Source organism: Collinsella sp. TM09-10AT (assembly GCF_003436275.1).
Lineage (GTDB): Bacteria > Actinomycetota > Coriobacteriia > Coriobacteriales > Coriobacteriaceae > Collinsella.
This window is the reverse complement of sequence record NZ_QSOP01000010.1, coordinates 15957-73627: the sequence shown is the minus strand read 5'-3', so window position 1 is coordinate 73627 and position 57671 is coordinate 15957. Positions and strand designations below refer to the sequence as shown.

The 57671-nt window shown below is 60.6% G+C and carries 49 protein-coding genes, 1 tRNA gene and 1 pseudogene (1 of these 51 only partly in view); 33 read left to right on the top strand and 18 right to left on the bottom strand.

The annotated features are described in order from the left end of the window. Positions 1–2587 carry the 3' portion of an FIVAR domain-containing protein gene (locus DXD77_RS05825; RefSeq protein ID WP_117564535.1) on the top strand. 1958 nt of this gene lie to the left of the window's left edge, so the window shows 2587 of its 4545 coding nt (coding positions 1959–4545); its start codon lies off the left edge, out of view; it ends in the stop codon at positions 2585–2587. A gap of 181 nt (positions 2588–2768) precedes the next feature. Here DXD77_RS05825 and hypE read toward each other — a convergent pair whose 3' ends face one another. The 7 genes from hypE to trxA form a co-directional block, all read right to left on the bottom strand. Next, the gene (hypE, locus tag DXD77_RS05820; protein ID WP_117564536.1) at positions 2769–3803 is read right to left on the bottom strand and encodes a hydrogenase expression/formation protein HypE; all 1035 of its coding nucleotides are present in this window, start codon (positions 3801–3803) and stop codon (positions 2769–2771) included. Between the two features lie 48 nt (positions 3804–3851). After that, positions 3852–4964 carry a hydrogenase formation protein HypD gene (gene hypD / locus DXD77_RS05815; protein ID WP_117646423.1) on the bottom strand — a complete coding sequence of 371 codons (1113 nt, stop codon included), beginning with the start codon at positions 4962–4964 and terminating at the stop codon, positions 3852–3854. After that, positions 4964–5224: a HypC/HybG/HupF family hydrogenase formation chaperone gene (locus DXD77_RS05810; protein WP_117564538.1), complete on the bottom strand. Its 261-nt coding sequence runs from the start codon at positions 5222–5224 to the stop codon at positions 4964–4966. Before DXD77_RS05810 ends, hypD begins: the two co-directional genes overlap by 1 nt. 146 nt (positions 5225–5370) lie before the next feature. After that, on the bottom strand, positions 5371–7809 hold the full coding sequence (gene hypF, locus DXD77_RS05805; RefSeq protein WP_117564539.1) for a carbamoyltransferase HypF: 2439 nt from the start codon (positions 7807–7809) through the stop codon (positions 5371–5373). A 58-nt stretch (positions 7810–7867) separates the two neighbouring features. Further along, positions 7868–8362 (bottom strand): nickel-responsive transcriptional regulator NikR, encoded by a 495-nt coding sequence (nikR, locus tag DXD77_RS05800; RefSeq protein WP_233502350.1) that lies wholly within the window; start codon positions 8360–8362, stop codon positions 7868–7870. A 1-nt stretch (position 8363) separates the two neighbouring features. After that, positions 8364–8612 carry a hypothetical protein gene (locus tag DXD77_RS05795; protein WP_117564540.1) on the bottom strand — a complete coding sequence of 83 codons (249 nt, stop codon included), beginning with the start codon at positions 8610–8612 and terminating at the stop codon, positions 8364–8366. Positions 8613–8833: 221 nt separating this feature from the next. Beyond that, positions 8834–9154, bottom strand: coding sequence for a thioredoxin (trxA, locus tag DXD77_RS05790; protein ID WP_117564566.1), 321 nt, complete (start codon positions 9152–9154; stop codon positions 8834–8836). A 136-nt stretch (positions 9155–9290) separates the two neighbouring features. Here trxA and DXD77_RS05785 point away from each other — a divergent pair, with 136 nt between their 5' ends. After that, positions 9291–9866 (top strand): hypothetical protein, encoded by a 576-nt coding sequence (locus tag DXD77_RS05785; protein ID WP_117564541.1) that lies wholly within the window; start codon positions 9291–9293, stop codon positions 9864–9866. An 18-nt stretch (positions 9867–9884) separates the two neighbouring features. Here the strand turns inward: DXD77_RS05785 and DXD77_RS05780 are convergent, their stop codons facing one another. Next, positions 9885–11039: a sensor histidine kinase gene (locus tag DXD77_RS05780; protein WP_158549101.1), complete on the bottom strand. Its 1155-nt coding sequence runs from the start codon at positions 11037–11039 to the stop codon at positions 9885–9887. Between the two features lie 103 nt (positions 11040–11142). Here DXD77_RS05780 and DXD77_RS05775 point away from each other — a divergent pair, with 103 nt between their 5' ends. From DXD77_RS05775 to DXD77_RS05750, 7 genes and pseudogenes are all read left to right on the top strand, one after another. Next, positions 11143–12249, top strand: coding sequence for a hypothetical protein (locus DXD77_RS05775; protein ID WP_233502349.1), 1107 nt, complete (start codon positions 11143–11145; stop codon positions 12247–12249). An 82-nt stretch (positions 12250–12331) separates the two neighbouring features. Then, a pseudogene (locus tag DXD77_RS10560) lies at positions 12332–12559 on the top strand (transposase); the annotation flags it as partial. Next, complete coding sequence (locus DXD77_RS05770) at positions 12460–13512, top strand: IS3 family transposase (RefSeq protein ID WP_158549100.1); 1053 nt, start codon at positions 12460–12462, stop codon at positions 13510–13512. The pseudogene DXD77_RS10560 and the gene DXD77_RS05770, both read left to right, overlap by 100 nt. A 994-nt stretch (positions 13513–14506) precedes the next feature. Further along, positions 14507–15532 carry a quinolinate synthase NadA gene (gene nadA, locus DXD77_RS05760; protein WP_117583639.1) on the top strand — a complete coding sequence of 342 codons (1026 nt, stop codon included), beginning with the start codon at positions 14507–14509 and terminating at the stop codon, positions 15530–15532. Between the two features lie 28 nt (positions 15533–15560). Beyond that, a complete protein-coding gene (locus DXD77_RS10495; RefSeq protein ID WP_199407991.1) occupies positions 15561–16964 on the top strand; it encodes an FAD-binding protein in 1404 nt (467 codons plus the stop codon). Between the two features lie 3 nt (positions 16965–16967). Then, positions 16968–17828: a carboxylating nicotinate-nucleotide diphosphorylase gene (gene nadC, locus DXD77_RS10490; RefSeq protein WP_117839956.1), complete on the top strand. Its 861-nt coding sequence runs from the start codon at positions 16968–16970 to the stop codon at positions 17826–17828. Beyond that, complete coding sequence (locus tag DXD77_RS05750; protein ID WP_117646419.1) at positions 17828–18373, top strand: transcription repressor NadR; 546 nt, start codon at positions 17828–17830, stop codon at positions 18371–18373. The genes nadC and DXD77_RS05750 overlap by 1 nt, the downstream gene beginning before the upstream one ends. A gap of 204 nt (positions 18374–18577) precedes the next feature. Here DXD77_RS05750 and DXD77_RS05745 read toward each other — a convergent pair whose 3' ends face one another. Beyond that, positions 18578–18763, bottom strand: a complete 186-nt coding sequence (locus DXD77_RS05745) for a DUF362 domain-containing protein (protein WP_006235216.1) — start codon at positions 18761–18763, stop codon at positions 18578–18580. Between the two features lie 658 nt (positions 18764–19421). Here DXD77_RS05745 and dnaK point away from each other — a divergent pair. From dnaK to DXD77_RS05720, 5 genes are all read left to right on the top strand, one after another. After that, positions 19422–21314, top strand: coding sequence for a molecular chaperone DnaK (gene dnaK, locus DXD77_RS05740; protein WP_117646418.1), 1893 nt, complete (start codon positions 19422–19424; stop codon positions 21312–21314). A gap of 2 nt (positions 21315–21316) precedes the next feature. Then, complete coding sequence (locus tag DXD77_RS05735) at positions 21317–22159, top strand: nucleotide exchange factor GrpE (protein ID WP_117564549.1); 843 nt, start codon at positions 21317–21319, stop codon at positions 22157–22159. A 107-nt stretch (positions 22160–22266) separates the two neighbouring features. Next, positions 22267–23232, top strand: a complete 966-nt coding sequence (locus DXD77_RS05730; RefSeq protein WP_117564550.1) for a DnaJ C-terminal domain-containing protein — start codon at positions 22267–22269, stop codon at positions 23230–23232. A gap of 72 nt (positions 23233–23304) precedes the next feature. Continuing rightward, entirely contained in the window at positions 23305–23721 is a 417-nt protein-coding gene (locus DXD77_RS05725) for a heat shock protein transcriptional repressor HspR (RefSeq protein WP_089573643.1), read from the top strand. 288 nt (positions 23722–24009) lie between these two features. Then, positions 24010–26310, top strand: coding sequence for a hydratase (locus DXD77_RS05720; RefSeq protein WP_117583636.1), 2301 nt, complete (start codon positions 24010–24012; stop codon positions 26308–26310). A 272-nt stretch (positions 26311–26582) separates the two neighbouring features. On the opposite strand, the gene DXD77_RS05715 is transcribed toward DXD77_RS05720, so the two are convergent. Beyond that, positions 26583–27251 carry a hypothetical protein gene (locus tag DXD77_RS05715; RefSeq protein ID WP_117583635.1) on the bottom strand — a complete coding sequence of 223 codons (669 nt, stop codon included), beginning with the start codon at positions 27249–27251 and terminating at the stop codon, positions 26583–26585. A gap of 234 nt (positions 27252–27485) precedes the next feature. Here DXD77_RS05715 and DXD77_RS05710 point away from each other — a divergent pair, with 234 nt between their 5' ends. The 4 genes from DXD77_RS05710 (at position 27486) to DXD77_RS05700 (ending at position 32937) form a co-directional block, all read left to right on the top strand. Then, a complete protein-coding gene (locus tag DXD77_RS05710) occupies positions 27486–28157 on the top strand; it encodes a hypothetical protein (protein ID WP_147325421.1) in 672 nt (223 codons plus the stop codon). Between the two features lie 286 nt (positions 28158–28443). Then, a complete protein-coding gene (gene clpB, locus DXD77_RS05705; protein ID WP_117648111.1) occupies positions 28444–31071 on the top strand; it encodes an ATP-dependent chaperone ClpB in 2628 nt (875 codons plus the stop codon). A gap of 131 nt (positions 31072–31202) precedes the next feature. After that, entirely contained in the window at positions 31203–31376 is a 174-nt protein-coding gene (locus DXD77_RS10485) for a hypothetical protein (RefSeq protein ID WP_192934549.1), read from the top strand. Between the two features lie 208 nt (positions 31377–31584). Continuing rightward, positions 31585–32937, top strand: coding sequence for an ATP-binding protein (locus tag DXD77_RS05700; RefSeq protein WP_117637939.1), 1353 nt, complete (start codon positions 31585–31587; stop codon positions 32935–32937). Between the two features lie 73 nt (positions 32938–33010). Here DXD77_RS05700 and DXD77_RS05695 read toward each other — a convergent pair whose 3' ends face one another. The 3 genes from DXD77_RS05695 to DXD77_RS05685 all read right to left on the bottom strand — a co-directional run bounded on the left by DXD77_RS05695 (position 33011) and on the right by DXD77_RS05685 (position 36473). Further along, the gene (locus DXD77_RS05695) at positions 33011–34498 is read right to left on the bottom strand and encodes a hypothetical protein (protein ID WP_117634472.1); all 1488 of its coding nucleotides are present in this window, start codon (positions 34496–34498) and stop codon (positions 33011–33013) included. Between the two features lie 242 nt (positions 34499–34740). Further along, positions 34741–35748 carry a DUF5692 family protein gene (locus DXD77_RS05690; RefSeq protein WP_117648110.1) on the bottom strand — a complete coding sequence of 336 codons (1008 nt, stop codon included), beginning with the start codon at positions 35746–35748 and terminating at the stop codon, positions 34741–34743. Between the two features lie 62 nt (positions 35749–35810). Further along, positions 35811–36473, bottom strand: coding sequence for a TetR/AcrR family transcriptional regulator (locus DXD77_RS05685; protein WP_117648108.1), 663 nt, complete (start codon positions 36471–36473; stop codon positions 35811–35813). A gap of 189 nt (positions 36474–36662) precedes the next feature. Here DXD77_RS05685 and DXD77_RS05680 point away from each other — a divergent pair, with 189 nt between their 5' ends. The 7 genes from DXD77_RS05680 to DXD77_RS05650 all read left to right on the top strand — a co-directional run bounded on the left by DXD77_RS05680 (position 36663) and on the right by DXD77_RS05650 (position 44005). Further along, complete coding sequence (locus tag DXD77_RS05680) at positions 36663–39440, top strand: FAD-dependent oxidoreductase (RefSeq protein WP_199409009.1); 2778 nt, start codon at positions 36663–36665, stop codon at positions 39438–39440. Positions 39441–39494: 54 nt separating this feature from the next. Continuing rightward, positions 39495–39965: a hydrogenase maturation nickel metallochaperone HypA gene (locus DXD77_RS05675; protein ID WP_369831498.1), complete on the top strand. Its 471-nt coding sequence runs from the start codon at positions 39495–39497 to the stop codon at positions 39963–39965. Between the two features lie 377 nt (positions 39966–40342). Continuing rightward, on the top strand, positions 40343–41332 hold the full coding sequence (locus DXD77_RS05670; RefSeq protein WP_117637934.1) for a PTS sugar transporter subunit IIB: 990 nt from the start codon (positions 40343–40345) through the stop codon (positions 41330–41332). Between the two features lie 18 nt (positions 41333–41350). Further along, positions 41351–42169: a PTS mannose/fructose/sorbose transporter subunit IIC gene (locus DXD77_RS05665; protein WP_089573274.1), complete on the top strand. Its 819-nt coding sequence runs from the start codon at positions 41351–41353 to the stop codon at positions 42167–42169. A gap of 16 nt (positions 42170–42185) precedes the next feature. Continuing rightward, positions 42186–43106, top strand: a complete 921-nt coding sequence (locus DXD77_RS05660) for a PTS system mannose/fructose/sorbose family transporter subunit IID (RefSeq protein WP_117564942.1) — start codon at positions 42186–42188, stop codon at positions 43104–43106. A gap of 120 nt (positions 43107–43226) precedes the next feature. Then, positions 43227–43625, top strand: a complete 399-nt coding sequence (locus DXD77_RS05655) for a DUF956 family protein (protein WP_117648105.1) — start codon at positions 43227–43229, stop codon at positions 43623–43625. A gap of 304 nt (positions 43626–43929) precedes the next feature. Then, a tRNA-Arg gene (locus DXD77_RS05650) sits at positions 43930–44005 on the top strand. A 513-nt stretch (positions 44006–44518) separates the two neighbouring features. On the opposite strand, the gene DXD77_RS05645 is transcribed toward DXD77_RS05650, so the two are convergent. Further along, positions 44519–44776 carry a helix-turn-helix domain-containing protein gene (locus tag DXD77_RS05645; protein ID WP_117648116.1) on the bottom strand — a complete coding sequence of 86 codons (258 nt, stop codon included), beginning with the start codon at positions 44774–44776 and terminating at the stop codon, positions 44519–44521. A gap of 139 nt (positions 44777–44915) precedes the next feature. Here DXD77_RS05645 and DXD77_RS05640 point away from each other — a divergent pair, with 139 nt between their 5' ends. The 8 genes from DXD77_RS05640 to DXD77_RS05605 all read left to right on the top strand — a co-directional run bounded on the left by DXD77_RS05640 (position 44916) and on the right by DXD77_RS05605 (position 54081). Further along, the gene (locus tag DXD77_RS05640) at positions 44916–48266 is read left to right on the top strand and encodes a CAP domain-containing protein (RefSeq protein WP_117648103.1); all 3351 of its coding nucleotides are present in this window, start codon (positions 44916–44918) and stop codon (positions 48264–48266) included. A gap of 65 nt (positions 48267–48331) precedes the next feature. Next, positions 48332–48985, top strand: a complete 654-nt coding sequence (locus tag DXD77_RS05635) for a hypothetical protein (protein WP_233506746.1) — start codon at positions 48332–48334, stop codon at positions 48983–48985. 690 nt (positions 48986–49675) lie between these two features. Next, on the top strand, positions 49676–50209 hold the full coding sequence (locus tag DXD77_RS05625) for a hypothetical protein (protein ID WP_117648099.1): 534 nt from the start codon (positions 49676–49678) through the stop codon (positions 50207–50209). After that, the gene (locus tag DXD77_RS05620; protein ID WP_117648097.1) at positions 50206–51405 is read left to right on the top strand and encodes a relaxase/mobilization nuclease domain-containing protein; all 1200 of its coding nucleotides are present in this window, start codon (positions 50206–50208) and stop codon (positions 51403–51405) included. The genes DXD77_RS05625 and DXD77_RS05620 overlap by 4 nt, the downstream gene beginning before the upstream one ends. 187 nt (positions 51406–51592) lie before the next feature. Beyond that, on the top strand, positions 51593–51718 hold the full coding sequence (locus DXD77_RS10640; RefSeq protein ID WP_255413117.1) for a hypothetical protein: 126 nt from the start codon (positions 51593–51595) through the stop codon (positions 51716–51718). Between the two features lie 265 nt (positions 51719–51983). Next, the gene (locus DXD77_RS05615) at positions 51984–52622 is read left to right on the top strand and encodes a hypothetical protein (protein ID WP_117648096.1); all 639 of its coding nucleotides are present in this window, start codon (positions 51984–51986) and stop codon (positions 52620–52622) included. Next, entirely contained in the window at positions 52619–53344 is a 726-nt protein-coding gene (locus tag DXD77_RS05610) for a metallophosphoesterase family protein (RefSeq protein WP_117648094.1), read from the top strand. The genes DXD77_RS05615 and DXD77_RS05610 overlap by 4 nt, the downstream gene beginning before the upstream one ends. Then, positions 53344–54081: a metallophosphoesterase gene (locus DXD77_RS05605; protein ID WP_117648092.1), complete on the top strand. Its 738-nt coding sequence runs from the start codon at positions 53344–53346 to the stop codon at positions 54079–54081. The genes DXD77_RS05610 and DXD77_RS05605 overlap by 1 nt, the downstream gene beginning before the upstream one ends. 42 nt (positions 54082–54123) lie before the next feature. On the opposite strand, the gene DXD77_RS05600 is transcribed toward DXD77_RS05605, so the two are convergent. The 4 genes from DXD77_RS05600 to DXD77_RS05580 form a co-directional block, all read right to left on the bottom strand. Further along, a complete protein-coding gene (locus tag DXD77_RS05600; RefSeq protein ID WP_117648090.1) occupies positions 54124–54702 on the bottom strand; it encodes a hypothetical protein in 579 nt (192 codons plus the stop codon). 608 nt (positions 54703–55310) lie between these two features. Continuing rightward, positions 55311–55697, bottom strand: a complete 387-nt coding sequence (locus DXD77_RS05590) for a hypothetical protein (protein ID WP_117629695.1) — start codon at positions 55695–55697, stop codon at positions 55311–55313. A 9-nt stretch (positions 55698–55706) separates the two neighbouring features. Next, a complete protein-coding gene (locus DXD77_RS05585; RefSeq protein WP_117648088.1) occupies positions 55707–55952 on the bottom strand; it encodes a hypothetical protein in 246 nt (81 codons plus the stop codon). Between the two features lie 218 nt (positions 55953–56170). Beyond that, positions 56171–57418, bottom strand: a complete 1248-nt coding sequence (locus DXD77_RS05580) for a site-specific integrase (protein ID WP_117648087.1) — start codon at positions 57416–57418, stop codon at positions 56171–56173. Positions 57419–57671: the final 253 nt, after the last annotated feature.

Below are 57671 nucleotides of genomic sequence, written 5' to 3'. Positions count from 1 at the left end.
CGGCACCAGCCAGACGGTTGCCGGCCATATGCTCGAGGTTTCGCCTGATGCTGTGGACGCCTACCGCAAACTTGGCGTCTTTGCACTTAAGGGCGTCCCGGCCACGAGCACCATCACCTGGGGCACCGATGACGCCAACCGCGGCAACATCGGCATCAACGAGTCCACGGGAGAGCTCTACGTCTACGACAACGCTACCGGCACGGTGACCGCCACCGAGCGCAAGGCCGATGGCTCCGAGCAGACCGTGGCTACCATCAAGATCAAGGCCAAAGCCAAGCAGTTCGACGACTTTGAGCTGTGGTATCGTGCCTCCGACGGCACCGTGAGCAACGTGACCGATGGTACGGCTACCGTCCAGGGCTCCGAGGTGCGCAACCTCGAGATTCGCGTGCATTACGTCGATGCCGATAAGGGCGAGTACGTGCCCGTCTCGTTCAGCCGCTTCCACTTTGCCTCGAGCGATCCTACGACCATCTACAGCAACGACTACTCGGCCTGCTTTTACTTCAAGCATGCCGGCAGTGCCACGATTACCGTTACCCCGCGCGACGCCGCATCTGCGGGCGCCGGCTCCAAGAGCGTGACGCTGACGTCCGAAGCCGTGGCCGCCACGTCCATCTCGATGGGCTATAACGAGGACGGCGCCACCGTCTACCTGCAGGGCCGCAGCCCACTCTCCGAGCGCGGCGCGTTTTTGACCGATCACGCACGCCCGGTGGTGGCGCCCGACAACGCCACCAACCGCGACAACTTTACCGTGACGAGCAGCGATCCTGCCGTGGCGGCCTACACCACCGCGGGCGAGATCGGCTACACGGCGTACAAGGCTGGCACCACCACGTTTACCGCGACGCTGCCCGACACGGACGCCGATGGCAAGGTCATCAGCGCGTCGTGCGACGTGACTTATGCTTACCAAAATCCGCTTGCGAGCGTGACGGCCGGCACGGACAGCCTCTACCTCAAGGCCGGCTCGGCGCAAAAGCTCGACCTGGCCTTTACCGGCAAGAACGACGCGGACGGCTGGAGCGTGACCGAACCCGGCCTCACCTGGACGTTCAAGACGCTCGACGGCAAGGACGCCTCGGGGATCGTGAGCATCGACCGCAACGAGAAGGGCGCTTGGAAGCACGTCGACGGCGCTCCCGACGACGGCCTGTACGTGGCCTCGAGCGACTACACGGTGACGGCGCTTTCGGCCGGCACGGTGGTCGCGACGGGTACGCCGGTGGACACGACTGCCCCCGCCGAGCCCGTGACGCTTACCATCACCGTGGCCGGTGTGGCCGCGAGCCCCGCCACGAGTGAGTCCGCCTCGGCGGGCATCGACGCTGCCGCTGCGTTCATCGACGCGCGCCGCAGCTCCGACGCCTTCCAGTACGGCGACGAGTGGGAGATCTACGACTTTGCCAAGGCGGGCCGCAAGATCGATTCCAAGCTGCTCGACAACTACCATGCCTCGCTGGCCGAGCACAAGGCCGAGTGGGGGAGTGCGACCTGCGCTCTGACCGAGACCGAGCGTGTGGCGCTGGCTCTCTCCGCCATAGGCAAGGACATCACCAACTATGACGGCGTCAACCTGGTCGAGCTCATCTGCAGCCGCACCGATATGGCGCGCGCCAACGAGAAGATCTTCGCGCTGATGGCGCTCAATGCGAGCGGCTCGGATGCGCCCGCCGGCTCCACCTGGACGTGCGCGAGTCTCGTGGATGCCGTCTGTGAGCTCCTCGGCAGCGACGCGGCTGTGGAGGGTACGCGCCTGGGCGACGTGGACCTGACGGCTATGGCGATCCAGGCCGTGGCGCCTTACGCGGTTGACACCAAGGTCGATGCTGCCATCGAGAATGGCCTCTCCTACCTCAAGGGCAAGATGAATGCGGGCACCTGCGACTTTGGTTCTGCCGAGGCCAATGCCCAGGTGATCCTCGCGCTGCTTTCGCTCGACCGAGACCCGGCCAACCCCGTCAACGGGTTTGCAAATGCTGTGACCAACGTGGTCTGCGCGCTGGACCTGTACCGCGTGGACGGCGGCAACGGCTATGCGCACAGCAAGGGCGGCGCGGCCAACGCCATGGCGACCGAGCAGGCGCTCCGCGCGCTCACGACATATCGTGTCTCCTCGGGAGAGACGATTGCCTGGAAGACGGCCGTGACGGCGGGCAAGGGCTCGAGCAGCAAGGACCCGCAGAAGCCCACGGTGGCGCCGGGCGTCCTGACGCCGGGTGCCGGGTCGGACGGCGGTGCCGGCAACGGGACCGGCGGTTTTGCGGGCGTAATGGCTCCTGTGGCCGCCAAGATGGCCGGTGCTTCCTCGCGCGAGGGCGCCAAGGCAGCTGGCGATTCCAAGGACGAGGCTGAATCCGGCAAGAAGGATTTGACGGAGTCTTCCGTCGCCGGTAAGACAGACAAGAGCGGCAAAAAGTCGGGTACGTCCGGCAAGACCGCCGCGTTGAGCGCCGGCGCCGCCAACAAGGCTGCGGACGCGGGTCCAAACGGCTTTGCTATCGCTGGCGTTGCCGTGGGCATCGTCGGTATCGGGGCCGTCGGCGGCTGGTTTGTCTACACCAAACGCCGCGCGGCGTAGCGAGCCTCTGCCTACCAGGTAAATACTGCAAGGAGTATGGTCTTGCAAAGCGAAGGGCCCTCCTACCGATCAGCTCGGCAGGAGGGCCCTTCCATCTCCTCGCAGTTTGAGTGGGCCAACGTCCCAGTGAAAATGGGCGGGCCGATTGTGGCCGGATGCTGAGCAGCTTGCAGAGCAGCCGCTAGCAAATTCTCGGCAGCTGTTCTCCTACGAGCATGTCGAGGATGCGGGTCGATCCCCAGCCGGTGCGTACGCGCACGGCGGGACGGGCGCCCTCGGCAAGCGGCAGCGCGCGACCGATAATCGCGGCGTTTTCGCCGTAGCGCGCGGCGCGCATGGCCGTCAGTGCGGCATCGGCCTGCTCGGCCGGCACCACGGCAACCATCTTGCCCTCGTTTGCCACCTGCAGCACATCGTAACCGAGCATCTCGCAGGCGGCCTGCACGTCGGGGCGCACGGGCACGGCATCCTCGTCGATCTCCATGGCAACGCCGCTGGCCTGGGCAAACTCGTTGAGCGTGGATGCCAGGCCGCCGCGCGTGGGGTCGCGGAAGCAGCGGGTGTCGGGGGCGGCGGCGAGCACGTCGGCAATCAGATGATTGAGCGGTGCGGCGTCGCTTTCGATGTTGCTCGAAAACGCCAAGCCCTCGCGCTGGCTCATGATGGCGATGCCGTGGTCGCCTAGCGTACCCGACACCAGGATGACATCGCCGGGCCGACAGTTTGCACCGCTGAGCGCTACGCCCGCGGGCACTTCGCCCACGCCGGCGGTATTGATGTAGACGCCGTCGGCACCTCCACGCTCGACCACCTTGGTGTCGCCGGTGATAATCTTCACGCCTGCCTCATGTGCCGTTTCGGCCATGGTCTGAACGATCTGGCGGAGCTTGTCCATGGGATAGCCCTCTTCGAGGATAAAGCCGCATGAGAGGTAGCGCACGTTGGCGCCCGAGGTCGCGACGTCGTTGACGGTTCCACATACGGCGAGGCGGCCGATATTGCCGCCGGGGAAGAACTGCGGCGTTACCACAAAGCTGTCGGTCGACATGGCGATTCGCCCGCTTGCGGGCAGCGCAGCGACGCCGGCATCGTTGCCCGCGAGCAGCTCGGGCGACCCAAAGGCATCCAGAAAGACCTCATCGATAATGCGCTTCATCATCTGGCCGCCGGAGCCGTGGCCCAGCAGGACAGTGCTATCGGTGGCATTACGGGACATATCGAAAACTCCAATCGTGGGTGGTGCCGGTACGTGGGGGCGTCCGGGCTAGTCGCGGTATCTAAAGTACGCCGCGCAGCTGCCTTCGGAGCTCACCATGCAGGGGCCGACGGGGTGTTCGGGCGTACATGCGTGGCCGAACAGCGGGCAGTCGCTCGGCGTGATGGCTCCGCGCAGCACGTCGCCGCAGCGGCACCCGCGTGGCTCGACCGTCGCCTCAACGGGCACATCAAAGCGGGCGCCGGCATCAAAGCGCGCGAATTCGGGTCGGATGGAAAGACCCGAAGCCGCAATCGGTCCCAGTCCGCGCCACGTGGTGTCGCACGGCTCAAACACCTGCTCGACCAGCTGGCGCGCTACGGGATTGCCGTCTGCATTGACGCCACGGCGGTAGGCGTTGTCGATTGCGGGCCTGTGCTCGACAACCATCTGGACCAGCATGCAGATGCCCTGCAAGATATCGACCGGCTCAAACCCGGTGACTACGCCGGGGGTCTCGAACTCATCGACCAAAAACCTAAAGGGTGCCAGGCCCGTGATGGTAGCGACGTGACCAGGCAGGATAAAGCCGTCGATGGTCGTTTCGGGGTCGTTGGAGATCGCACGCAGAGCCGGCGGCGTGGTCTTGTGAGCACAGTAGACCGAGAAGTTCTGGAGCTCGCGCGCGTCGGCCTCTAGGATGGCGGCGGCAATGGTGGGCGTTGTGGTCTCAAAGCCGACGCCCATAAAGATGACCGGGCGTTCGGGATTTTGCTCGGCAATGTCGAGTGCGTCGAGCGGAGAATAGACGATGCGGATGTCGCGCCCCGCCGCCTTTTGCGCGGCAAGCGAGGTGGACGATCCGGGCACGCGCATCATGTCGCCAAAGGTGGTGATGATGGCGCCGTCCATGTTGGAAAGCGCGATTGCGTGATCGATGTCGCGGTTGGCGGTGACGCAAACGGGGCACCCCGGGCCGCTTAGCAGTTTGAGCCCCGTCGGCATAATGGAATGAAAGCCATAGCGGCCAATGCTCACGGTATGCGTACCGCAGACTTCCATAAGGTTGATGCTGCGGTTGCCGACAAGCTCATGAATACGATCGATGAGCTCGCGGGCCAGCTTGGGGTCGCGAAATGCCGAAAAGTCGATACCGGAGCGAACCGGCTGCGCCGCCGCCACTAGTATGCCTCGGCCGGGTTGGTGGCGAGTTGGTCCTCTTCGGCCAGCTCGGTCATGGTATTGACGAGCTCGAGTGTCTCTTGGGCTTCCTGCTCGTCGACAATCTGAATGCCAAAGCCGGCGTGCACGAGAATATAGTCGCCTACCTGTGCCGTCGGCACGAGGCGCAGCGAAATGGGGCGCTCGATGCCCATCATGTCGACGGTCGCCTTAAGGTCGTCGTCGCGTTTGACCACTTTACCGGGAACGGCAAGGCACATAATGTTCCCCTTTTATACGTTTTGCGCTGGACAGGCGCCTAATTACCCATCAGTTGATGGTAGCGCTCGCGGGAGTCACGAGCAAACGCGTTACACCTGTGAGACGGCGGCGCGCAGGCTGGCAAAACAGCCTATCGCAACGCCGTCTACGCGAGGCGAGCGCGAGCGATGGCGGCCTGACCGTAGGCGATGCAGCCGTCGTTGGCGGGTACAGCGTGGGGGACCAAGACGGCAAGACCGGCGTCTTTGAGTTCGTGGGTAAGGAGCTGAAGCAAAAGCCGGTTCATGAACACACCGCCCGAGAGCGCGACGGTATCGATGCCTTCGCGCGCGCAGATTTCGCGTGCGATGTGGGTCGTAGCGTGCGTAATGGCGATGTGAAACCCGAGGGCGAGCCTGTCGGCCGGCGCGCCTGCCTCGATTCCATTCAGAAGAGCTTCGATGAGCGGTTGGGGGTCCAAGATGGGGGAGTCGTCGGCAGACGTGAATACGCCTGTGTGATTGTCGTCGAGACGAACGGTCTTACCGCCGAGCGCGCGCCAGGCGGCGGCTTCGAGTTCTATGGCGGGTTCGCCCTCGTAGGTTGCCTTGCCGCAGATGCCCAGAATCGCTGCCGCGGCATCAAAGAGACGCCCCATGCTGCTGGTACGCGGGCTGTTGATGCCGCGCTCGATCATGGTGGCTGTCACGCTGCGTGTTTGCTCGTCGAGGGTGCCCAATAGCCCCGCGGCACCCGGATGCTCGAGCAGGCCGAGCTCGCTCAGCAGGGCAAAGGCATTGCGCCGGGCATCGCGCACGGATGTGGCTCCGCCTGGCAGCGCCCAGGTGCGCAGGTGCGCGGCGCGTTCAAAATCGGCAAGGCCGGCGATAAGAAACTCACCGCCCCATATGGTGCCGTCGGTGCCGGCACCCGTACCATCGAAGGCAATACCGAGGACGCGCGCATCGGGCGCAAGCCGGCCAGCGACAATCGCCTCTGCCATTACGCTCGCGATGTGCGCATGATGATGTTGGATTTCGATTAGCGGCAGACTGTGCTCCCGTGCCCGCTCACGCGCCCACTGGCTCGACAGATAGCTGGGATGCATGTCGCATGCCAGGGCGGCAGGCGTCAGGTCAAAGAGGTTTTCTAGACGTGCGCGGGCGGCGCTCCAGGCATCGAAGGTCGCGCCGTTTTCGACATCGCCGATATGCTGCGACACAAAACAGGCCACATGGCCGTCGGCGTCCTCGCGCGTGAGCGCGATCGTGGCTTTTTGCTGCGGCCCGCAGGCGAGCACGCAGGGTGCAGTGCCGTCGAGCGCCGGCAGCGACAACGGTTGCGGCGCATATCCGCGTGCGCGACGCACAGGCATGACGGTGCCGTCGACCACACGTACCACGGAGTCGTCGTAGCGTGAGAGAATCGCACGGTCGTTGCCAAGTAGCGCGTCGGCGATGCCGGCGGCAACAAGATGTTCCCATGCAAGGGCATCGTCGGTCTCGATAGGTTCCTCGCTCAGGTTTCCGCTGGTCATGACCAGCGCGTGCATGCCATGCGACGAGGCAGCTGCAAGCAGCAGATGCTGAAGCGGTGTATAGGGGAGCATGACGCCGAGCTCGGGTAGATCGTGCGCGACGGATGGCGCGAGTGTAAGGCCGTCGGGGGAATCTCCCTCGCCAACAACACGGCGGCGCAGCAGCACAATGGGGCGGATGCTGCCGGCCAGTAAGTCGCGCTCGGCATCATCGACATGGCACAGGCGTTCAGTATCGGCAAGGCTGCGCACCATAACGGCAAGCGGCTTGTTGCTGCGGCGCTTGCGACGGCGCAGCTCGACCACCGCCTGCTCATTGGCGGCGTTGCAGGCCATATGGAATCCGCCCAGCCCCTTGATGGCGACAATACCGCCGCTGGCCAGCAGCTCGACACAGCGGTCAATAATGGCATCGCTGGTTTCGCGCGTGCTGCCGACGGCCGGCATCGCCCCCGAGCCCTCGAGCCCCATGTCGCCCGCCGCCTCGCGCCAGGTAATATGTGGCCCGCAGTCATAGCAGGCATCGGGCTGCGCATGAAAGCGCCGGTCAAGCGGGTCGCCATACTCTGCGGCGCACTCGGGGCACATAGGAAAGCAATCCATCGACGTGGCCGCTCGGTCATAAGGCAGCGATCGGATGATGGTAAAGCGCGGCCCACAGTTGGTGCAGTTGATAAAGGGGTAGTGATAGCGTCGGTCGGTGGGGTCGAACAGTTCGTGCAGGCAGTCGTCACAGGTGGCGATATCGGGAGAGATGAGCGTCGTGTGCACGGTCTGATCCTGCGACGCTACAATACGAAAGACCTGCTCATCGTCGGCATCCCAAGCGTCGGGCTCCAGGTCTGCAACAGCGACATGCTCAACGCGGGCCGCGGCAGGCGCGTGCTCCGACAGCGCGGCGACAAAGCCGTCGAGTGCCTCGACTGAAGCATGCGCCTCGATGTGCACGCCATCGCCCGCGTTGAGCACCCAGCCGCAAATGCCATGCGCCATAGCCTCGCGATACACAAATGGCCGCATGCCAACGCCCTGCACAATGCCCGTTACATGAATATGCACATGCCGCATGCGACCTTCCTTCGTTGAAACCTGTCCCTTTATGGCAGGTGCGCTGTGGGAAATCCCGCTACAGCCCCAGGCTCTGCTTGGTGGCGGCGCACGTGAGCTCGCCGTGCTTAACGCCGCGCAGCCCCAGCAACCGGTCGGCCAGCTCGTAGACACGCTCGCCGCGACCCTTGAGCGCCAGAATCTCCAGGCAGTTGTGGTGGTCCAGATGCACGTGCATGGTCGAGACGATCTCGTCGGTGTAGTCGTGCTGCACCTCGTCCAGACGGCGCGTCAGATCGCCGGTATGGTGGTCATAGATCATGGTGAGCGAACCGATGACCTGCTCGTCGGGCGTGCGCATCTGCTGCTTAGCGATCGAGGCGCGAATCAGATCGCGTACGGCCTCGGATCGGTTGGCCACGTCACCGCGGCGCGCGATCTGCTCGTCAAAGCGGCGCAGCAGGTCGTCGGGCGCGGTGACCGAAAAGCGGACCAGCTCGGAGCTGGAGCCGCTGCAGCGGCAGCTCGCATCGTCGTCCACACCGTGATCGTGCGTGTGCTCGTGCTCGGCCACGTTACACCAGTTTCACAGAGCCGACGGAGTTGTGATCTGCCTCGATGGCCTCCTCGTAGCCCTCGAGCGCATCGTGCGCCTCGTGCAGCGCAGACATGGCGGCCTCGAGCTTGGCGCCAATGCGCTCCATGTCAAAGTTCTCGGTCGCGTGCAGCAGCTGATGGCTCCACTCGTGAGCGAGCTCAATGGTGTCGTCGACCTGCTTGACGCTCATGGCAAGCTGGCTCATGTTCATTCCAACATCATGCATGGGAAATCTCCTTGTGTAGGCGGTAATCCGGCGGTTCAGATTTTACTACGCCCGCTCTGCGCGCCACTGCATAAGAAAACGGGTGCGAGTCTGTGCGACTCGCACCCGTTCACTGGGGGCTGTTTGTGACTACCATACTATCCGTGGTCGCACGCGCCGCACCCGGCAGTCCGGCGAGCGGTACAAAACCGCTCATGGACGGCGGGTAAGTAACAAGCGTATTACAGATGCTTCTCCAGCAGCGCCTGCAGCCTCGCCTTGGGCAGAGCGCCGACCGAGCGGTCGATCTCCTCGCCGTTCTTAAACACAATCAGCGTGGGGATGCTCATGACGCCATACTTCATGGCCAGGTCCTGGTTGTCGTCGACGTTGCACTTGGCCACAGCCAACTTGCCGGCCAGCTCGTCGGCAACCTCGTCTACGATGGGCGAGAGCGAGCGGCAGGGGCCGCACCACGGGGCCCAAAAATCAACCAGTACGGGCAGGCTATCGTTGACGACAGCGCCGAAGTTCTCGGGGGTAATCTGCTTAATGTCAGCCATGGTGACCTCCATAATACGACGCGGCTCGGCCGCGTAAAACTCAGTACGACCGTGCTTATACCCAGCGGCCCGCAAAGCAACCACTCGCGGGCGGCTCTTTTATATAATGGTGGGCACGCAAACGATTGGAGAGCGCATGCCCACGTCACAAAGCCAGAAAAAAGAAGCCATCGCTCAGGCGACCGAGCAGGAGCTCGCGTCGCTTGCAGATCGCGGTGTGCGTATCGCGGGCAACGCGTGCTCGCCGATTGTGCTGGTCAAAGGCGATTTGGATGAAGCCGAGTGCTCGGGCGGCGAGCTGGCCGCCGGCGCGGATGGCGCCGCGTTGCGCAAGGCGCTCGGTGCCATCGGATATGCCCCCGAGGATTTTTGTGTGCTGGCAAGCGTCGCCGGCGCGGGCGACGGAGCGGTCGCGGCGGGCGAGGCCCTGACGTGCGACCTGTTCCGCGAGGCGCTGGAGACCTTGGACCCCGAGGCGGTGCTGCTGCTGGACAACAGTGCGGCCGATGTCATGCGCGAGACCTATGCCGATATGCTTGTGGCAATTGATGACTTTGACACCGCCATGCTCAAGCCCGGCCTGGTTGCCCATGTGCAGGGGCGCCGCGTGCTGGCGCTCGACGGTTTTGAGGCGGCGCTCACCGACAAGGCCGCCAAGCAGCGCATGTGGGCCTACATTAAGCAGCTGACCCCGGCGGCTGCACCGCTGTAGCGAGGTTGGCGGCAGCCCCTACATCACGGCGCGCAGCTCAAACCGGTCGCCGTTAATGCGGAACTGGCAGTTGCCGTTCATGCGCTCGACGGCAAGCATAATGCTCTTGGTGCCAAAGCCGTGCCCAGTGTGCTGAGCCACGGGCATGCCGTCGACCATGTGCGGCGCACGGCCAAACGTGTTGGAAATCAGCAATAGAAGCTGACCGTCTTCGTAGCGAAGGTCCAGGTCGACAAACCGCTTGCCTTCGGGGGCGGCGCTCGCCGCGGCGATGGCATTGTCCAGGGCGTTCGATACCACACTGAATAGATCGACATCGCCCACGTGGACGGTTTCGGGCACGGCGGCGTGCAGGTCGGCGGTGATGCCGTGCGCGTTGATGTCCGCGGAAAGCGACGAGAGCGCAATGTTGACCGTTTCGTTGGCGCAGTAGCGGCGCACGGCGGTGCGGTCGTTGGTCTCGCAGAGCGCGTCGATGCGCTCGAGTGCCTCATCGGTGTGACCCTCTTCGATCAGGGCCGCTAGACCGCGCAGGTAGTGGCGCATGTCGTGACGGAGAACCGAGAGCTCGCGTCCGGACTGGCGCCAGGCTTCGAGCTCTTTGATGGCCGCGCTGTCGCGGGTCGCGAGCATCCAGCGCTCGCGCTCGGCGATTTCCTTTGCCTCGTATTCGCGAAGGTAGACGGCAAGAAACATAAGGTAGAACGCGCAGAGGGCGAACGCCAAAAACTCAACGGTTACTACCGAGCCCGAGTGGAAGAGCGTGGTATAGACGTTGGTGGCGTAGTCGAAGATGTAGTAGACGAGCGGCAGGATGAGCAGAATCTCCAACTCGGTGGGGCTTTTGGCCGCCAGGCGCGGACCGATGTCTCTGGCCCAATGCAGCAAGATCGCAAAGACGCCGAGCGTCGTGATGATGCGCGCCGCGTAATATGCGATTTGCGAATCGGTGGCAGCGAATGCGGCGATGCCCATCCAGTTGCTAAACTGGCAGCTCAGGTAGGCACTGGTAACGCCCAGGATGGCGAGCAGCGGACTCAGGCGATAGCGTACGCACAGGTAGACGACAAGCGGCAGATACACGACGAGTGGATAGGCCTGTCGGGCGAAAAGCTCGCCGCCGACGGCATTGGCGAGGCCGAATGCGCATCCGGTTACGGCGCCGACCCCCACCAGCTTCCACCGTATGCCGAAAACACCCGGACGATGCCGTGCAGATCGCTTCGCTCTGCTATAGTCTCCCAAATTCACGTTTTCTATTGGGATGGTGGTTAATATGGGCGACATACTCGAATCGTTCCTGCGCGTGGCGATGGTGGTGTTCATCGTCGGTCCGCTCACTGCATGGGTCGCCCGTCGCGGCGCGCGCGAGCGCAGTGAGGCGACGGACAGCCTCGATCGCTTCACGGTGCGCATGCCCGCTGCCATTCGCACGATCATCGCCTGCTGCGCCGTCGCGTTCGAACTGCTCATGCTGGGTGTCTACGTCTGGCAGGGCGTCTCGTTGGGCGAGTGGGACCACGAACTTGTGTGGTTCGGTCACGCCATGGCGCTCGCGGGCATGGCCATCTGGGCCCTGCTGAGCATCCCGCGCATCGACGTGGACGGTGAGCGAATTCTCTCGCGTAACGCCTTCGGCATCCGCAAGGAGACGACGTTTGGCAACATCACCCGTGCAACGCTTCACACGCAGATGATGAGGATCGACCTGTTCGAGGGCGACCGGAAGTTCTGCTCGATAAGCCTCGAGGGGGTGTGCTCGCTCAACCTCCTCGCCCGTCTGGAGGAAGAGGGCATCGAGGTCTCGGACGCTGTTGACGGCCCGATGACCAAGGCGGGTCTGTGTTGGTCTGCCATCAAGCCGTTGACGGTTGTTTTCAACGGTATGGCGCTCGTCTTCTCGCTCGTGATCGCCTTCATGGCTGTTTTCACCGACGCCGGTGCTCGTCTGCTCCTGCTCGTCCCATGCCTCTTCCTGTTCATAGGGGGACTCCTGCCTCTGCTCATGCTCAGCATGCCCGCCCGTGGTATCTACGAGATCGGCAGACAGGAGCGCGAACTCGGTTTCTCCTTCGCCGAGGAGATGGCGAGCCGAGGTGCCACGGGCACCTCGCTTGTCGACGACGATTGGTTCATCGAGATCAGCAACGCCCGCGTCGTGGCGTTCCGCCGCGATTATCTCAAGAAGGTCACGGCGCACGAGGATAGCGAGAGCGGCGACCGTTGCACGGTGACCACGAAAGGCGGTCGCAAAATCAAGGTGTACGCAGCGGGCAGCACGCTCGAGGACCTGCGCTCGTGGTTCAAACAGGGTGCCAAGGCCAGAAGCACGCTCGACCGTGCAGAGGACGTGCTCGAGACGACGTCTGATTGGGTTGTCTGACCTGTATCGTCTTTTCGGACACGCATGCTAGAGGCCCAATCCTTTAGAATGCATTCATCGACGACCGAGAGGACGGTATGCTATGTCCAACCCAGCCGCCAAGTACACCGACGAGTTCAGGCGCGAGACCGCCGACTACATCATCTCGACGGGCAGGCCGATAACGGAATGCTGCGCAGAACTGGGCCTGAATTCCAAGACCGTGAACAAGTGGGTGCAGAGCCGCCGGCGCGAGCTTGCCGGCGGGCCCGACCCCAAGGCCGAGGACCGCGAGCTTCGCGAGGCGAAAAGGCGCATACGCGAGCTCGAGATGGAGAACGCCTTCTTGAAAAAAGCCGCGGCCTTCTTCGCCAAAAGCCAGGCGTAGCCGCATGCTACCGGATGATGTTGGCGGAGAAGGCCGAATTCCCGGTGAAAATGATGGCCCGCGTGCTCGGCGTGAGCCGATCGGGCTTCTACTCGTGGCTCTCCAACGGCTGCCCGCGAGAAGACTGGTCGGCCGAGCGCGAGGCGGTCCGGCGCGTGTGGCTGGAGTCGGACCGCAGGTTCGGCTTCCGGTTCGTGAAATGCTTCCTGCCCGGCGAGTTCTCCGGATTGACCCTGTACAGGGTGCGCAAGCTGATGCGCGAGCTGGGAATACGCGGCTGCACGCCCAACGCCAGGAAGCGCACCACCATCCCCGACCCGAAGGCCAGGCCCCGGCCCGACCTGGTGCGCCGCGACTTCACCAGTCCCGTTCCAACCTACAAGCTCGTGGGCGACATCACCTACCTGCGCACCGGCGAGGGATGGCTGTACCTGTCGACGGTCATCGACCTCAACACCCGCATGGTGGTGGGCTGGTCGCTCTCCGAGCGCATGACCGCCGACATCGTGGTTTCGGCGCTGGCGTCGGCCAAATCGCGCGGCTACGTGGCCGGCAACGCGATATTCCACGCCGACCGCGGCGCCCAGTACACCAGCAGGCTTCTGGCCGAATGGGCGCGCGACAACGACGTGCGGCTGTCCTGCAGCCGCACCGGCAACTGCCACGACAACGCGGTGGCCGAGTCGTTCCTCGCCACGCTGAAGAACGAGATGTGCTACAGGCGCAGCTTCCCGACCAGGGATTCCGCCAAGCACGCGGTGGTCGAGTTCATCGAGGCGTACTACAACCGCCGAAGGCCCCGCTCGACGATCGGCTACAAGGTGCCGGCCGAGGCCATGGCGGCCTTCTTCGAGAGAACCGAGCCCAAGCCCGAGGCCATGCCTATGGCCGCTTGATTCCTCGAGCTTGCGTGTCCGAAATCTTGACACAGGTCAGAAGGCCTCGATGCCAGCGCTGCGCCGATATGGGGCAGCGGCCCCCCGTTGGCCGCCATGGCCCTGACTTCCGAGCGTATGCTGGCGCCGCTCGTCTTAAGACATCGACCTCCATCCGGAGCCTGCGGTTCTCGCGCTCGAGCTCCAGGATCCGGTTCTGCTCGGGCGTGCGGTTGTCCGCGGCGCGCGGCGAGCCGGTCTCGTTTATCGACTTGACCCGCCTCTCCACGGTGCTCTTGTCGAGGTCGCACTCGTCCATGGCCTCGCGCCTGGGCTTTCCGGCGTTGTGGAGATCGACTATCTTCCTCTTGAACTCGTCGGTGAAATGCCTCGGTCTGGGGCCGGTCGAGGCCGAGCCCCCGGTCCGGCTGGGGTAGCATGTCGCTGCGGACCATTGTCTTTCCTCTCGTTGAATATCTAGGCGCTGACGATTCTAGGCGATGGCCCTCTCTTGCTTCTTACACCTCGATTGTGCTCGCTACCCCCAGCGGGTCCGAATCGAGCGATTCGGGCCCGCTTTTGGGGTCTGTCGGAAGCCCGGTGGTCAAAAAAGGCCAAATATGAGTACTGTTACCAGTTTAGTGGCAGCCAAATGGCCTCCAAAATCGGTGCCAGCGGCCAAAAGCGCATCGATTTTCGTCCGTCAGAGTCACGATCGGGCTCCAAACAAGGCGATTTTGCTGATCTGGACCGGAAAATCGCTGCTACTAATTTGGTGACAGTACTCATATTTGGCCTTTTTTGACCACTGCCCCTTGGTCCAGGACAAAACGGGCTGCTCGAATCTTGGGGCGGATCCATTTTCGACTATCCTCAGCTTGCTAGTTCGAAAACGGACCCGCTCCAAGATTGAATCTTTATTCCAACTTTACACCTAGGTTTACAGCTGTCTTGTCAGCTGTAAACCTAGGTGTCATACTAAAGCCCCAAGATTCGCCAAAAGAGAGGGGCCTTGATGGCACAGAGCGCGAACATGGATGCGTCGGAGCTTGCACGCGACATTGCGGCCGGCCTGGCATCGGCAACGACGGCAACGGAGCGCGCGGCATTGGTGCCCGCAGAGCTCGTCGAGGCCATTCAGCAACTTAAAACCCAGCGCGACGCGGTGATCCTGGCGCACTATTACGTGGCGCCCGAGGTCCAGGCTGTGGCCGATTACGTCGGCGACAGCTTCTACCTGGCTAAGCTCGCCAAGAGCCTGCCGCAGCAGACCATCGTGCTGTGCGGCGTGGAGTTTATGGGCGAGAGCGCCAAGCTGCTCAACCCCACCAAGACCGTGCTGCTGCCCGAGCCGGGCGCGGACTGCCCCATGGCTCATATGGTCAAGCGCGAGACGGTCGACGCGGCGCGCGCCGAGTACGGCGACGACCTGGCCGTGGTCTGCTACGTCAACTCCACGGTCGAGATCAAGAGCTGGAGCGACGTGTGCGTCACCAGCTCCAACGCCGTCAAGATCGTGTCCGAGCTGCCGCAGCAGCATATCCTGTTCATTCCCGACCAAAACCTCGGCCGCTTCGTAGCCGAGCAGGTGCCGCAAAAGCACGTCATTCTCAACAACGGCTACTGCCCGCGCCATCACATCATCACCGTCGAGCAGATCGTCGACGCGACGGAGGCCCACCCCGACGCGCTCGTGCTGGCGCACCCCGAGTGCAAGGCCGACGTCCTGGCCGAGGCCGACTACATCGGCTCCACCGCCGGCATCATCAAGTATGCCGAGGAGTCCGACGCGAGCGAGTTCATTATCGTGACGGTTCGCGGCGTGCTCTACGAGCTCGAGCGCCGCTGCCAGGGCACCGGCAAGAAGTTCTACTTCCCCGCGGTGCAGCCCACCTGCGTCAACATGGACCTCATCACGCTCGAAAAGCTCGTGCGCTGCCTGGAGACGGGCGAGGGCGAGGTGCAGATCGGCGTCTCGGACGAGGCGGCAGACCAGGCCAAGCTCACGCTCGACCGCATGCTCGAGTACGCAGCACGCTAGAACAATGTGGCATGAGGGACGGTTCCTTATGTCACATTCAAGGGAGAGGATTCCTGTGGAAACCAAGCAATACCCCGATATGGAGTGCGACGTCGTCATTGCCGGCTGCGGCGTGGCGGGCCTGTACGCGGCGCTCAACCTGCCGACGAGTACGCGCGTGATCATGCTCTCCAAGGGCGCGGTCGACGAGTGCGATTCGATGCTCGCGCAGGGCGGCATCTGCGTGCTGCCCGAGGGCTCGGACTACGATGCCTTCTTTGAGGACACCATGCACGCCGGCCATTACGAGAACCGCCGCGAGAGCGTCGACATCATGATCCGCTCGAGCCGCTCGGTCATCAACGACCTGCTAGCGATGGGCGTGGATTTTGAGCGCAAGGCCGATGGCGGCCTCGACTTTACCCGCGAGGGCGCGCACAGCCGTCCGCGCATTGCCTTCCATGCCGACATTACGGGCAAGGAGATTACGACCAAGCTGCTTCAGGCCGTCCGCAAGCTGGACAACGTGCAGATTCTCGAACACGTTGCCATGACCGACATCCTGACGGCCGAGCGCGATGGGGCCACGGTGTGCACTGGTGTCGTCGCTGTTGCCGTGGACGAGGACGATTCAGCTCGCCCCGCCGACGAGCTGGCAAATGCCGCTGAGGGCGTGCATGTCGGTAAGCCGTTTAAGATCCATGCCCGCCATACGCTGTGGGCGACGGGCGGCATCGGTGGCGTATACGACCATTCGACCAACTACCCGCAGCTCACGGGCGACGCCTGCTACATCGCGCAGGAGCACGGCATTAAGATGGAGCACCTGGACTACGTGCAGATCCATCCCACGGGCCTGTTCTCGCCGCAGCCAGGCCGTACGTTCCTGATCAGCGAGAGCTGCCGCGGTGAGGGCGCGATTCTGCTCAATGCCGCCGGCGAGCGTTTTACCGACGAGTTGCAGCCGCGCGACGTTGTCGCTGCCGCCATCCGCGAGCAGATGAAGCAGGACGGCACCGAGCACGAGTGGCTGAGCTTTGCCCCCGTCGAGCGCGACGTGGTGACTGGGCACTTTGCCAACATTCGCGCGCGCTGCCTTGAGGACGGCCGCGACATCTTGGACGAGCCCATCCCCGTTACGCCCACGCAGCACTACTTTATGGGCGGCGTATGGGTCGATAAGGACGGCCGCACTTCGATGCCCGAGCTCTACGCCGCGGGCGAGACGGCTTGCAACGGCGTTCACGGCAAGAATCGCCTTGCATCAAATAGTCTGCTCGAGGCGCTGGTCTGGGGTCGTCGCGCCGCGTGGTACATGCGCACCGGCGAGTCGCTGGCCGTGGAGCAGGCGGGCGAGCCCGCGCTCGATGGACGCCATCGCGCCCTGAGTTCCGATACCCTTGCAATCGATGATTTGGCCCGTGCCGCCGGCACGCAGGCCGCAGAGGAGTAGACCATGAATCCCATTACCATGAAGCTCGTCGTCGATGATCTGATTTTGCAGGCTCTGCGCGAGGACATTACGTTTGAGGACGTGAGCACGGCGAGCGTGTGCCCCACGGCGCGTCCCGCCACGGTGGAGCTTATCGCCAAGGCCGACGGCATCATCGCCGGCTTGGATGTGTTTGCCCGTACCTTTGAGCTGCTGGATTCGCAGAGCTCGGTGCTGCTCGACGTTGCCGATGGCGACGAGGTGCACGCCGGCGACCATGTGGGTCAGGTGCGCGGCGATGCGCGCGTGCTGCTTTCGGGTGAGCGCGTGGCGCTCAACTACCTGCAGCGCATGAGCGGCATCGCTACCTACACGCACAGCATGGCCGCGGCGCTCGAGGGAACCAAGACCGTGCTCGTCGACACGCGCAAGACCACGCCGGGCATGCGCGTGTTTGAGAAGGCGGCGGTTGAGATTGGCGGCGGCAGCAACCACCGCTACAACCTGTCGACGGCCGTCATGCTCAAGGACAACCATATCGATGCCGCCGGTGGCGTGACGCGCGCGATCGAGATGGCGCGCGCCCATGCGTCGTTTACCACGACAGTTGAGATTGAGTGCGAGAACCTGGACATGGTGCGCGAAGCCGTGGAGGCCGGTGCCGACATTATCATGCTCGACAACATGACCCATGACGACATGGCCGCCGCCATCGAGCTTATCGCCGGTCGCGCCAAGACCGAGTGCTCGGGCAACGTGGACGCCAGCAACATTCGCGCCCTGGCCGATCTGGGTGTCGACTATATTAGCTCGGGCGCCCTGACGCACTCTGCGCCGATCCTCGACCTCTCGCTTAAGCACCTGCGTCTGCTGGACGGTAAATAATGAACGCCCGCGAGCGTCGCCGTGCCATCATGGGCGTGCTCGAAGGAGCCAAGGAGCCCGTTTCGGGCAGCGCACTTGCCCGCGAGGTTGGCGTGAGCCGTCAGGTCGTGGTTCAGGATATTGCCCTGTTGCGTGCCGATGGGCACGATATCGTGGCGACCAACCGCGGCTACGTGCTGCAGGAGGCCCCCAGCAGCCCCGCCGTGCCCACGCGCTTGGTCAAGGTTCGCCACAGCGTGGAGCAGGCAGGCGATGAGCTCACGAGTATCGTCGACGCCGGTGGCGCCGTGCTCAACGTGATCGTCAATCACCGCGTGTACGGCAAGATCACGGCCGACCTGGACATCCGCAACCGCCGCGATGTCGAGCGCTACCTAGAGGGCATCGCCAGCGGCAAGAGCTTCCCGCTGCTGACGGTGACGAGCGGCTACCACTTCCATCGCATCGCGGCGGAAGACGAGCAGACCCTCGACGAGATCGAGGCCATACTCAAGGAGAAAGGCTACCTTGCCGATTTAATGCCCTACGAGGATGATTTGTCCTAACCCGATACTGTCTTTATAAGTTGCGGTGAAATAGTTCCTACAATCGGCACCTAAGCAATGAGCCAGGAACTATTCCACCGCAACTGCCAAGGTAGCCCCGTCCCCAATTAGCTGCCTGTACAAACAAAAGGAGGCCTCCGCGGCGATGCGGAAGCCTCCTTTTTTGTGCACGGTGTACTTTTGAGTGTGCAAGTGGGGGAGTTGTTACTCCTCGACGATCTCGGTGATCGCGCCAGCGGGGCAAGCGTCCTGGCAAGCGCCACAGGCGACGCAGGAGTCCTCGTCGGCGACGGTAGCGACGTCCTGGAGCTCCAGAACGCCAGCGGGGCAGGAGTCGACGCAAACGCCACAAGCGATGCACTCGTCGGCATCAATTACGGGATGAGCCATGGTAGTTTCCTCTCTGTTGACCGACGCTACAGGCGATGCGCGTCGGTTTGATTCGGGCAAAAACATACCACGGGAGCGACCGTTTGCAATACCCTCTGGCCGGCATCTTCATACCGTTCGCCGAGTATGCCAAGGTTTACTAAAAAACGCGCAGGTGGGGCCGTTGAGCTGCGCAAATGTTAGCTATAGGTGACTTGTAATATTGACCTATTGAGCGCGCCTGCGGAAAGGGCATCCCGTTATTTGGCCGAAAACCGGGTCGCAGTTTCCGGTTGGGCCCGCTAGCGGAAACTGCGACCCGGTATCAGCTCTCAAAACGGGATACGGTTTCCGGTTGAGCCTTCAGACGGAAACTGCGACCCGGAATCCACGCTCAAACCGGGATGCGCTTGCCGCAAGACGGCCCCCAGGCACCCCCGGACGCAAACCTCAGCCATCTCTACATAGATCTCAATAGATTTGCCGAGAACTCATTCAGCGCATCTACCTGCGCATTTAAGAACCTAAACTCTCAACAATAAGAAATCTTATATGAATTGACTTAGATTTTGTATATTCCGGCCCATAAGGGGATACACTACATCCTGAAAGACAAGCCGAAGCGCCGCGCGACAGATCGTCGAGGCGGCGCGAACGCAAAAGAGAGAGGGAATTTCTAATGGGCAAGATTCTTGGTATCGACCTTGGTACTACTAACTCCGCAATGGCCGTCCTCGAGGGCGGTTCTCCGACCATCATCGTGAACGCCGAGGGCGACCGCACCACCCCGTCCGTCGTGGGCTTCCGTGCCGACGGCGACCGCGTCGTGGGTAAGGCCGCTAAGAACCAGGCTGTCACCAACCCCAAGAACACCGTGTTCTCCATCAAGCGCTTCATGGGCCGCAAGTACTCCGAGTGCACCTCCGAGCTCAAGACCGTGCCGTATGAGGTCAAGGAGGGCCAGGGCGGCCGTGCCGTCGTCGACATCGAGGGCAAGGATTACACCGCCGAGCAGGTGAGCGCCATGGTGCTCGCAAAGATGAAGGCCGACGCTGAGAAGTACCTGGGCGAGACCGTCACCGACGCCGTCATCACCGTCCCGGCCTACTTCAACGACGCCCAGCGTCAGGCCACCAAGGACGCCGGTAAGATCGCCGGCCTCAACGTCAAGCGTATCGTCAACGAGCCGACCGCTGCTGCTCTGGCCTATGGCCTGGACAAGCAGGGCTCCGACCAGCGCATCCTGGTCTTCGACCTGGGCGGCGGCACCTTCGACGTCTCCATCCTCGACCTCGCTGACGGCGTGTTTGAGGTTCTGTCCACCTCGGGCGACAACCACCTGGGCGGCGACGACTGGGATCAGCGCGTCATCGACTGGATGGCCGATAAGTTCCAGCAGGAGAACGGTGTCGACCTGCGTCAGGACCCCATGGCCCTGCAGCGTCTGAAGGAGGCCGCCGAGAACGCCAAGAAGGAGCTCTCCGCAGCCCAGCAGTCCACCATCAACCTGCCGTTCATCACCATGAACCAGTCTGGCCCGCTGCACCTCAACTACACGCTGACCCGCGCCGAGTTCGAGAAGATCACCCGCGACCTGCTCGAGCGCTGCAAGCAGCCTGTCACCAACGCCCTGCGCGACGCCAAGCTTAAGCTCTCCGATCTGACCGAGGTCATCCTCGTCGGCGGCTCCACCCGTATGCCCGCCGTCCAGGATCTGGTCAAGACCATGACCGGCAAGCAGCCCAACATGTCCGTGAACCCCGACGAGGTCGTTGCCGACGGCGCTGCCGTCCAGGGCGGCGTGCTCACCGGCGACGTCGAGGGCATCCTGCTGCTCGACGTTACCCCGCTGTCGCTGGGCGTCGAGACCATGGGCGGCATCATGACCAAGATGATCGACCGCAACACCACGATCCCGACCTCCAAGACCGAGGTCTACTCCACCGCTGCCGACAACCAGACCAGCGTCGAGATCAACGTGCTCCAGGGCGAGCGCGAGCTTGCCCGCGATAACAAGTCGCTCGGTAAGTTCCAGCTGACCGGTATCCCGGCTGCCCGCCGCGGTGTGCCGCAGATCGAGGTCACCTTCGACATCGACGCCAACGGCATCGTCAAGGTCTCTGCTAAGGACAAGGGCACCGGCAAGGAGCAGCAGATCACCATTTCCGGCTCCACCGCGCTTTCCGACGACGAAGTCGATCGCATGGTCAAGGACGCCGAGGCTCATGCCGAGGAGGACAAGAAGCAGAAGGAAGAGGTCGAGGTCCGCAACCAGACCGACAGCCTGTGCTACTCCACCGAGCAGACCCTCAACGAGCTGGGCGACAAGGTTTCCGCCGATGTGAAGTCCAAGGCCGAGGCCGCTATCGCCGACGCCAAGAAGGCGCTCGAGGGCTCTGACGTCGAGGCCATCAAGGCCGCTGGCGAATCCCTGCAGTCCGTAGCCTACGAGCTGGCTCAGGTTGTCTACGCCGACGCTCAGCAGCAGACCGACGGCGCCGCCGGTGCCCAGCCTGCCGACGATGACGTTGTCGACGCCGACTACGAGGTTGTGGACGACGAGGACAAGTAATCATGTCCGCCCGTAAAGCTCGCACGGAGGCGGCCGCCGCTGGCGCCGCCCCCGTTGACTCTGAGGAGAAGGACGTGAAGATTCCCGTAGAGGCCGTCGACGATACCGAGGCCAACGAGGCCGAGGCCGCCGAGGCTGCCGAGAACCAGGTAGAGGATTCCAACAAGGAGGCGACGATGACCGAGGACGAGATGGTGGAAGCCGCTATCCGCGCCGGTGAGGAAGCCGCCGACAACGACTTTAAGCTCAAGTTCGAGCAGGCCCAAAAGGAGCTTGCCGACGTACGCAGCGAGCTCGATGCTGCGGCAGAGGCTCAGAAGGCCGCCGAGGACAAGGCAAAGGACGCCACCGAGCGTACCGCCCGTCTGCAGGCCGACTGGGAGAACTTCCGTCGCCGCACCGCCAGCGAGCGTATCGCCGAGCGCGAGCGCGCGACCGAGAAGCTTGTCACCGCGCTGTTGCCGGTGGTTGACGATATCGAGCGTGCAATCGACCATGCCCGTAGCCAGGAGCTTTCCGACGACTTTAAGCAGTTCGTCGATGGCGTTGATGCGGTGCATGCCAAGCTGCTCGATGTGTTTGCGCACGAGGGCGTTGAGCCCATCGACCCCAAGGGCGAGGCGTTCGATCCGCTCGAGCACCAGGCCGTGGGGCGTGTCGAGGACGCATCGCAGTACGACGAGACCGTCAACGACGTGTACCAGAAGGGCTACCGCATGGCGGATCGCATCCTGCGCTCCGCGATGGTGACGGTGACCTACGGTGGCGAGAAACGCCCCGCACCGGAGCCCGAAGCGGCGCCCGAGGATGCTACGGCCGATACGGCCGAGAGCACCGAGGAGTAATTGAGAAGGGCCCCGGGGCAACACCCGGGGCCCTTTCTGGCCTAGTGCCATATGACAGTATGAGCCGCCGCCCGTTGAGCGGTGGATGAAACAGGAGAGGAGCTACGATGGCTGCAGGCAAAACCTTCTATGACATCCTGGGCGTATCCAAGAGCGCCTCCGACAAAGAGATCAAGAGCGCGTTTCGCAAGCTCGCGCAAAAATACCACCCCGATGCCGGCGGCGACGAGGCCAAGTTCAAGGAGATTAGCGAGGCTTACGAGACGCTTTCGGACGAGAAGAAGCGCAAAGAGTACGACCAGATGCTCATGTTCGGCGGCATGCCGGGCGCGGGCGGCGCGTATGGCGGCGGCTACGGTGCCGGCGCCGGTGCGAGCGGCTGGGGCGATATCTTCGACAGCATCTTTAGCGGCAACGGCGCCTGGGGCAGCGATTGGGGCTCGGGCTTTGCCGGGGCTGCGGGTGCTGCCGGTGCCGGCGCGGGCCGCAGCCGTGCTCGCAAGGGCGGCGACCTGTCGCTGACTGTCGACGTGACGGCCGAGGACGCGTTCCGCGGCGTGACGCACAAGGTCACCTACCGCATTCCCTCGACGGGCGAGCAGCAGACCATTACGGTCTCGGTGCCTGCGGGCGCCGTGGATGGCGGCAAGCTGCGCTACAAGCGTCGCGGCGAGTATGGCGTTGCCGGCGGCGAGCGCGGTGACCTGGTCGTGACCACGCACGTGGAGGAGCATCCGCTGTTTAAGCGTAAAGGTGCCGATGTGACCATGGAGGTACCGATCTCGGTTTACGAGGCGGCGCTCGGCTGCACGGTGGATGTGCCCACACCCGGCGGCGCGACGGTTCGTCTGAAGGTGCCGGCGGGCACCCAGACGGGCAAGAAGTTCCGCTTTAAGGAGATGGGAGCGCCCGACGTTAAACACCGTGGCCGTACGGGCGCGCTGCTCGTCGAGATCAAGGTGCAGGTCCCCACGAACCTATCCGATGACGAGCGCGATGCCATGGCCAAGCTGCGCGAGGCCGACACGCGCGACTATCGCGAGAAGGTCAATCGTTACAAGGCGACGTACTAGGGCGGTCGCGGCGCACGCCCACGCCCGCGGGCTTATGATGGACGATAACGAGACGGAAAGGGGTCAGGTAGCATGGCCGAGGACAATAGGAATAAACCGCTGTACATGATCAGCGTGGCGGCCGAGTTGACCGGCATGCATCCGCAGACTCTGCGCGTCTACGAGTCCAAGGGCCTGGTGAACCCCCAGCGCTCGGGCGGCAACACGCGTCTGTATTCGCGTGCCGATATCGAGCGCCTGGAGCTCATCAACCAGCTGACTGACGAGGGCATCAACCTTGCCGGCGTGGTGCGCATCCTCGATATGAAGGAGCGTGCCGAGGAGCGCGAGCGCGAGAACGAAAAACTCCGCGCACGCGTGCGCCAGCTCGAGGACGAGCTGCACGAGTACAAGATGCAGAAGAAGATCACCGCCCTGGCCCCGCGCGACGGCTCGGTCAACCCCGAGCAAGTCATGCGCAAGCTGCTAGGTACGGGTAGCGACCTATAGCTCCGCCGACGCTGCCGGGCACTCATTGGGGGCAGACTTAAATGAGTACCTGCAGAATGAGAGTGGATAATCTCCCGTTTTTTGCCTGTTTGCAGGCTCAAAGTGGGAGATTATCCACTCTCGTCATTTGAGCGTCTAAGTCTGCCTCCCCAGGACCTAACTCGTCCTCTGCTTTACTGAGATAAAGTGAACGCAGAGATTCGTAACCCACTCGCAACCGTTCTATGGCACGATATTGAACGAATGTATGCTATGCGCCCAAATCTTTTGGGCAGAGTGGGAGACAGTATGGTCAAGCTGTACGAGGACGGCATCTACCTGCGCGGCGGCAGCGAGGTTGTGCCTGCGGCCGAGGCTGCCGAGCGCGGTATTACGCAGACACCCGAGGATGCCAAGCGCGGCACCATCGCGTATTCGATCCTCCAGGCACACAATACGTCGGGCGACCCCGAGGCACTCAAGATTCGCTTCGATGCCATGGCGAGCCACGACATCACCTTTGTCGGCATCATCCAGACGGCGCGCGCTTCGGGCATGGAGCAGTTCCCGCTGCCTTACGTGCTCACCAACTGCCATAACTCGCTGTGCGCCGTGGGCGGCACCATCAATGAGGACGACCACGTCTTTGGCCTTTCCGCAGCCAAGAAGTACGGCGGCATCTTCGTTCCGCCGCACATCGCCGTCATCCACTCCTTTATGCGCGAGAACTTCGCCGGTTGCGGCAAGATGATCCTGGGTTCCGACTCGCACACCCGCTATGGTGCCCTGGGTACCATAGCCGTGGGCGAGGGCGGCGGCGAGTTGGCAAAGCAGCTGCTGCGCGACACCTACGATGTCGCCTATCCCGGCGTCGTGGCCATCTACCTCACGGGCGCCCCGCGCCCCGGCGTCGGCCCGCACGACGTGGCGCTCGCCATCATTCGCGCCGTCTTTGCCAAGGGCTACGTCAAGAACAATGTCATGGAGTTTGTGGGCCCGGGCATCGCGAGCATGACGACCGACTACCGCAACGGCGTTGACGTCATGACCACCGAGACCACCTGCCTGTCGAGCATCTGGGCCACCGACGAGGACACGCACGCGTTTTTGACCATGCACGGCCGCGGCGACGACTATCGCGAGCTCAAGCCCGCCGATGTCGCCTACTACGACGGTTGCGTCGAGGTCGACCTGTCGAGCATCAAGCCCATGATCGCACTGCCGTTCCATCCTTCCAACGGCTTTGAGATCGACGAGCTCAACGAGAACCTCGAGGACATCCTGCACGAGGTGGAGCTCGAGGCCGCCAAGATCGGCGAGGGCAAGACGCACTTTAGCCTGCTCGACAAGATCGTCGACGGCAAGCTGCACGTGCAGCAGGGCGTTATCGCCGGCTGCTCGGGCGGCAACTATGACTCCGTGGTCCAGGCTGCCCGCGTGCTCAAGGGCGCCAATACCGGCTGCGGCGAGTTCTCGCTGTCGGTCTATCCCACGAGCCAGCCCGTGGCGCTCGAACTTACACGCCGCGGCTACATCTACGACCTCATGGAGGCCGGCGCAATCGTGCGCACGGCATTCTGCGGCCCGTGCTTCGGCGCCGGCGACACGCCCGCCAACAACGGCCTTTCGATCCGTCACACCACGCGCAACTTCCCCAACCGCGAGGGTTCCAAGCCGGGTAATGGCCAGCTGAGCGCCGTGGCCCTGATGGACGCCCGCTCCATTGCGGCAACGGCTGCCAACGGCGGCGTCCTGACGCCGGCGACCGACCTGCCCGAGGACACTTGGGACGAGGCCTGCGAGTACACCTTTGACGACGCGCCGTACAAGAAGCGCGTGTACTGGGGCTTTGGCAAGGCGGAGCCTGCCGACGAGCTGGTCGAAGGCCCCAACATCAAGCCGTGGCCCGCGATGGAGCCGCTCGGCGACGACATCCTGCTCAAGGTTTGCTCCAAGATCATGGACCCGGTCACCACGACCGACGAGCTCATTCCCTCGGGCGAGACGAGCTCCTTCCGCTCCAACCCGCTGGGCCTGGCTGAGTTTACGCTGAGCCGCCGCGACCCGGCCTACGTGGGTCGCTCCAAGGAGGTCGACGCTGTGGAGAAGCGTCGCGTTGCCGGCGAGTCCGCGGGCGACCTGGCGGCGTTCGATGCCGAGCTTGCCGGTGTGTTTGAGGCGCTGGCCGGCGCGGGTGTCGCGGCCGATGCCAAGGCGACCGAGTTCGGTTCCATGATTTACGCCAAGAAGCCTGGCGACGGCAGCGCCCGCGAGCAGGCCGCGAGCTGCCAGCGCGTAATTGGCGGCCTGGCCAACATCGTCCACGAGTACGCCACCAAGCGCTATCGCTCCAACGTGATGAACTGGGGCATGGTGCCCTTCCAGATGGAGGCCGAGCCCAACTTTGAGGTGGGCGATTACGTCTTTGTGCCGGGTATCCGTGCCGCGCTCGATGGCGACCTGAAGGACATCGCCGCCTACGTGGTGCGCGCCGATGGTGCGGTCGAGCAGATTGAGCTCTACATTGCCGATATGACGGCAGAGGAGCGTGCCATCGTCAAGGCCGGCTGCCTGATCAACTACAACAAGTTCAAGGCCGCTGCCGAGTAGCGCACTTAATTGTCCGCCCGGGGCTTACCCTTTCCCGCCCGCTCACGCGCTTCGCGAGGGCCGCGTTCGGGAAAGGGTAAGCCCCGGGCTACATTTCTGCGTTCTCGTTGGGTCTTGAGGGACGCTAATAAATAGACTTGCTTGATGCCGCCTCTGTTATCGGGGCGGCTTCTTTTTGTTGAAAACCACCACAAAGGGGGCAGGCACCTTTGTGGTGGTGGGGACGAGCTCGATGCTGTTGTGATCGTTGAGCGGCATGTTAATGGGCGGCTCTACAGAATTTCATCTGGGCTGGCGGGTTTGGTTGTTTTGGGGATGCCGAGTTTGGATGACGCGAAATCGTCAACATTGTCCTTAATTCCGTCTTTGGTGTAGACAGTGACCATATAGGTGCTGTGTCCGAATTCGCCCTTGTCGCGTGTTGCCCAGGCATCCCAGTAGGCGGCCCCGTTTCGCCCTTTGATTTTTCCGACACGGCGGAGTTCTGTTCGCTTTAATTTCTGGTTGCTATAGATGGTTCGACCGGCCTCCTCGGTGAGCCCGCACTGTCCAAGCATCTTGTCGAGGACTTGGTTCATGTGACGCTCATCGGTGTTTGGTGCGTAGTCGTAGGCGAGGGTGATGAAGTCGAGTGGCTGGTCGTCGATTAGATAGTTTAGCGTCTGAGGTCCAAGGCAGAAATAGGGGGAGCATCCGTCGATCTGACCGAGCAGTGGCAACTTTGACTGCCAACTTCCGGTGGGAATTCCATCTTCGTAAAACACGCCGCGACAGATAAAGGAGAGCGAGGTGGCACGCGAGCCGGCGTCGACCATTCCGCATAAATCGAAGGGCGAGGTGATACCAAGGGAAAAGGGCGTGATGACGATAAGGAAGAGCATCACGATGGGTATGGCGAGAATGGCGATGACGTTGCGACCGGTGGAATGAGGCGGCTTCATATGCGCTCCTCGAGACAAAGATCTGTTGAGGATAGGCAGAAATGGATATGTTCAGAGAGCAATTCAAGTTTAATCTCATTGCGCGAGATGGTCGACCGTTAGCGTCGAAAACCACCACAAAGGTGCCTGTCCCCTTTGTGGTGGTGAGGAGCGCGCGGCTTCTTTTGGTAATAGTGCTGGCTGGCGATATCATTAGTGCAGGTAGCGAAGGTTTGCGTTGCGAGGTGCTTTGCTGTGAGAAGTCCTGCCCGTATTGGATTGATTGTTTTGGCGCTTGCGATCGCTGTGGTTGGCGCGGGCGCTGTCGGTATGGCATTTCTACCTGCTGCGGTGACGGAGCCGGTGGTCAAGCCTGTGACTCAATCTGTCGAACTTCTGACCGGCGACGACAAGCCCGAGACCATTACCGTTGATTTTGATGAGCAGCCGGCTGTGCTGGGTATTAGCAATTATCCGCGTATTCAGCTTGGGGCCATGCGCTATACCACGGATACAAGCCTGATCGATAGGGCGTCCGAGCTACTCAAGGGCAAAACATTTAAGCGTTGGTACGGATATGCGTCCTATCGGGCAAAAGCGAACGACATGGTTGGCGGATGCCACTCGTCCATCGAGCTGGACACTGCAAACGGCGCAAAGTTATGTGATGTCTCGTACGATCCGGGCTACGAGGGCAATGAGGGTCCGGGCATCTACATCATGGACGGCGATGTCGCCTATGTCATGGAGGGCGACCAGACCGAGCTCAACGATTTTATGGGTCAGTGTATCCAAGATGCCTATGAACAGACCTGCTTGCCTGACCCGCAGACTGCACGCGATAGTGGGTCTGCCCGTACATGGCTGTTCGAGGATGAGATGCCCTGGATCGTCGAATCGGGAAGTACGGGTTCGGCGAAGGAGTAGAGACCGCGACCACCACAAAGGTGCCTGTCCTCTTTGTGGTGGTTTTCGGTCTGTCTCGATCTGTAACATCTAGGATCAAAAATGGCTGCTAGATGTTACAGATCGAGACGGTAGTGCGCCTGGGCAGCGGCGGGCTGACATCTCAGTACCCTATCCATCAATCACTCAGAAAATCTTATATATAGAGACTTAGATTTGTGTATAAGATCGCGCAAAGCTGGCAACAATACTTCTCGAACAACGTGAAGCCGCCCCGTAGGGCGGCCGCCCCAAGAGAGGTGATTCCATGAGAATCGATAAGCTAGCAATGACGTCGCGCGAGGCGCTGCAGACCGCCATGAGCACAGCTGCCGACGCGCAGGCCGGCGCGGTGGAGCCGATTCACCTGCTGTCCGCCCTGCTTGGTGCCGGCGAGCGCAATATCTCCGTGATCATCGAGCGCATCGGCGCCGATCCGGCCCAGCTTGCACGCTCCACACAAGATGCCATCGACCGCGCGCCCAAGGTTTCGGGCGAGGGCCAGCAGATGGGCCTTTCCAATGAGCTCGTCCGTGTCATCGAGAAGGCCGAGAAGAAGGCCACCAAGATGGGTGACAGCTTTGTGGTGACCGAGCATCTGCTGATGGCGCTTGCCGAGGACAAGGGCGAGGCTGGTCGTGTACTGCGTGACGCTGGCGTGACCAAGGAGCGCATCGAGCAGGTCTACGAGGAGCTGCGTGGCGATGACCGCGTGACGTCTGCCGAGGACAAGACCCAGTTTGAGGCGCTGGAGCAGTACGGTCGCAACATCTGCGATCTGGCCCGCGCCGGCAAGCTCGACCCGGTCATCGGCCGTACCGACGAGATCCGCCGTACCATCCAGGTTCTGTCCCGCCGCACCAAGAACAACCCCGTGCTCATCGGCGAGCCGGGCGTCGGCAAGACGGCCATCGTCGAGGGTATCGCCCAGCGTATCGTGGCCGGCGACGTGCCGAGCACCCTGCGCGACCGCGACCTCATCGAGCTCGACATGAGCGCGCTGGTCGCCGGCGCCAAGTATCGCGGCGAGTTCGAGGACCGCTTGAAGGCCGTGCTCAAGGAAGTGCAAAAGGCGCAAGGCAAGGTCATCCTGTTCATCGATGAGCTCCATACCATCGTGGGCGCGGGTGCCACCGAGGGCTCCATGGACGCCGGCAACATCCTCAAACCGGCGCTCGCTCGTGGCGACCTGCACGCGATCGGCGCGACCACGCTCGACGAGTACCGCAAGTACATCGAGAAGGACGCGGCGCTCGCCCGTCGTTTCCAGACCGTGATGGTCAGCGAGCCTACCGTCGAGGACACCATTTCAATCCTGCGTGGCCTGAAGGAGAAGTACGAGATCTTCCACGGCGTACACATCACCGATAGCGCGCTCGTGGCTGCCGCCGACCTCTCCGACCGCTACATCGCCGACCGCTTCCTGCCCGACAAGGCTATCGACCTGGTCGATGAGGCCGCGAGCCGCCTGCGCATGGAACTCGACAGCATGCCGGTCGAGATCGACGCCACCACGCGTCAGCTCACCCAGCTGCAGATCGAGGAACAGGCGCTCATGAAAGAGACCGACGACGCCTCTAAGGAGCGTTTGGAGGCTCTGCGCCAAGAGATTGCCGAAGTCCAGGAAAAGCTCAACGTGCAAAAGGCCGGCTGGCTCAACCAAAAGAACGCCATCGACCACGTGCAGGAGCTTAAGGGCCAGCTTGACGCGGCCAAGAGCGAAGAGGAGCGCGCGACGCGCAACGGCGATCTGGGCCGTGCGTCCGAGCTTCGCTATTCTGTGATCCCGGGTCTGCAGCAGCAGATTCAGGATTCCGAGGCTGCGCTCGAGGCGCAAAAGCAGCAGGACGGCGAGGGCCTCAACGAACAGGTGACCTCCGATGAGATCGCCGAGGTCGTGAGCGCCTGGACCGGTGTGCCCGTGTCCAAGATGATGCAGGGCGAGCTCGACAAGTTGAAGGGCTTGGAGGGCGAGCTGCATAAGCGCGTTATCGGTCAGGACGAGGCCGTCTCCGCTGTAGCCGCGGCCGTGCGTCGCAGCCGTGCGGGTCTCTCCGACCCAGACAAGCCCATCGGCAGCTTCTTCTTCCTGGGCCCCACCGGCGTGGGCAAGACCGAGCTCGCCAAGGCGCTTGCCGAGTGCCTGTTCGATGACGAGCGCGCACTCGTGCGTATCGACATGTCCGAGTACATGGAGAAGTTCAGCGTCCAGCGTCTGATCGGTGCGCCCCCGGGATACGTGGGTTACGACGAGGGCGGCCAGCTCACTGAGGCCGTGCGCCGTCGTCCGTACTCCGTGATCTTGCTCGACGAGATGGAGAAGGCTCATCCGGATGTCTTTAACGTGCTGCTGCAGGTGCTCGACGACGGCCGTTTGACCGACGGTCAGGGTCGCCAAGTGTCCTTCAAGAACACGATTATCATCATGACGTCCAACGTGGGCTCCAAGGCTATCGCCGATCTGTCCGGCAAGGACGAGGAGGAGATGCGCCATCAGGTTGACGGGGCCATGGCTCAAACCTTCCGCCCCGAGTTCCTCAACCGTATCGACGATATCGTGGTGTTCCATCCGCTCGGCATGGCGCAGATCGAGAAGATCGTCGACATCCAGCTCGCCGACGTCCGCGCGCGTCTGGCCAAGGAGCGCATGACGCTTGCCATCACCCCGGCGGCCAAGCAGATGCTCGCCGTGGGCGGCCTGGACCCGGTCTTTGGCGCCCGTCCGCTCAAGCGTCTGGTTCAGCGCGAGGTCGTGGATGCCATCGCCGCCGCTATCATCGACGGCACGGTGCGCGAGGGCGATCAGGTGACGGTCGATGCCGACAAGGACGGCGGCTTTACCGTCGTGTGCGATAACACGCCGGCGGCCACCTACGAGGTCCCCGACGCCGAGTAGATTTTTGGGATATGCCTTAAAATCTACCAGCCGTCTCTAAACGCCAAGGGCGGCGGATCCATTGGGTCCGCCGCCCTTTTTCGTGCGACAATCGATGATGCCGAACGGATGCGATGTAAGGAGCTATGCAGATGAAAGACGAGATCAAGACAAGCGCGCCGGCGCCCAGGCCCACGTCCAAGCCGGCGCCCAAGCCGCGCGACCCCTACATCCGTGCCGAGAACGAGGACGATGACGGCTACGATCCCTACAGCGATCGCCGCCCCGAGCGCGAGCCCCTCTTCGAAGCTGACCCCTGGCGTTAAGTAGCTCATTTGGGACGGGGCTTTTTTAGCTACTTTGTTTTCGGCTAGAGGCGTTCATGCCTGCCCCCCTCGGCCGCTCGATATCCTCCGGGAGGGGCCACTAATAGAAAACTTGCTTATCCATTAATCAAGATACGCACAATCTTGCTCTCCTGCTAATCAAGAATCGTTATAATCTTGATTAGCAGGAGAGCAAGATTGGAGAATTATGGCATTCAACGACTTGGTGGCTCAAAAAATAAAGGACTTTGAGCAACAGGGGATTCCGCAGGTCTTTGAGCGCGACCTTGATCTGGGCAACCCGCAGGAGCCAAAGCGCGACAACATCGTATATGTGATTGTGGGCGCCCGTCGTTGTGGAAAGACGTATCGCCTGTATCAGGAGATGCGGCGGCTTCAGGGCCAAGGCGTCGAGCTTGACCGGATGCTATATTTCAATTTTGAGGATGAGCGCTTGCGTCCGTATGAGCCATCGCTACTAGCGGACGTGCTCGATACATTCTATGCACTATATCCTGCTGCTCGAGGCGAGGGCGCCTACCTTTTCTTTGACGAGATCCAGGAAATACCCGAATGGGGTGCGTTTCTGCGACGCGTGGTCGATACGGAGAAGGCGACCGTTTACGTGACGGGATCTTCTTCTAAGATGCTGTCCTCAGAACTTAAGAGCGAGTTCAGGGGCCGTTCTCTTGTGCGAGAGCTTTTTCCGTTGAGTTTTTCGGAATACGTCCGATATAAGACGGGGAGCGTTCCTGAGTCGAACGCGCCCTTCTCCTCAAGCGCTGCAGCGTTGCTCCGACACCATCTGGTCGGATATCTCGAGCGAGGGGGATTCATCGCGACACTTGAGCAGACGCCCGCAGACGCGATTCAGCTGCTACAGGAATATGCGTCGCGAACGGTCGCTATGGACGTTGTGGAGCGTTACGACGTCAAGAGCCCTCGTTTGGCCTCACTGTTTCTGACGCGGTGTATGGCATCTTCGGGACGAGAGCTGTCGGTGAACAAGGTGTACAACGAGTTCAAGAGCAGGCAGATACCCGTCAGTCGTAATTCGCTCAGCGACTTACTTGAGTATTACGAGGACGCCTACCTGCTGTTTTCTGTGCCGGAGTTTACGCGTTCACTTGCAAATAATACGCGGTCTGCGTCTAAAGTCTACGCTGTCGATCCTGCGATGTTTGGAGCATTCTCTCCCGCATCGGCATTGGACCAGGGCCAGAGGCTCGAGACTGCGGTGTTCAATGCGCTCAGAAGAAGGACTCCTGCGGTGCGGGTCGGTTCGGTCTGCCGCCTACTGGTCAAGGAGAAGAATAAAAGCCATGAGGTTGACTTTGTGGCTGGGGATGCACTTCTCATGCAGGCTTATAGCCTGACTCAGGTGAGTGTGGATATGGCAAGCGAGAAAACGCGCGAACGCGAAATTGCAGCCCTCGATGCCTCGATGGCCCAGTTTGATCTTGGCGAGTCGGTAATCGTTACTATGGATGAACAGGCCGATATTCCATGTGAACACGGTGTGGTACACGCTGTGCCCGCATGGAAGTGGCTCCTTGCCTAATCATCTACGGATCTGTGGGGCCAGGACCTCCTGGCCCCTTCATCACGGTTGGGGAGTACCATGATGCGCCCGGCTAGTCCTGGGCCTTGATGCTCGGCAGCAGAATCTGGGCGATGTAGTCGCATTCGAGCTTGGTGGCAGCGTCGGCCTTGCCGTCTTTGCCGACCAGCACGCTCTTGATCTGGCTGTAGGTGTAGCGGTTGCCGGTCGTAAGCTCGACAAGCTCAATGGCTGTGTCCATGGGATAGGTCGACACGGGGTTCTGCGTGCGCCCGTTGATGGTCTGGGGCACCACGTACGGATAGACGGGGCCGCTGGCGTAGACGGTATAACCGTTGCCTAGATTGGCCGCACCCAAAACCGTATCGCCCTCATCGGGCGTAAAGCTCTCGCCCTCGCGCACCGCGACGAGCGTCACAATCGGCGTATCGCTGTCGCCGGCAAGATAGATGCATAGCGTGCTGCCATTTTGCCAAGTCTCGACCTTGCCGTACCATTCGACGGGGATATCGAGCTGGTAGAGGTCGGTTGCCTTGTGACGGGCGTCGGCATCACGGGCTGCCTGTGCCTTTTGCGCGCTCACGGCATTGACGGCGGCGTCGCGCCGCGCGGTTGCCGCCTGCTGGAGCACCTTGGCGGTGGCGGCGGAGCTCGCGCCGCCTTCCTCGGCATACTTGGCGGCGGCGTCGATCTGGTCGTTGGTTACCGTGTCGGCCGAAGGCACCTTGAGTTTAAAGGCAGCCTGGGCACTTAAATCCTGTCCATCGCTCTTAACGGTGACCTGCGTCTTGGTGGTCGGGACGGTATAGATGGTGCCGTCGGCCGCGATGGGGGAGGCAGCGATGGAGAGCGTGTAATCGCCGGGCAGCAGTTTGATGCCGCGGCCGTGCTCGTCAACGTAGAGCGTTTCGCTCACAGAAGAGCCGTCGGAGTCCTGGCCACTCACCTGCACGGGGATCTTTGAGCCGGTGGAGCAGTCGAGTCCCGCGGCATGTACGCCAATTTGCACCGACATCATGGTATGGGCGTTTGCGGCAACTACGGCGGCCTGCTCTTGCTGGTATCCGTTCCAAGCCGCATAGCCCGCGCCGCCGGCGACGAGCGCGACGGCCACGACACCGGCGACCATCAGATTGCGGCGCTTGGGCGACATCTTACGATGACGAACCTCGGCTTCGTGTGCCGAGGGAGCGGACGGCAGGGGAATATCTCCCATGGCGATGGTCTCGTCGACGACTGGCGCAGAGCCCAAGCCGGGGAGCTCGCGGGTGAGCGATTCGTCGACGGGCAAGTCGCCAAGCAGGGAGGTCTCATCTCCCGCGTTGGGTTCCGGTTGGCCATTGCCCTCGTCATCGCCTTTTTCGACATCGGCTTCATCGCGAGCATCCTCGACGTCGTCGCCCGTATCCGGTATGCCATCGCCCGCCGCGTCCTGCATGTCGACGATTGTCTCGTCAAACGCAACTTCGTCCAGCGAAAACCGGTCTAGGCTCTCCAAGGCCTCGGCGCACGCCGCTGCATCTTGGGCCGCGTCCTCTTGGCCCCTCGTCTCATTTTCCATATATCCCCCAAGCTCAATATCGGGACAACAATGTACCCAAAATTAAGGTCACATAGAGCTGGCGTGCAGTCGGAAATTCGATTTTATCTGCGCGATACATTGTGAATATGTGCATGAATGCACGCGCGACAGCAAAAAGCCCCCGGAAAGCAAACGAATTGCTTTCCGGGGGCTGCGCATAACGCGAGATTACGGAGCCAAAGAGACGCGCCTGCATCCAAATGCGGACGGCAGCGAGCGCGTTACTCGGCGTGTGCGTAATCCACCTTGGCGCGGCGAGCGGTAGCCTTCTCCCAATCGCTGGTGCCCTCAAAGACATCCTGCTTGTAGGGATTGCGGCCGAGCTTCTTGGCGCGGTAGGCGATGTAGATGATCGCGGCGATGTTGGCGACCAGTGCGGCGATCGAGACCGCGGTAGCGGCGCCGGGGTCGAGCGTGGAGTGGGTCACAAAGATGGACTCCTCCTGGAAGTACGGGAACACCTGGGCAAACATGCACCAAATAGCAAGCGTAAAGGCGCGGTTCTGGATCCAGCCGCCCTTGTTCCAGATAAAGGCGGCGACGGTGGGCGCCAGCAGCAGCGCAAAGCCGCAGAACCAGGAGTGGGTGGGCAGGCAGTTGTAGGTGTAGCAGAAGTTCCAGATATCGTAGGCGATGATGTAGACCCAGGTCATGTCGGGCCACAGCATGTCGGTCTTGTCCTCGGAGGCGTAGACGCTCCACCAACCGGTCATGCAGAAGATGCTGATGATACCGGCGATGCCGTTGAACACGTTGTTCCAGCCGGCGAGCTGCGTGGCACCTTCGGAGGTGACCCAGGTGGACTGGCCCAGGACAAAGAAGTGATAGGCGCTCTCAAAGTCGGACACGACGGCGATCATGATGTTGATGGCGACGATCACAAACGGCCACGCGCGGAACCAATGCGCCTTGCCGATCTTGCCCCACTGGTACTTAATGGCAATGAAGCCCCAGCAACCGGCCAGCGCCGCGTATACCTTGGCGTAGTGGAACCAGCTGTTCTGGTACACATGGGTGGGGTTGGTGAGTGCCCACTCGGCACCCTGCGAAACGCCGATGGCGATGGCGACGCAGTAGATGGTCATGGCAAGCGGAGCTACGCCAAAGATGATTGCCGCGCCCAGCTTGGTGCGGCGGCCGACCTCGTTGAGCACGATCAGGCCGATAAAGACCATCGCCCAGCCGACCCAGTGGATAAGGGTATCGCTACCCCAGACATCGAACAGCATGCTGCTCTCCTTTCATGCGCCCGCGTCCCCTCTTCCGTCGCGGGCAGTTTGGCAAAATGTCGTCAGTTCTGGGGCTTGCGCTCCTGATACTTGGCGGTATAGCCCTCGATATGGAGCGTCGAGGCGATGATTTCCTTGACTGTCTCGTCGGGCACATCGGGGTGCGTGCGGATATACATCAGCAGCCCCATGATGAGGGTGTAGAACGTCTCGTAGACATGGTCGATGCGTAGCTCGTGATGGGCGACAAAATCCACCACGGTGGTATCGCAGATATACTGCGCCACGCGCTGGACCACGTTGTGCAAAAAGCCGCCGTAGAGCGCGCCGCTGCTCGAGGTGAGCGTGCTCGGCAACTCGTGGCCGCTCACGACCAGGCGCTTAAAGAGCGGAGCAACGGTGTCGAGTGCGCCTTCGATGTCGCCAACCGTGCGGCTGGCGTTCCACTGCTCGAGCTCGGCGATAAAGCCGTCGATTGCCTCGTCCATAACGGCGGTGACGGCGGCATCCATATCGGCAAAGTAGTGGTAGAACAGCGAACGCGTGCAGCCAGCCCGCTTGGTCACGGCCGATACCGAAAGATGGGACACACCAAGCTCGGCGCTCACGACGCGCACAGCGGCGAGGATCTCGCGACGGCGCTCGTCGCCCGTCAGGCGTTTTGCCGCGCTATCGGATGCGGGGACGGCATCGACCACAGAGATATCTGCTGCGTTGTTGCCCATGTTTTGCCGCCTTTCATCCTCTTTTGCCTGACCGTTCGCCTAACAGTCTTGAATATTGTTGACGGTTCGTCAATACTATTTTTGACACAATGTCAACAATGGCGGGTGAAAGGCATGGGGGCATGCCCGGCCTGCAAAAAAAGAGGGGCGCTGCGGTCTCGCCGGGCTGTGGCAAGAGAAGGGACGACTATGATTCTCAACGGACCGGGGATTAGCTATACCGAGCCCGATATCGGCGCGGAGTTCGTGCCGCCGATACCGGAGCATCCGCGCGAGGCCATCGTCAAACTGTGTGAGCACTGCACCAACCGCCTGCTGCACCGCGACGAGCTGCTGGGCTACGAGTACTGGTCGTTTGCCGAGGCCGCAACCGACGAGCAGGCCGAAGTGCTCTGCAAGATGAAGATGCGCCGTCCCTATACGCTGCCCGAGATGGTCAAGCTCACCGGCATGCCCGAGGCCGATATCGAAAAAATGCTCGACGACATGAGCTACACGGGTCTGCTCGAGTACAACTGGGAAAACCCCGAGCGCGCCAAGCAGTGGGTGCTGCCCATGCTGGTGCCGGGTTCTGCCGAGTTCCTCAACATGCGCGTGAGCCAGCTCGAGGAGCATCCGGTCTATGCCAAGTTTTTTGAGCAGGCATCCAAAGGCCCGCTGTCCAAGGCCACGCCGATGGTGCCGCCCGGCGGTGCCGGCATCGGCATGCATGTCATTCCGGTCGAGAAGGCCATCGATGCCGCGAGCACCTCGGTGCCGATCGAGCATATCGAGCATTGGCTCGACAAATACGATGGCAAATATGCCGCCAGCACCTGCAGCTGCCGCGCGAGCCGCCGCGTGATGGGCGAAGGCTGCGCCGACGATCCGGCCGACTGGTGCATCGCTGTGGGCGATATGGCCGACTACGTGGTCGAGACCGACCGTGGCCATTACGTGACCCGCGACGAGGTTTACGACATCCTGCGCCAGGCCGAGGACAACGGCTTTGTGCACCAGATCACCAACATCGACGGCGAGAACAAGATCTTCGCCATCTGTAACTGCAACGTTAACGTGTGCTACGCCCTGCGCACCTCGCAGCTGTTCAACACGCCCAACCTGTCGCGCTCGGCCTATGTCGCCAAGGTCGAGAAGGACAAGTGCGTGGCCTGCGGTCGCTGTGTTGAGGTGTGTCCGGCCGGCGCCGCCAAGCTGGGCCAGAAGCTCTGCAGCAAAAAGGCGGGCGGACAGGTGCCCGAGTATCCGCGCCAGGAGCTGCCCGATGCCACCAAGTGGGACCATACCAAGTGGTCGCCCAACTACCGCAACGACAACCGCATCGAGACGCATGAGTCCGGCACCGCTCCCTGCAAGACGGCCTGCCCCGCGCATGTCGCCGTTCAGGGCTATTTGAAGCTCGCGGCGCAGGGTCGCTATGACGAGGCGCTGGCGCTCATCAAGCGCGAGAACCCGCTGCCCGCTATCTGCGGCCGTGTGTGCAACCGCCGCTGTGAGGATGCCTGCACCCGCGGTCGTGTGGACGCCGCCGTGGCTATCGACGAGGTCAAGAAGTTCATCGCCCAGCGCGATCTGGATGCCGCGACCCGCTATGTCCCGCCCGTGGTGACGCCGACGCGCGCTGGCGGCTTCGATCAGAAGATCGCTATTATCGGTGCCGGTCCGGCCGGCCTGTCCTGCGCTTTCTACCTGGCCGAGAAGGGCTACAAGCCCGTCGTGTTCGAGAAGAACGAGCGCCCGGGCGGCATGCTCACTTACGGTATTCCCAGCTTTAAGCTGCAGAAGGACGTTATTGAGGCCGAGGTCGAGGTTATTCGCCTGATGGGTGCCGAGTTCCGCTATGGCGTGGAGGTCGGTCGTGATGTGACGCTCGACGAGCTGCGCGAGCAGGGCTTTAAGGCCTTCTATGTTGCCATCGGCTGCCAGGGCGGACGCCTTGCCGGCATTCCGGGCGAGGATGCCGAGGACGTGACGGTGGCTGTCGACTTTTTGCGCGAGGTCAACAGTGGCAAGATCAACGCGCTGCCCGGCCGCACCATCGTGGTGGGCGGCGGCAACGTGGCCATCGATGTCGCGCGCAACGCCTGCCGTCTGGGCTCCGAGCATGTTGAGATGTTCTGCCTGGAGAGCGAGGCTCAGATGCCCGCCAGCGAGGAGGAGCGTCGCGAGGCCATCGAGGATGGTGCTCACATCAGCTGCGGCTGGGGTCCCAAGGAGGTTCACCTGGACGAGACCGGTCGTGTGTGCGGCATCACCTTCAAGCGCTGCACGCGCGTCTTTGACGACGAGGGCCGTTTTGCGCCCGAGTACGACGAGAACGACCTGCGTCGTGTCGATGCCGACCGTGTCGTCATGTCGATTGGCCAGTCCATTGTGTGGGGCGACCTGCTGGCTGGCTCCAAGGTGGAGCTCGGCCGCGGCCAGGGTGCCCTTGCCGATCCGCAGACGTACCAGACCGCCGAGCCCGACATCTTTGTGGGCGGCGACGTCTATACCGGTCCCAGCTTTGCTATCGACGCCATCGCCGCCGGTCACGAGGCCGCCGTGTCCATCCATCGCTTTGTGCAGCCGGGCTCCACGCTCACCATCGGCCGCAACCAGCGCCGCTACACCGCGCTTGACCGCGACGATGTTGTGATTGAGAGCTATGACAACGCAAGCCGCGAGGTGGCACGTGTCGACCGCGAGCGCGAGAAGGCTGCGCCCTTTAGCGAGTACGTCGAGACCTTTACCGAGGAGCAGGTGCGCGCCGAGACCGCTCGCTGCCTGGGCTGCGGTGCCTCGATCGTCGACCCCAACAAGTGCATCGGCTGCGGCCTGTGCACCACCAAGTGCGCGTTTGACGCCATCCATCTGGATCGCGACCGCCCCGAGTGCTCCACGATGGTCAAATACGAGCAAAAGCTCCCGAGCCTCGGCAAGTACGCTTTGAAGCGCGCCATCAAGATTAAGTTCGGTCGTAAATAGGTAACCATGGCGGGTAAGGGGACGGCGCAGACTAGATTTCGCCGTCCCCTTGCTTTGAGTTTGCATCGAATCAACCTCTGCAGAAAGGGTTTCGACTTGCATGAATTAGGGATTGTGTATCACATCATTCGCGATGTTGAGAATGTGGCGCGCGCCAATGGCGTGCGTCGCGTTTCGAGTGTGACGTTGCTGCTGGGCGAGGTCTCGGGCGTCGTTCCCGATCTGCTGCTTGACGCTTGGCGCTGGGCGGCAGATAAAAAGCCTATCACGCAGGGCGCGGAGCTTATTGTGGAGCCTGTCGAGGCCGTGACGCATTGCGAGGCGTGCGGCTGCGACTACGCGACGGTCGAGCACGGCAAGACCTGCCCCCATTGCGGTAGCGGCGAGACCTATCTGCTGCAGGGCCAGGAGGTCATGATCAAGCAGATCGAGACCCCCGACGAGGACCCGACAGACGCTGCCCCCGACGGCCCTTCTGACGCCCCCGACGCCGTCGACGCCGCTAACCCTCTCCACATCGTCTAGCCCCTAGTCGTTGGGGACGTTCTTGTTTGACTAGTCGTTTAAGAACGTCCCCAACGACTACTTGCGCTAGATCATAAGTTATACAATTAGTCAAGTTATGTCTGTTTAAACAAAATAGCGGCACGCAGGCGCATTGGGATTAACCTAAAAGCGGCGTTAATGAACAGAGTGTCTGTATATATCTGTGAAAGTAATTGGGAAATCACGTTTTAGTAGGCAATGAGCTGTAAATCAGCAACGTAATCAATTTGTAACAAACTTAGACGTTTAAACAAATAATGCAACCGTTTGCGAATTTAGCTATAAATCCACAAGGCGAACAGGTATACTCCTTTATTGTCGTGTAGGAAATACGTAGACAAAAAGGAGGTTATGTGATGGTAAGTATTGTTCTTGCTAGCCATGGTGACTTGGCGGCTGGAATCAAGCAGACGGGCTCGATGGTCTTTGGCGATCAGCCGTCTGTAGCCGTGGTCTCGCTCGAGCCGAGCATGGGCCCCGACGACTTCCGAGCCAAGGTCGAGGAAGCAGTCGCTTCCTTCGAGGACCAGGAGCAGGTGCTCTTCCTCGTTGATCTGTGGGGCGGCACGCCCTTCAACCAGATCAGCGGTCTCATCGAGGGCCATGATTCCTGGGCTATCGTCACCGGTGTCAACCTGCCTATGCTCATCGAGGCATATTCGCAGCGCTTTGACGCAAAGAACACTGCACATGCGATCGCAAAACATCTCGTGACTGAGGCTAAGGCCGGCGTGCGCGTCAAGCCCGAGTCTCTGGAGCCCGAGGAGAAGAAGCCGGCTGCGGCCGCCGCTGCTCCTGCGGGTGCCATTCCTCCGGGAACGGTGATCGGCGACGGGCACATCAAGATCGCCCACGTCCGTATCGACACGCGTCTGCTGCATGGTCAGGTGGCCACCACGTGGACCAAGCAGATCAACCCCAACCGCATCATCGTGGTCTCCGACGGCGTTGCTCACGACGAGCTCCGCAAGACCATGATCGAGCAGGCTGCCCCTCCGGGAGTCCACGCCAACGTCGTGCCCATCAAGAAGATGGCCGAGGTCGTCAAGGACACGCGCTTTGGCGACACCAAGGCGATGCTGCTGTTCGAGAACCCGCAGGATCTGCTCAGGGCCATCGAGGCCGGCGTCGACATCAAGGAAGCCAACATCGGTTCCATGGCCCACTCCAAGGGCAAGGTCGTCGTCACTAACGCTGTCGCTATGGGCGATGACGACGTCAAGACCATCGAGGCTCTCAAGGCCAAGGGCGTCAAGTTCGAGGTCCGCAAGGTTCCTTCGGATTCCTCCGAGGATCTCGACGCCATGTTGAAGAAAGCTAAGGCCGAACTGGCCGCTCAAGCATAGTAAAGGAGGGTCCGATACATGTCTGCAATCACTATTCTGCTTGTTGCGATTGTCGCGTTGCTTGCCGGTATGGAAGGCATTCTGGATGAGTTCCAGTTCCATCAGCCGCTCGTGGCATGCACGCTTATCGGTCTCGTAACCGGTCACCTTCAGGAGGGCATCCTCCTGGGCGGTTCGCTCCAGATGATGGCCCTTGGCTGGGCTAACGTCGGCGCCGCCGTCGCGCCTGACGCCGCTCTGGCCTCGGTCGCTTCTTCGATCATCATGGTGCTCGCCCTCAACGGTGGCGCCACCGATTCGGCCAAGGCCGTTACCGCCGCCATCGCCGTCGCCGTCCCGCTGTCGGTCGCTGGTCTGTTCCTGACCATGATCTGCCGTACCCTGGCTACCGCTATGGTTCACGGCATGGACGCCTGCGCCGAGAAGGGCGACTTCGCCGGCATCGAGCGTTGGCAGTACGCCGGCATCCTCATGCAGGGTGTTCGTATCGCCATCCCGGCAGTACTTCTGTGCATCATCCCGGCCGAGGCCGTTACCAACGCGCTTAACGCTATGCCCGATTGGCTGTCCGGCGGCATGGCTGTCGGCGGCGGCATGGTCGCTTCCGTCGGTTACGCCATGGTCATCAACATGATGGCCACCAAGGAGACCTGGCCGTTCTTCATCCTCGGCTTTGTCCTTGCTGCCATCCCTCAGCTCACGCTGATCGCCCTTGGCCTCATCGGCATCTCCCTTGCCCTCATCTACCTTGGCCTTAAGGATCTGGCCAAGCAGGGTGGCGGCATGGGCGGTGGCTCCGGTGACCCGCTCGGCGACATTCTGAACGATTACGAGTAGGAGGGGAGTGATACATATGGCAGAGAACAAGATTCAGCTCACCAAGGCTGACCGTAAGAAGGTTTGCTTCCGTCATCAGTTCCTTCAGGGCTCGTGGAACTACGAGCGTATGCAGAACGGCGGCTGGTGCTTCGCAATGATCCCTGCGATCAAGAAGCTCTACACCAGCAAGGATGACCAGATTGCCGCTCTTAAGCGCCACCTGGAGTTCTATAACACCCACCCCTATGTTTCCGCCCCCGTCATTGGCGTTACCCTCGCCCTCGAGGAGGAGCGCGCCAACGGTGCTCCGATTGACGACGTCGCCATTCAGGGCGTCAAGGTCGGTATGATGGGCCCGCTCGCCGGCGTCGGCGACCCCGCCTTCTGGTTCACCCTTCGCCCGATTCTGGGCGCACTGGGCGCTTCCCTGGCCCTGTCCGGCAGCATCGCCGGTCCGCTGCTGTTCTTCTTCGCGTGGAACATCATCCGTTACGCCTTCCTGTGGTACACGCAGGAGTTTGGCTACAAGGTCGGCTCCTCCATCGCCAAGGACCTCTCCGGCGGTCTGATGGGCAAGGTCACCGAGGGTGCTTCCATCCTGGGTATGTTCATCATCGGCGCCCTGGTCGAGCGCTGGGTGTCCATCTCCTTCACCCCGGTCGTCTCCAAGGTCACGCAGTCCGCTGGCGCCTATATCGACTGGGCCAACCTGCCCGCCGGTTCTGAGGGCATCAAGCAGGCATTGACGATGTACAGCTCTGTCGGTGCCAACGCACTCGACCCGGTGAAGGTCACCACGCTTCAGGCCAACCTCGATCAGCTCATCCCCGGCCTTGCCGCCGTGTGCCTGACCCTGCTGGTCTGCAAGCTCCTCAAGAAGAAGGTCAGCCCGATCGTCATCATCCTGGCTCTCTTCGCCGTCGGCATCATCGGTCGCGTCTGCGGCTTCATGTAAGCACGCTTCGGCTTAAGACCGAGAGTTGCTAGGCAAGGGCTTTTGAGCCATTGAAACGGACCGCACCCGGTGGGTACACTGGATGCGGTCCGATTGTTTTTATTGGAGGGCGAGGCGCGTATGGCGCAATCTCAGAACAGCACGGTCGATCTGGCAACGCCGGCAACCTGCCTGATGGGGCTTACCAGTCACGGTAACGTGATGGTGGGCAATAAGGCGTTTGAGTACTATAACGAGCGTAATCCCGAGGATTATATCCAAATCCCGTGGGACGAGGTCGACTATATTGCCGCCGAGGTTTTGCGCGGCACCAAGAAGATTACGCGTTTTGCCATCTTTACCAAAGAGAATGGCCACTTTACGTTTTCGACGCGCAATGACAAGGAAACGCTTCGCGCGGTGCGTAAGTACATTGACGAGGACAAGCTCGTTCGTTCGCCCGACTTTATCGATGTGACGGCCAAGGGCGCCAAGAGCATCCCCTCCGTCTTCAAGAACCTTTTCCACAAAGGCAACTAGTCATTAAAGAGCGCCCCCCTAAAGTGGGACGCGGTTTCCCATGAGGCTCGATCGGGAAAGTGCATCCCGGTTCGAGTGCCGATTGCGGGATGTAGTTTCCGGAACGGGCCCGTTTGGGAAACCGTGTCCCGTTTCGAGTCGAAATTCTGGGACACAGTTTCCCAGCGAGGTCCCATGGGGAAAGTCTGACCCAGAATTTGCCTGGATAGTGGGACGCACTTTCCGGAGGGCTGTTCCACCGCAACTTCGAAGAGTGGCTACACGCTGCATCACAACGTGTAAATCTGCTACACTAGTACAACATGCCTCCGTAGCTCAGGGGATAGAGCACCGCTCTCCTAAAGCGGGTGTCGACGGTTCGAATCCGCCCGGGGGCACCAGGAAAATTGCAGGTCAGGAGTTATTTTTGCTTCTGACCTGTTCTGGTTTTAGGGCTAAGAACTGCTTTTGTTTGTAAATCTGGTAAGTAAATATTATGACTTCCCGAGTTTTCCACCGAAAACAGGAAATCACCATTTTGGGGATAATAGTTTTCAACAACTGTTAGTCGGTTCCATTTTGGTGACGCGCTTCCCTCTTTTGGGTAAAAAATATCACCATTTTGATGATTCGGTAGCTTTGAATTTTCTGATAAAAAGCCTGTTCAGAAGCTTGTGTCATACCCATCTTGGTGAAACCAATTAATAGAGAAATAGATTATAAAGAAATAGGGACGGCGACGCCGTCCCCTTCGCTCGCTGAGCTCGCTGCGCGGTCACGTGCCGTGACCTTGCTGCCGGCTAAGCCGTCGATAAAGAATGGGGACAGCGATGCTGCCCCCCCTTCGCTCGCTGAGCTCGCTGCGCGGTCACGTGCCGTGACCTTGCCGCCGGCTACGCCGTCGATTGATTCGCTCACTGCGTTCGCTGATTGATTGACCAATCCGTTGAATCGGTGACACCAGTCATCAGCGCAGCAATTGACATGTTGAATCCATTGGCAATTTTACAGAGGTTTGAAAGACTCACATTTCTTCGTCCGACTTCAATGCTCGCGTAGTAGGAACGATCCATCTCAATCAAATTGGCGAACTGCTCCTGGCTGTACCCGAGTCCAGCGCGGAGCTCTTTGCATCTCATGCCGAATGATTTCTGAAGCGTCTTCGTATCCATGACAAAAAGAGTCATGGATTGTTGTATTTATGCCAACGGACTATATACAACAATCCCTGTTAAGGCGCATAATTACCTTTATTGGAAAGAGTTCTGATGCCTAGTCGGACATGGCATGGAAAAGGAATGGAACAGCACAATGACTCAGGGAAAGCATTTCGCTGCCGGTGGCGATCACTTCTCCGCACTGCCAAACAAAAAGATTCACACTCCGAAGGGGATCGCGCGTCTGACCGTCACCGCGGCGACCATGGCCGCCATGACCGGATCGAGCCTCATCTCACCGTTCGCGGCATTCGCCCAGACCGGTGACGGGGGCACGCAGCACCCCGCCGTGATGTCGCCGATCGCCGCCCACGCCGGCGCGGCAGCCGGTACCGGCGCAAAATCCGCCGCACAGACCATCGCGGACCTGCAGAAGGCAGTCGACGAGGCGAAGGCGAAGGAGGCCGCCGCCAAGGCATCCTACGATGAGGCCGCCGGTCCCTACAACGAGGTTGCTTCCGCCCGCGACCAGGCTAAGGCATCCTACGATTCTGCAGTCAGCGCCGGCACGGCAGCCGACCGAGCGGCAATGGACGAGTACGCCCGTCAGGTCGCAGAGGGCAAGGACGCCGCCGATGCCGCCGGCAAGGACCTCGAGCAGGCGAAGGCGGGTCTCGCAGACGCTAAGGCGGATGCGTCCGAGAAGGACGAAGCGTACCAGTCCGCCCTCAGGACGGCCCAGGATGCCAAGGATGCCCTCGATAAAGCCAAGGCAGATGCCGTAAGCGCCACCCCGGAGGCTATCCGTGCCGCCGAGCAGGCGGTACGCGACGCCACGGATGCCGTGGACAGGGCACAGGCCGAACTGGACAACGCCAACGCGACGCTTGCCGATGCCCAGTCCAAGCTGGTTGCGGCCCAGTCTGCAAAGGATGCCGCCGATTCTGTCCTCGCTGCAGCCAAGCAGAACAAGGACGCGGCGGATGCGAAGGCCGCAGCCGCCAGCGCCGCCTACGAGAAGGCGAAAGCAGACCTCGCCGCAGCGGAGGCAGGCGCCAGCGGTCCTGAGTACGATGCCGCGAAGCAGAAGGTCGCGGACGCGGAGGCAGCCCTCGCCGCCGCACGAGAGGCACAGTCCCAGTGCGAGTCCGAGCTCGAGCAGGCGCAGTCCGCTGCGGCAACGGCGCAGACTGACCTGAATGATGCCCAGGTGTCCCTCTCCGTAAAGCAGCAGGCCGCGGCCGATGCCGAATCCGGTGTGAACGCCGCCCAGTCCGCACTCGATGCCGCGAACGCCGACCTCGATGCGGCCAAGCAGGCGAATGCCGACGCCGTCGCCAAGCTGGATGCCGCGAAGCAGGCTGTCAGGGACGCCGAGTCCGCCAAGGCAGCCGCCGACGTAGAGCTCGCGAACGCCAAGACTGCAAAGGATACCGCAGCCGCCGCCGTGACCGCCGCGCAGCAGAAAGTCGACGAGGCACAGGCGAAACTCGATTCAGCCGACGCGCAGCTCAAGCAGGGAGCCATCGGCTTCTTCCGTGCCATGGGTGCCGATTCAGCCATCGAGATCATCCAGAACTGCACACACAAGGGCTACACCGAGGTGGGGAACAGCCTCGACGCGACCAGTCTCGACAACATGCTCGCGGCAATCCCGTACATGAAGTCCATCAACGAGTACCGCAAGTCCGTCGGTCTCTCTGAGCTCCAGGTCACGTACAAGCTCATTGCGGCAGCGATTGCCAACGCGAACTATTCCGATGTCAAGTTTGGGCATTCCATGCAGTTTGATACGAGCGAAAACCTCGCATGGAACTATGGAACCGATCCGAAACCGCAGTGGGTGGACCAAGAAAAGGCTTTCTTCGATCAGGCGGTTCAGGAGCTCTATGGCGTCACCGGTCTAATCGGTAAGGATGCCGTAGACTTCTACAAGTCGCATAGTGGGATTGAATCCTATGTCAACCAGCATTTTAAGGTTGCCGGATATCCCGCAACTGTCGGTCACTACCTGCATGTCATCAGCCCTGAAATCGGCTATATGGGCATGGCGGTCTGCAGCAAGGGAACCATGAACGGCTGGAAGACCGACAGCTTCGATACCGCAAACCTGGGTTGGGCAGGCTCCGGTTGGAACATGAACCCCATGTCCGTCGACGAGTATGAGCAGAAGCTGACCTCCTATATCAACGGCCTCAAGAACGCCAAGAGCGCACTCGACGCAGCCAAGGCCGATCTCGCATCCAAGAAGCAGGCAGCCGCCGGCGCCGCCGCAACCGTTCAGCAGAAGCAGGTCGCAGCGGATTCCGCACAGGCAGGTGTCGATGCCGCGAAGCAGGGCGTCGCGGATGCCCAGCGTGCCGTCGATGCCGCCAATGCTGATGTCGCCGCCAAGCAACAGGGCGTCACGGATGCCCAGACCGAGCTTGATGCGGCGAAATCGGACCTCGATGCCGCCAACGCGGCAGTCGATACGGCAAAGTCGACCGTCCAGCAGAAGCAGGTCGCCTTTGATGCTGCCAACGCAGCCGTAACGACCGCACAGTCTAAGTTGGATTCCGCCAAGGCGGACACCGCTGCTAAGCAGCAGGGCGTGGACGATGCGAACGCCGACCTCGCGAAGTTCTTCCAGGACGTCGCCGACGCCAAGAAGGTGCTCGATACCGCAAAGAGCGTCCACGACGCGGCGGCAGCCGACCAGGCCGAGAAGGCGACCGTCCTCGCCGCCGCCAAGCAAAAGGCGGACGGCACCGCGAGCGCCCTCGCAGATGCCCAGCGTGCCGTCGATGCCGCAAGGGCCGACACCGGCGTTGCCGCCGACAAGCTCACCGGCTCCCAGACCGATCTCGAGGACGCACAGTCGAACCTCGACATCCTCACCGGTCTTGCCGCGAAGCTCGCAGAGGCACAGCAGCGCGAGCAGGATGCAGTAAAGGCCGTCAATGACACCAAGGCCGCGCTCGATGCCGCGAAGGCGGATACCATCGCCGCCGAGTCCCTGGTCTCCGCCGCCGAGCAGGCGAAGGCGCAGGCAGACGCCAAGCTGTCGAAGCTGAACTCCATCGATGCCGGCGCGGCGATCGCTTCCGGCCATGATGTGAACGCGGATGACGCCCTCAACGCGCTTTTCGCCGCAGCAGTCGAGGCACGTGCCAAGGTCGCGCCCGCCAAGGCCATCCTGGACGAGAAGCAGGCCGCGGTGGACGAGCTCCAGCCCGGCTACGATGCGACACTCGCCGCCTACGAGTTGGCGAAATCCGACCGCATCGCAGCGGAGCAGAAGCTTTCCGATGAGATCGCACGACAGGAGGCAGAGGAGGTCGCAAAGCAACAGGCGGCATACACCCCGAAGCACCTCACCGGCAAGGATACCGCCCAGCCCGGCAGCCTCGCCCAGACCGGTGACCGCGCGGGACTCATCGGCGAGACGTTCGTCATCGGCGGTACCGTCCTCGTGGCAGCCGGCGTCTTCCTCGATCAAAAGAAGCGCCGCGAGCAGATGTAGATGCGAGCCGGGCGTTGGACACTGACTAGTGACCAACGCCCGGTTTCAGTGACTGGGAGATTGATATGAGAACAAGGGCCATTGTCGTTGCGCTTTTAGTGTGCCTCTCGGCGCCTCAGCTCGGATGCGCCAGCGTTGCAAAGCAGGAGAGCGGTTCTGCGGAAGGGGCCATTGCGGCAGTAAAAGCTAAAGAAAAAAAGAAGCCAAGTGGAGAAAAGGCTTCGCAAACCTCTGGAACCAAGACCGAGGAGAAGAAAGAATCCGACGGCAAGGACCAGAAGTCCGATGACTCCAAGAAAGAGGATAACAAGTCTTCCGACTCGTCGAAGTCTGACAGCAAGGGAAACTCCTCCGACTCCAAGCAGAATTCCGGCAATTCGCAGAGTTCCGGCAGCAACAATTCCTCTTCCAACGGCGGTAGCCAGAAGAAGTGGGTTGCCGAGCAGGGACATTGGGAGACAGATTACAGCCAGGTCTGGGTGCCGAATGTAGTGTATACGCGCCATCCTCGTTTCTGGGTCAACCATGGTGGCACTATGGTAGGGCCCTTCGATTCCGAAGATGCCGCCTATTCGTGGGTTCATAATGATATGGATAACGGCGGCATCGGAGGATCTGTCGTAAACGATTCGTATACCACATCTGAGGACCAGGGACATTATGAACAGCAGGCTACGGGACAACATTGGGTTGTCGACGTCGCCGGCCACTGGGAGTAATGTGCATCGTTCCTCTCCTCTTACATTCGGTAAATAGATTATTTATTTGTGGGCGGCCGGTTCGACCGCCTTTTTTAGACGCCCAATCTGGGAGCAAACGATAGGAAAGCAATCAAACGAGAGGCCGTTCCAAAAGAATCCGGCGGTGCCGGATGCTTCGGGCAAAACCTTCCGCAAATCGGTAAGGTCTTCCATCAACTCGCTCCAGCCCTCGCCCGGAGTCCGCTGCGCGGTAATGCAAAAGCTCGGCATCCCTCGCATTCGCATTACCGCTCCGCTCTCGCTACAGCGAATTTCTAACACTCAGCATTCTTCGCGTTAAAAATTCGCTTCCGCTCACGGTCTCCGCTGACACTACGACACCGCGAAGCCTTTCGCTCGAAACGAGGCCTCTCATTTCGTGTCTACGCTACGCTCCGCCCAATCGCCGTCCCGGTGATTGCAAGATGACTGTGGGTGGCATTTTTGTGGGCCCATTCGGACCCCAAAAACACCACGCCACAGACCTTGCTTATCGCCTGCTGCGGCGATAAGGTTATTGTGAAGTTGAAACTTCGCGATGAAGAATCGCGGCGACGATTCTTCATTTTTGGAACGACGCCAGCCGTTCCTCATCAAGGAAAGCGAATCGCATAGCAGGTTTTGATCGGAGGCCTCTCCGATCGCTGATTCGTTTTCCGAGGAGGAATCATGAGCAGGCTCCGCCCACACACCGTCAAGGCGTCTCTTTCAAATGACGAGAAGAAAACCATCGCTGCAATCGCAAAGCGACATGAGATGAGCGAGGCGGAACTCATCCGCTTCGTTTTGTGCAATGCCGACGATCTCGATATCGATTTTGGTTTTTCGGAAATCGCTGGGCAGAAATTCCGAACCGATGACATTCACGTCCGGGTCTCGCCGGAAGAAAAAAAGAAAATCGAAAGCAATGCTGATTCCCTTGGCGTGACCGTGAGCTCGTATGCGCGGCGCGTACTGCTCAAAGGGAATGTCGAGAAAAACGATGTCAATCGGGCGTCGATCGACAAGATCTATCACGAGCTTTTGAAGGAAGGAACAAACCTCAATCAGCTGATGTACTTCGTGAACGCCCAGGGGCTTCCTGCGTACAACGAGAAAGCTGTTTTCCGCACACTCGAAAAGGTTTACCAAGTTGGGCGTAAGCTAGACCGTTTCATCGACGAGCTCGAGAAGTGCTATTTCGTCGGTGGTGATGTGAAATGACGGTTATCAAACAGAAAAGCGTTTCGAGCGACCGCTACGCAAAGAACGTCCGTAAATACATCAACGGAAAAGATGCGCTTGCGCGTGGCGGCTGGAACATCGAATACAGCGATCGCTGGTTTTCGAAAATGGATAGAACCAGAAAGGTTTTCCATCACGACAAACCATCGAGAGCCGGAGCCAAAAACGTAATCCTGCTTCATCAGATCCTCGCGTTCCTTCCGGAAGAATGCTCATGCAACGGGGGCAAGATGACCCCCGATGCATGTTTGGTCTACGCGGAGCAATGGCTTGCGAAGCACTATCCGCATCAACAAGTGATTCTCGCGCTGCACGAAGAAAGCGATAAGGCGGGAAAACGCTACGCAGTGCACATGGCGATCAACCGTACCGATTTGTTAACCGGCAAGCGTTGCGAGACGGGCGGGCGGCATGGAAAGTACGAACGCGCCTCATGGGTCCGCGAACTCGATAAGGACTGGAATCTCGCCCAGCTCGAAAAAGGAAAGAAGAATTCGAAGATTCGCGATCGCCAGCCGCGCGACACAGAAAAGGAGATTATCGGTCGCGGTGAGTACAGTTATAAAAACAATCTGCGCGAGTTGATCCATCTTGCAATCAACGAAGGTCATCCGAAGAATATGGAGCAGTTTAAAAAGTTACTTGCCTCATGGGGCGTAGACATTTTCATTAAGAACAATCGAGTCTATGCGACAGATCTCGATATCAAGGAGGCCGGCAACCCGAAGTGCACTTTCAACCTGACTCGTCTTGACGGGAGGTTTGCGGTCAAGCAACTTGAGGCGGCCTTCAAAAATAACGTGCTGGAGGCCGAGCGAGCCCTTCCTTATGAGAGGCGTTGCGAGATTTACATTCAACGGCTTAAGAAGGCGTATTCGGCGTGGGTCGAGCAGGCAAAGGCGAGCAAGGGCGTCGCCTACAATCTCTTTCCTAAGTTCATCGCACCGAAGTGCGATGAAGATCTGCTCGAGGATCCGGCGGTTCGTGATGAGCTTCTTGCCCGGCGCGGTTACGCAAGGGAGATTCGCAACCGTTACGCCGGCGCCGTTCCCGATGCTGGCGATGACCGCGTTCGCGCCGCAGGACGAGCCCATGGTGGCAACGGCGATATCTCGCCGCAGGTCGATCGCGCGGTCGACCGAGGCGATTACGATCGCGGAGACACGCCTCGCTAGTTTTGGAAAGCCTATCGTCGGTGCCCTAGCGCGCTGCCATCCAGTGCCGATTCTTTCATACTCGCAATTCGGCGAGGATGAGGAGTATGAATTGATCGGCGGGGGTCAGCCGCTCTGATAGAATCGTCCTTGCTGTCGGCAGCCCTCGTGCCGGGCAGAGCCCTCCATTTGATGGGAGGTGATGCCCATGACCGATTTCACCGAGCTCGTGAAGCTCCTGACCGCTATGGTCTCGCTCCTCACGGCCCTTGTCGGCCTTTCCAAGGCACTCAAGCAGGGTTCGAAGCCCAAAAAGAAAGGCCACCGTCGCTAAGACGATGACCCAACTTCATTAAGCAACGGCTCTGCCCAGCTCTCTACAACTTGGGCTGCCGTCGGCACCATTTTACCCTCCTGACGAGGAATTCGTCCATATTTCAAAAATCAAATCCTGTTCGCGCGTGGGCGTAAACTTATATAGTTGGGCAAATCCGGCAGATTGGAGCTTGAAACATGAGGGATATGCACCTCATGTCGCTCATAAAACGTCTCCTGACCTCGAAGGAGAACGTTTTTTAGCGATAAAAGGAGACATAAAAATGATCTGGTTTACCAGCGACACCCACTTCGGGCATGAGAACGTGCTGAAGTTCACCGACCGCCCGTGGGAGACGATTTGGCAGATGAACAACGCCATCGTCGACAACATCAACGGCAGGGTTGCCGTGGACGACGAGCTCTACATCCTGGGGGATTTCTCATTCAAGATGACCGCCCAGGACGCCTACGGGCTGCGCAAGCGGATCGCCTGCAGGCGCATCCACCTCGTCCCGGGAAACCACGACAAGGACTGGACCCAGCCGGCGGTCGCTGGCGCCTTCACCGTGGAGCCGCCGATCTGCGTGCTCAAGATCGACGGGCAGAAGATCGTCCTGAGCCATTACCCCATGGCCGACTGGCAGGGCATGAGCCATGGATCGTGGCACCTCCACGGGCACATCCACAGCAGCGGCGGCGCGTACAACGAGTTCAACCGCAAGCAGGGCCTTCTGCGCTACGACGTCGGTTGCGATGCCAACGGGCACTCCCCGGTGAGCCTCGACGAGCTGAGGGAATGGTTCGCCGGAGTCGGCGAGCCGTGCGGCCGGGTGAAATGGCCCTGGTGGGTCAACGAGACCGGCGACAGGCAGGTCGAGCGCGAGCTGGCGGCGTACAAGAGGGAAGAGGCGATCCGATGACGGTCTATGTGACGGGCGACATCCACGGTGGGCTCGACATGCAAAAGCTCCGCGACTGGGAGCTTGGCGACAGTCTTACCAGCGACGACTATCTCGTCGTCGCCGGCGACTTTGGCTTTCCGTGGGATTTCTCTGCCGAGGAATGCGCCGATATCGCCTGGCTGGAGTCGCGCCCCTACACGGTGCTGTTCGTCGACGGCAACCACGAGCGCTTCGATCACTGGGCGGAGCGACCCATGGAACTGTGGCACGGTGGGCTGACGCAACGCCTGTCGGATACTTCGTCTATCCGCCGCCTCATGCGCGGGGAGGTCTTCGAGCTCGACGGCTCGACGGTCTTCACCATGGGCGGTGCCACGAGCGTGGACAGGGAATACCGCGTGCCGTATTCCAGCTGGTGGCCTCAGGAGCTCCCGGACGAGCGCGAATTCGATGCCGCGCGGGCCAAGCTCGACGAGGTCGGCTGGAAGGTCGACTGCGTCATCACCCATACCTGCGCCACGCGCATGCTCTCGCCGACGCTCTACCCGGACCCGGGCTGGGAACGCCCTGATGTGGACCGGCTGACCGGATTCCTCGACGAGATCGAGGATCGCCTGGACTACAAGCGCTGGTATTACGGCCATTTTCACCGAGACGGCAACCCGGACGAACGGCACACGGTGCTGTATGACCGGATCGTGAGGCTCGGGGACAAACTCCTGCCGTGGGGTGCGTACTGATGACGGTCTATGTGACAGGCGACGTGCACGGCAGGGCCGAGTACGGGTCCAGCCGGTTCGCCTTCAGGTCTTGGCCACTGGGCCGGACCCTGACGCGCGATGACGCAGTGATCGTGGCCGGCGACTTCGGCTTTGTCTGGGATGGATCCAACGCCGAGAAATACTGGCTCGACTGGTTCGAATCGAAGCCCTGGACCACGTGTTTCGTAGACGGCAACCATGAGAACCACCACGCCCTGGCCGGGCTGCCGGTGCGGGAGTGGAACGGCGGGCTCGTCCATGAGGCGCGACCGCACGTGCTGCACCTGATGCGCGGGGAGGTGTTCGATATCGACGGGCTCACGGTCCTTGCCATGGGCGGTGCCACGAGCAACGACAGGCAGTATCGCAGGGAGGGGAGGAGCTGGTGGCCCGAGGAGATGCCGAGCGAGGAAGAGATGGAGCACTGCCGCGCCTCGCTCGACCGCGTGGGCTGGAAAGTTGACCACGTTGTGACTCACGAGGCGCCGGCTGCCCTTGCTGAGGGGCTGTGTCGCGAGCTTGGGCGCGAGTATCGGGACGACCGGCTTCAGCGATTCCTGGGTGAGCTCGACGGACGGCTCGGCTACCGCGTCTGGTTCTTCGGTCACTACCATCGCGATAAATGGTGCGACACCAGGCATCGCCTTATCTACCGAGACATCGTGCCGATCGAAGATGCTGCGCCCGGTTCTAGAAACCTTCTAAAAGCGCTCTAGAAGGTTTCTAGAAATCAGTTACCTGACAGGAAGGGCGCGGGACTACTCGCCCCTCATCTTGGTCATGACCTCGACCTTGGCCTCGGCCACGGTCGCCCGCCGCTCGGAGGCGGCGAGGCGGTCCTTGAGGGCGGCGACTTCGGCCATCAGGTCGCGCTGGGCCAGTAGCGCATCGCTCAGCTCGGCTTGGGCTTTCAACGCGGCGTCACGCTTGACGCGCAGACGCTCGATCTCATCGGACATGGCCTCAGCCTCGGCGTGGAGCTGGACGACCTGCCTGCTGAGCTCCCTGGCATCGGCGAGGTATCTGACGCTCGCGGCATGGAGCTCATTGTTTTCGAGCTCGATGCTCGCGGTGTCGAGCTCGAACTTCTCCTCGATAAAGGCGACCCGCTCATTGCAGTCGGCCTCAAGTCTTTCGTTCCGGTCTCTCGCCTCGACGAGCTTGCGGTTGAATTCGTCGAGCTGGGCCCTGAGTAACGCGTTCTCGGTCTTGAGATCGGCGGTCTCGCGCAGCAGCTTCTCTCGCCAAGCCTTTTCAATCTGCTCGGCGGCCTCATCGAGGACGTCCTTCGCGCCGGGCGTCTCGCTGATTTTTCTGTCGTTCGGGTTGTCTGTCATCGTGCGGCACTCCAATCAACAATGGGCATGGCTCCGCCATGCCGTACGGCTGGGAACAAATACGCGGCCGCTGTTGAGTTGTGTTTGTCCTGCGCTTGGTGAGTTCTAAAAGCGTCTCAAGTCATACGTTCACGCAGGTTTTCGATTGGAGAAATACCGCACGTTTTCATGGTATCACGTGCCTTAAAGAACATGAATGGGCGGTCATATCGATTCGTTGAAAATAGCACCTACGACGTGCTGGTGGCGGGAGAGTGATGGCGTTAAAGATGTCGAGAATGATTATGGGAGTATTTTAGATGCAGGTATGAGAAAGGGTCGAATCGAAGTGTCTGGCCGGACGCCAATTGTCCGGGAACTGTTTCGGTTCGACCCTGCTTCATTTTACATCCGCGGCATGTTTTTGTAGACGCCTGGCGATTACCGACCTTCACGACCTCGATGACGGTTTCCCCGTCCTCGATTCTTGCCAGATTGCGGTAGACATGCTGCGTGAATGGTCGGATATCATTTGAGCCAGAATCCTCTTCTATTGAAGCGGATTCTGGCTCAGTGGTTTTTAACTCGGTTGTTTGACAGAAGCCCACGTCGATAGTCGGGCTGTGGACTTAAGATTTCGGGGGCTCCCAAGCGTTTTCGATCGCGGCGCGGTAGATTGCAGCGTAATTAAGCATCCAGCTGCCATCACCAGTTTTTTGAATATACCCCTTATCCTTTAGAGAAGTATAGGCTCGGGATATCGTGTTCTTGCTCAAGTGGTAGTGATCCTCAATCCATTTGCTTCTAGCGCAAAAGCCCATGGGCCGTTTGTTTTTGGAAGGTTTTCCAAACTTCCATACGAGGCCGAGGATGAGACGCTCGGCGGCAACGGTGGTGACGCAGCACGCCCACTCGGGCACTGAAATAAAAATAGCTTTATCCATTTTCTCTATAATCTTTCGTTGCTCGGTAACATCATCGTTGAATATGTCGGAAATTGACGGTAGCTCGCTCATGTTTACCACCTAGTCAAGGTGGGCGGTACGACCTTCAAGCTGCTTGAAAAGCTCATAAAACGAGCTTTCAAACATGTAATACGAGCAATGGATTTGGATGAGCTTGCCGGACTCGCGCATGAATTTGCGTGCGGTGTTTTCGCTCCAGCCAGTGAGTTCGCGGATATCGTTAACGCGGAGCAACCGATTGCACTGAGCGGCACCAGTGGGGAAAGTCGGTGTGGACGCCTGAGTGCTAATCTTTGGAGTAGCCATGATGAGCTATCCTTTCAATGAGGGCCCTCCCTGTGCTTGTAAGACTTACCAGGTTCATAAGCACTTGGGGGGCCGGTTTCTATGACTACATGCGTAGCCATCTGACAGCTTTAGCATGTATTAAAACTCATTAGTTGTCAATCAAATATAGCATCTACCTGCGGAAACGGTATTATAGTACCGTAATATTATGAATAAAACGATGAATGAAAAACATGCTATTTCTCGCTTCTCTGTATATAGGCGTTGATGAAGTCTTCGTAGCCTTTAACTGCTTTTATTTCTGATTGTTGAACGAGGCTTGTATACGTTTTGAGCGTGATATTGGGGTCCGCGTGGCCAAGAATTCCTTGCACGCTTCTAACGTCCGATCCGTTCGCCAGCATAAAAGTGCTTACGCAATGCCTGAGCTGATGCGGGCAGATGCCCTTATATAGTTTTCCGCCAGTCGAATTATTCGGCTCATAGATTCCAAGATTGCAGCTAACTGCGAAATCGCGAAACCAATGGTTGAAGATGTAGTTCTTCATGTGACAGACAGTAGGGACCCCTTGCTCGACAGCAATATCGCTAATGATGGGAATGCTGCCAGTCTGGGACAGCCCCAGAGAGGCCAGGAGCTCTTTTTGTATGGCTGACCATGATTGAAGACGTTCGGCCAGGGTTTCTCCAACGGGGATTTTGCGTTGGCTTTCTTGTGACTTGGGTGCCCTCAGTTCATGATCGTTGGTGTACTGCCTGTCAATTTTCAAGGTTTTATTGGCAGGGTCCCAATCGCGCCATTCGAGGCCCAGCATCTCGCCTTTTCGCATACCCGTATACACTAGTACTAGCGTACCAACAGCTTCGGCGGTGAGCTCAATGTGTTGAAGATGTGTGCATAGGGTAGCTACTTGCTCGATTGTCAGTGATTCTCTTTTGTTGCGTGGTCTGCGAACATGAACGGTAGCGCAGGGGTTTCGGTCAATTATTCTCTTTGCGACTGCATTCGACAGAATCTGGCGCAGTTTCGCATTGATTCGTACAAGCTCAGATGGTTTGTATTTTCCCGTACGACGAGCTTCGGCATATGTTTCTTCGATTAGATCGGGAGTTAGCCCCTCAATTGTCTGAAACGCACCGAATAGGTCTTCGATATGCCTGCAATCGTACGCTTCTCTTTCATAGCTCGTTGGCGCAAGCTCGGTGTCCCTATTTTCATGAAAGGCCCAGCAGTAGGACGCAAGCAAAGTGGGCTTTTTAGTTTTAGTGATCGTGCCAGAGGAGTTGATTTCAGCCAGCTTGGCCTGCATTGCAGCCTTAGCTTCTGTTTTAGTCTTGCAACGAACCGTATAAGTTGGGGATCGTTTGTAACGCCCTGTCTTAGGGTCCTTGACCCCAAGGGAAAAATAATAGCGATAGGTGTTAGGTGATCTCTTGTCTTTCCAACACGTGCCTCTTCCGCTAATTAGTGGTTGTTCTGACATCTTTGCACTCCGTTTCTTTGAATAGTTTTCAACAATTCATTGAGTGCAGTTTAGCTAAAGCTGTTAGTAATATGTTTGTAAAAGCGTAGGCGCAGCTACCGGAGGCAAAAGACACAAACTGCTATGTTTATCTGCGGTTATATGATGTTCAATGATGCTTGATGAATGGTAGGGGGTAGCATTAAATCATATCTCCTAAAGCGGGTGTCGACGGTTCGAATCCGCCCGGGGGCACCAGAGATTTGTCGAGCCC

Bases quoted from the DNA above. Each gene is read 5' to 3' on its own strand.
- hypE (WP_117564536.1), bottom strand. From the start codon at position 3,803: ATGTCCCGTAATGCCACCGATAGCACTGTCCTGCTGGGCCACGGCTCC.
- DXD77_RS05810 (WP_117564538.1), bottom strand. From the start codon at position 5,224: ATGTGCCTTGCCGTTCCCGGTAAAGTGGTCAAACGCGACGACGACCTT.
- hypF (WP_117564539.1), bottom strand. From the start codon at position 7,809: ATGCGGCATGTGCATATTCATGTAACGGGCATTGTGCAGGGCGTTGGC.
- DXD77_RS05795 (WP_117564540.1), bottom strand. From the start codon at position 8,612: ATGCATGATGTTGGAATGAACATGAGCCAGCTTGCCATGAGCGTCAAG.
- trxA (WP_117564566.1), bottom strand. From the start codon at position 9,154: ATGGCTGACATTAAGCAGATTACCCCCGAGAACTTCGGCGCTGTCGTC.
- DXD77_RS05785 (WP_117564541.1), top strand. From the start codon at position 9,291: ATGCCCACGTCACAAAGCCAGAAAAAAGAAGCCATCGCTCAGGCGACC.
- DXD77_RS05775 (WP_233502349.1), top strand. From the start codon at position 11,143: ATGGGCGACATACTCGAATCGTTCCTGCGCGTGGCGATGGTGGTGTTC.
- nadA (WP_117583639.1), top strand. From the start codon at position 14,507: ATGGCACAGAGCGCGAACATGGATGCGTCGGAGCTTGCACGCGACATT.
- DXD77_RS10495 (WP_199407991.1), top strand. From the start codon at position 15,561: ATGTCACATTCAAGGGAGAGGATTCCTGTGGAAACCAAGCAATACCCC.
- nadC (WP_117839956.1), top strand. From the start codon at position 16,968: ATGAATCCCATTACCATGAAGCTCGTCGTCGATGATCTGATTTTGCAG.
- DXD77_RS05750 (WP_117646419.1), top strand. From the start codon at position 17,828: ATGAACGCCCGCGAGCGTCGCCGTGCCATCATGGGCGTGCTCGAAGGA.
- DXD77_RS05745 (WP_006235216.1), bottom strand. From the start codon at position 18,763: ATGGCTCATCCCGTAATTGATGCCGACGAGTGCATCGCTTGTGGCGTT.
- dnaK (WP_117646418.1), top strand. From the start codon at position 19,422: ATGGGCAAGATTCTTGGTATCGACCTTGGTACTACTAACTCCGCAATG.
- DXD77_RS05735 (WP_117564549.1), top strand. From the start codon at position 21,317: ATGTCCGCCCGTAAAGCTCGCACGGAGGCGGCCGCCGCTGGCGCCGCC.
- DXD77_RS05730 (WP_117564550.1), top strand. From the start codon at position 22,267: ATGGCTGCAGGCAAAACCTTCTATGACATCCTGGGCGTATCCAAGAGC.
- DXD77_RS05725 (WP_089573643.1), top strand. From the start codon at position 23,305: ATGGCCGAGGACAATAGGAATAAACCGCTGTACATGATCAGCGTGGCG.
- DXD77_RS05720 (WP_117583636.1), top strand. From the start codon at position 24,010: ATGGTCAAGCTGTACGAGGACGGCATCTACCTGCGCGGCGGCAGCGAG.
- DXD77_RS05715 (WP_117583635.1), bottom strand. From the start codon at position 27,251: ATGAAGCCGCCTCATTCCACCGGTCGCAACGTCATCGCCATTCTCGCC.
- clpB (WP_117648111.1), top strand. From the start codon at position 28,444: ATGAGAATCGATAAGCTAGCAATGACGTCGCGCGAGGCGCTGCAGACC.
- DXD77_RS10485 (WP_192934549.1), top strand. From the start codon at position 31,203: ATGAAAGACGAGATCAAGACAAGCGCGCCGGCGCCCAGGCCCACGTCC.
- DXD77_RS05700 (WP_117637939.1), top strand. From the start codon at position 31,585: ATGGCATTCAACGACTTGGTGGCTCAAAAAATAAAGGACTTTGAGCAA.
- DXD77_RS05695 (WP_117634472.1), bottom strand. From the start codon at position 34,498: ATGGAAAATGAGACGAGGGGCCAAGAGGACGCGGCCCAAGATGCAGCG.
- DXD77_RS05690 (WP_117648110.1), bottom strand. From the start codon at position 35,748: ATGCTGTTCGATGTCTGGGGTAGCGATACCCTTATCCACTGGGTCGGC.
- DXD77_RS05685 (WP_117648108.1), bottom strand. From the start codon at position 36,473: ATGGGCAACAACGCAGCAGATATCTCTGTGGTCGATGCCGTCCCCGCA.
- DXD77_RS05680 (WP_199409009.1), top strand. From the start codon at position 36,663: ATGATTCTCAACGGACCGGGGATTAGCTATACCGAGCCCGATATCGGC.
- DXD77_RS05670 (WP_117637934.1), top strand. From the start codon at position 40,343: ATGGTAAGTATTGTTCTTGCTAGCCATGGTGACTTGGCGGCTGGAATC.
- DXD77_RS05665 (WP_089573274.1), top strand. From the start codon at position 41,351: ATGTCTGCAATCACTATTCTGCTTGTTGCGATTGTCGCGTTGCTTGCC.
- DXD77_RS05660 (WP_117564942.1), top strand. From the start codon at position 42,186: ATGGCAGAGAACAAGATTCAGCTCACCAAGGCTGACCGTAAGAAGGTT.
- DXD77_RS05655 (WP_117648105.1), top strand. From the start codon at position 43,227: ATGGCGCAATCTCAGAACAGCACGGTCGATCTGGCAACGCCGGCAACC.
- DXD77_RS05645 (WP_117648116.1), bottom strand. From the start codon at position 44,776: ATGGATACGAAGACGCTTCAGAAATCATTCGGCATGAGATGCAAAGAG.
- DXD77_RS05640 (WP_117648103.1), top strand. From the start codon at position 44,916: ATGACTCAGGGAAAGCATTTCGCTGCCGGTGGCGATCACTTCTCCGCA.
- DXD77_RS05635 (WP_233506746.1), top strand. From the start codon at position 48,332: ATGAGAACAAGGGCCATTGTCGTTGCGCTTTTAGTGTGCCTCTCGGCG.
- DXD77_RS05625 (WP_117648099.1), top strand. From the start codon at position 49,676: ATGAGCAGGCTCCGCCCACACACCGTCAAGGCGTCTCTTTCAAATGAC.
- DXD77_RS05620 (WP_117648097.1), top strand. From the start codon at position 50,206: ATGACGGTTATCAAACAGAAAAGCGTTTCGAGCGACCGCTACGCAAAG.
- DXD77_RS10640 (WP_255413117.1), top strand. From the start codon at position 51,593: ATGACCGATTTCACCGAGCTCGTGAAGCTCCTGACCGCTATGGTCTCG.
- DXD77_RS05615 (WP_117648096.1), top strand. From the start codon at position 51,984: ATGATCTGGTTTACCAGCGACACCCACTTCGGGCATGAGAACGTGCTG.
- DXD77_RS05610 (WP_117648094.1), top strand. From the start codon at position 52,619: ATGACGGTCTATGTGACGGGCGACATCCACGGTGGGCTCGACATGCAA.
- DXD77_RS05605 (WP_117648092.1), top strand. From the start codon at position 53,344: ATGACGGTCTATGTGACAGGCGACGTGCACGGCAGGGCCGAGTACGGG.
- DXD77_RS05600 (WP_117648090.1), bottom strand. From the start codon at position 54,702: ATGACAGACAACCCGAACGACAGAAAAATCAGCGAGACGCCCGGCGCG.
- DXD77_RS05590 (WP_117629695.1), bottom strand. From the start codon at position 55,697: ATGAGCGAGCTACCGTCAATTTCCGACATATTCAACGATGATGTTACC.
- DXD77_RS05585 (WP_117648088.1), bottom strand. From the start codon at position 55,952: ATGGCTACTCCAAAGATTAGCACTCAGGCGTCCACACCGACTTTCCCC.
- DXD77_RS05580 (WP_117648087.1), bottom strand. From the start codon at position 57,418: ATGTCAGAACAACCACTAATTAGCGGAAGAGGCACGTGTTGGAAAGAC.